Here is a 53,476-nt window from a genome sequence, read left to right on the forward strand (position 1 = left end):
GATGCAGGCCGCCGCACCGTCGCCGCTGACTCCGGCACAGGTGGAGACCATCCTTAAGAACACCGCGCGTCCGTTGCCGGGCACGTGCTCGGGTGGCTGCGGTGCGGGCATCGCCAATGCGGACGCGGCCGTCGTGGCGGCGCAGGGCGGCACCACGCCGCCGGGTGGCGGTACGCAGACCTACACCAACGGCACCGACGTCAGCATTCCCGACAACAACACGACGGGCGTGACCAGCACGATCGCCGTGTCGGGCCGCACGGGCAACGCGCCGAGCAATGCGCAGGTGGCGGTCAGCATCGTGCACACCTACATCGGTGACCTGATCGTCGACCTGCTGGCGCCGGATGGTTCGGTGTACGTGCTGCACAACCGCACGGGCGGCAGTGCCGACAACATCAACCAGACCTACACGGTTAACCTGTCGAGCGAAGCCCTCAACGGCAGCTGGCGCCTGCGCGCCCGCGACCGTGCAGGTGCGGATACCGGCTACATCAACAGCTGGAGCATCACGTTCTGAGGATTGCCCGCTGAGGGAGTCGCCAGGATGTGCATGAGGAACCCCGGCCTTGGCCGGGGTTCTTCGTCTGTGCTAGGGGCAGGACCGCATGTCGATCCCGCACCCCCTCCTTCGTCGAACAGGCAAGCGCAGGTCGTGACGCCAAGGTGGCGCACACAGCTTGCATGACCGCCAGGAGCGATGCATGACGACGAACGCGAAGACAAAAGGTCCGGCTTCCTACTTCCCTTCGATAGAGAAGCAGTACGGCAAGCCGGTGGAACACTGGTTCACGATCCTGGGCGCGGTCAGCGACCGGAAACACGGCGAGCAGGTGGCCCTGTTGAAAACGGAGCACGCGTTGGGCCATGGCCATGCGAATGCGCTGGTGGCGTATTTCAGGGCGGAGCGCGGAGGCTAGACGCCTTCCAGTGAAAGCAGGGAGGACGAGTACGGCCTCGGGCACCCTTCGACGGCGCCTGCAGGCATCGGGTGGCCGCGCAGATTGACGCCGCGATGACGCAGGCCTTTCGAAGATGCGGGCACTGCAACCCGAGTCCTTTGCCCATGTCCGTGCGATTCCTTGCCGTCGTCCTGCTCGCCGCCCTCTCGGCCCCCTCCCGGGCGGAACCCCCTGTGTCCCTGGCGGCGCAGGCGAACGATCCCGCCACGCGGAGCGGCGCGGCTGCGCTGCTGCGCGCCCAGGTACTGCTGGACCGCGCGCACTTTTCACCCGGGGAAATCGATGGCCTGTCCGGCTCCAACCAGCGGCGCGCGCTGCGGGGCTTCCAGGCCGCCAGGGGGCTGGACGTCACCGGCGAGCTCGACCAGGCCACGTGGAACGCCCTGAACGCAAACGCGGTGGCGGTGGTCACCGCGTACACGTTGACGGCCGAAGACGTCGGCCAGCGCTACATCCGCATTCCCGACGACATGATGGCGCAGGCAAAGCTGCCATCGCTGGGCTTCGCGTCGGTGCGCGAAGCCCTGGGCGAACGCTTCCACGTTGCGCCGGCGCTGCTCGAACAACTGAATCCCGGCGTGGACTTCGCGCGGGCGGGTGCCCGGATACAGGTGCCGAACGTGGCCGATGTCGCCGCGCCGCCCAAGGCCGCCCGCGTGGTGATCGACAAGTCCGAGTCCACGCTTGCGTTGATGGACGCCGCAGGCAAGGTCGTCGCGCAGTTTCCTGTGTCCTCCGGCAGCGACAAGGACCCGTTGCCACTGGGGGAGTGGAAGATCCTCGGCACCGCCGTCAATCCCACCTTCCACTACAACCCGGCCCTGTTCTGGGACGCGGATCCCTCCCATGCCAAGGCGACACTGCCTGCCGGCCCGAACAACCCGGTGGGCACGCGATGGATCGATCTTTCCAAGCCTCACTACGGACTGCACGGCACGCCCGAGCCGGCCACGGTGGGGAAGGCGCAATCCCATGGCTGCGTGCGGCTGACGAACTGGGACGTCGAGCGCGTCGCCGCCGCCGTCTCGCCCTCCACCGCCGTCGTGATGCAGGACTAGCATGAAGTACGTGCTGGGCCTGCTGCTGGTGGTGGCGCTGGGCGTGGTCGTCTGGAGCGGCATGGACATCGTGCCTACGCCGGCATCCGACCCGCCGCAGCCCGTTGCATCCCCTGGGGCGACAACGTCCGCTGCGGTTGCGACACCGGACGTGGCCAATACGCCTGCAGTCGCCGTTGCCGGCACCGTCGCGCCTGCGCCTGTGTCCCCCGCGCCTGGCGTCGGCAGCGACATGCCCGCGCCATCCGCGCTGCTGCTCCCGGTCCAGGGCATACGCGCGGCGGACCTCACCGATACCTTCACCGACGCACGCAGCGAAGGGCGCTCCCACGATGCCATCGACATCATGGCCGCCAAGGGCACCCCGGTCTTTGCCGTGGCCGATGGCCATGTGGAAAAACTCTTCACCAGCGAGCGCGGCGGCTTGACGATCTACCAGTTCGAGCCGACCGGCCGCTACGCCTACTACTACGCACACCTCGACCGGTATGCGGATGGATTGGCGGAAAAGCAGCAGATCCGCCGCGGGCAGGTGATCGGCTACGTAGGCGCCACGGGCAACGCCAGCCCCGATGCCCCCCACCTGCACTTCGCCATCTTCCTGCTTGGCCCCGAGAAGCAGTGGTGGAAGGGCAGCCCGGTCAATCCGTATCCGATCCTGACCGCGCAGCAAGCTCTTTGATCAGCGGCGTGGCCGCACCTTCCGGTCGCGCCGCGCTCCCACCAAGGTTGGCGGGGACCGTGGGGGATGCGGAGGGCAGCATGTCCGCGGTTCGAACCCGAGGCGGGTGCGAGCCCCAACCCACCGCGAATAGGTCCTGCTTTAGGTCTTAGGACATCACGACAGGGGCTTGCCGGTGATCGACGCCAGCCGAGGGCGCGGCTGCACCTGCGGGCGGTGCCGCGCCTCACCCGCACATGCTCTTGGGCCCACGGTGCTCGCGCGGATCAACCGGGACAGGTACTCTGGCCGCCGTTTCCGGATCCCTGTTTTCCTTTTGCCCTGGTCGGCGGAAGGCATTCGGCCATCGCAGACAAGTCAGCAACCATTGAAAGCAAGCCAACTCCAACTGAAAACAGACTGGCGCTTCGAAGAGAGCGAGCAGCGGCGCCACTACGTCATCGAACCATGGCTCGACGGTCGGCGGGTGGGGCGCGCGCACGGCTGGTTCGAACCCGGCGGGAGCTTTGTGCTGGAGAAGATCGAGATCGATTCCAGGCAGCGCTCACGCGGCTACGGAAGTACGGTGATCGAGCAGCTGCGGCAGAAGGCGCGCGACAAGGGCTGCCACGAGCTTGTGATCAACAACGTGCGGTCCAGCAATCACCGGGCCATCGCGCTCTATGAGGCGATGGGGGCGAAGGCCGTCCCGCTGTCGGCAAGCCTCAGCGCCTTTGTCATTTCGCCGCCGTAGGTCTGGTCCTTCTGAGTCGGGCTCAGAGTAGGTTTTCCATCGGCACATCCGACGCGGCGAGATGGCGGGAGATGGGGCTGTCGCGCCCGGGAATGGCTTCAAGTCGAGGGAAGGCTTGAGCTGTTGGAGTTTCGCTATCCTTGCCGTGCCTATGGTCTTTTCAGGACTTCGCCATGAAGAGCACTCTCGTTACGCTAATTTCGTTGGCGGTGCTTTGTTGCTCCTGTTCAAGCGATGAGGAGGCTGGCGACTATTGCCGCTCATTGCTGTCCGGGATGCCGACTAGCCGGGTTTCGGTTCACGATCTTTATGTTTACGGAACGCTGCATCATGGGAGTGTTGCGGTGTCAGCAGATTGCCCGGGTTCGCCTTTCGTTTTTTCTAGTCTGCAAACCTCTCCCGTTGGTGAGGATGAGGGGGGTGCGCGCGTTTCGGCGTTTAATGCGGTTGTCTTCAATACGCCAGTTACGAAGAGCGGCATGTTCAGGCTTGATGGTGTGGTCGATGTGCTTCCAGATCAGAAGTTGATTCGGTTGGTTGATGTGAGCAACTTTCGAGAAGTGGAAGAGGTGGAGAGTCGCAAGGTTCTCGATTCGCTAAGTCGTCGGCCCTAGATGATGTGTTCCCTGCCGGGATAGGATCAAAGGTTTCCAGGAATTGGAGCCGTGGACCAATTCTTCTCCCAAAAGCAAAAGGCCCGCGTTAGCGGGCCTTGTTGTTACTGCAGAATCTATCGGCCTGCCGGTCTCAAACCGCCTCGAACCGATTCTCCGCCACGTTCTTCCGCACCTTCGCCGGATCCCAGATCCGGCCGTTCATCGCGATGTACACGCCCGCCGGCAGCGACTGCACCGCGCCGATCGCGCAGCCGATGTTGAACTCCGCGTCCGAGCCGCGGAAGCGGGCCGGGCTGAGGGCGCCGGTCATGACGATGGTCTTGTCGGTGATCGAAGCGAGCACGTGGCCCGTCTGCACCATGCTGTCGGTGCCGTGCGTCACCAGCACGTGCTTCGTCGGCTGCGCGGCGATGGTCGCGCGGATCAGCTCGCGGTCCTCGTCGGTGATGTGCAGCGAATCCTTGCGCAGGATCGGGATGACCGTGAAGCGGAACGTCACCCCCAGCTCGCGCAGGATCATGCCGATCTGCGGGTCGCCGATCTGGTAATCGGACTTGTCGTCGAAGTAGATCTTGTCGATCGTGCCACCGGTGGTGACGATCAGCAGCTCATCCATCTCAGTGCTCCTGCCGGCGCTCACGGCGCGCCTGGCGTTGTGTCCGGGGAAGTCAGGTCGTACGGCTCGCCGTAGTGCTCGCAGATCGCTTCCAGCGTGCGCGACGGTGGGGCGACGACCACGCGATTATCGCCGTTTTGCCGGGTGAAGGTGCAGCGCACGTCGGTGACGTTGCCGTCCTCGTCGCCGCCGGCATCCACCTGCACCATCAGGTCCATGGTGTCGTACTCCAGTGGCAGCGCATGCGGCGCATCCAGCTTCCAAAGGTGGAATTCCCAGCTGCAGCAACTGCTGCGCCCGGCTTCCACCAGCCAGCCTTCGATGACCTGCAGCTCGTAGTAGCCGCCGCTGAAGAAGTGCTGCAGCGTGCGCGTGGCCGGATCGATCCGGTAGACCTCGCCCTCGCAGTTCGGGCCGGCGCCGCACATGCCGCGGATCTCTACCTCGTGCATGCCGTCGCCGTCCACGTCGATCAGGTTGGCGTGGCCCATGCTGGTGTAGCCGACCTCCTGCGTCACCTCCCGCCGATCGCACACGCGGCCGCCATCGCAGGCCAGTGTGGCGACATAGCGGCGCACTTCCGGCGAAGCGCATTCTGTCTGCACCGTCAGCACGCTGCCGTCGCGGTTCTCGGCGCGGACGGCATCGGCCGGTTCGCACACCGCGTCCTGCGCCCAGCCGCACGGCGCCAGCAGACAGAACAGCAGCGCCACGACGAAGCGCATCACCCCTTCCTGCCGAACCGCTTCGCGAACGCCGGCCAGCTGGTCGCCAGCACGATGCCGATGGACAGCACGATGCCGCCCCAGGCGAACGGCGCCTTCACCGGATCGGCCCACGCCACCATCACCGCGTGCGAAAACCAGAACAGCGCGAACACGCCGGCCCAGAACGCCGCCGTGCGCCGACGCGCCATCACCCCGATCATCAACAGGATCGGCGGCAGCGCGAACACCAGCAGCGCCAGCGTGTACTGCAGGTCGCCCCAGAACCACACCGCATACAGGATGGCCAGCAGTTGCAGCAGGGCGGCGAGCAGCAGGCGTGAGCGGTCCATCAGCGCGTCTCCAAGCGACGGGCGATATCGGCGACACGGCGACCGAGTGCGCGCGCGAGGGCGGCTTCTTCGTCGCTGGGCTGCGGATCATCGTCCCCGCCCGCCACGTGGCTGGCCCCATACGGTGTGCCGCCGGTGCGCGTGGTGCTGAGCTGCGGCTCGGTGAACGGAATGCCGACGATCACGCAGCCGTGGTGCAACAGCGGCACCTGCATCGACAGCAGCGTGGATTCCTGCCCGCCATGCTGGGTGGCGGTGGAGGTGAATACCGCCGCCGGCTTGCCGACCAGCGTGCCGCTGGCCCATTCCGCGCCCAGGCCATCGATGAAATGCTTGACGGGCGCGGCCATGTTGCCGAAGCGGGTGGGGCTGCCGAGGATCAGGCCCGCGCACTCGGCCAGGTCCTGTCTGTCCACGTACGGCGCGCCTTCTTCGGGCACGGGCGGCGCGGCCTGCTGGGTCACGGCGGCGACCGGCGGCACGCTGCGCAGGCGCGCGGACATGCCGTCCACTTCGCCCACGCCACGCGCGATCTGCCGCGCCAGCCGCGCAACGGATCCGCCGCGGCTGTAGTAGAGCACCAGGATCTCGGGCATGGGGGCGTCTTCGTGGCGTGGAAGCGCCTAGTATCGGCGATGTCGCGCCCATGACGCATCGGTTACCCTTCCGCCCATGGAGCCCCTGGATTCGTTGAACCGCTGGACTGACCGCATGCGCGACCGCGCGCGCACGGGCACCTTCTTCCGCTTCCTGGCCAAGCGCTTCCTCGACGACCGCCTGTTCCAGGCTGCCGGCTCGCTGGCCTACACCACGCTGTTCGCGCTGGTGCCGCTGGCGATGGTGGTGTTCGGCGTACTGTCGGCGTTCCCGGTGTTCCAGGAATGGAGCGCGCAGCTGCGCGACTACATCTTCGCCAACTTCCTGCCCGGCGCGGCGGTCAGCCTGAAGGCGAAGCTCGATGGTTTCTTGGCCAACACCGGCAAGCTGACCGCGGTCGGCGTGATCGCGCTGGTGGTGTCGCTGCTCATCACGCTCAACAGCATCGAGGCGACCTTCAACCGCATCTGGCGCGTGCGTAGTGCGCGGCCGAAGCTGTCGCGCTTCCTCGTGTACTGGACCGTGCTGACGCTGGGCGCGCTGATGGCGGCGGCCTCACTGGCGCTGTCAGCACGCTTCTATGCGCTGCCCGTGTTCGCCACCAGCGGCGGCAAGTGGCTGCAGGCGCTGTCGCTGAGCGTGGCGCCGGTGTTGATCGAGCTGGCGGCCATCGTTGTGATCTACCGCGTGGTGCCGCACCGGACCATCAAGTGGCGCTATGCGGTGGCGGGCGCGTTGCTGGCGACCGTGCTGCTGGAACTGGCGAAGTGGGGCCTGGGCGTCTACCTGGGCAGCTTCAACGCGTACCAGAAGATCTACGGCGCGGTGGCGGCCGCTCCCATCCTGCTGCTGTGGATCTTCCTGTGCTGGGTGGCCGTGCTGCTGGGCGCGTCGCTCGCCTCCGGCATGGCCGCCTTCCGCTACCAGCCGGTCGCGCTGCGCCTGCCGTTGGGCTACGAGATCTATGGCCTGCTGCGCATGCTGGGCCGCTTCGCGCAGGCGCGCGAGAAGGGCAAGGGCCTGCACAGCGACCAGATCCTGGCGATGGAGCCGATGCTGACCGATTCGCTGATCCAGCAGATGCTGGCGCAGCTGGCCGAGATCGACCTGCTGCGCCGTGACGAAGAAGGCGAATGGCTGCTCGCACGCGACCTGGACGACCTGACGCTGTGCGACCTGTACGAAGCCTGCCAGCTGCGCATTCCCGTGGCCGAAGCACATCTTCCGTTCCACGACGACGCGCTGGGGCGCGCCGCGCGCGTGGCGCTGGACGACCTGCGCGTGCCCTTGCGCGAGTTGTTGAAAAAGCGCGTCAGCGACCTGTTCGTCGATTCCCACCAGGAGCCTGCATGAAGCCCGTTTCTTCCCTGTCGCTGGCGGCCGTGTTGTTGCTGGCCGCGTGCAACGCCGGATCGGCGCCCGCCGAGGTGGCCGAACCGGCGATTGAGGCGCATGTGAAGGATGTCGACCCCGCTGCCGAAAAGCCGGCCGATCGCACGGTCGAGATTCCGACCCTGCAGGTGAAGACACTCGATGGCGCCGATTACACGCTGGCCGCGCTCCGCGGCAAGTGGGTGGTGGTGAATTTCTGGGCGACGTGGTGCGCGCCCTGCCTGAAGGAAATGCCGGACCTCTCGGCGCTGGACAAGGACAACGACCACATCGAGGTGATCGGGCTGGCGTACGAAGAGATCGAAGCCGACGACCTGAGGGCTTTCCTCGCGGAACGTCCGGTCGTGTATCCGATCGCCATCCTCGACGTGTACAACCCGCCGGCCGATTTCGCCACGCCGCGCGGCCTGCCGCTTACCTACCTGATCGCGCCGGACGGCAAGGTGGCCAAGCAGTTCCTCGGCCCGGTGACGGGCAAGGAGATCGAGGCGGCGATCGCCGCAGCGGGCGGACCGAAGGCCAAGGCCTGATGACGGCTGCGCGTTTCCTCGTCAGCGGCAAGGTGCAGGGCGTGTTCTTCCGCGCATCCACCCGCGAACGCGCGCTGGACCTGGGGCTGAGCGGGCGCGCGACCAACCTGCCGGATGGGCGCGTCGAGGTCGTCGCCGCAGGTGATGCGGCGGCACTCGATTTGCTGGAGGCATGGCTTCGCCTGGGGCCACCTGCCGCGCGCGTCGAATCGGTCGTGCGTGAGGCGTGGACGCGAGCGGTGAACGAAAACTTCGTCACCAGCTGACCGGGCAGGCACCAGCTGTAGCGTGCGCCATGCGCACGATCACGCACGTCGCCCGTGCGCATGGCGCACGCTACGCCAGGACGGCATTCCATCCTGTCGCAGGCTCACTCATTCAGGACCACCAGGCGACGGCTCGCTGGCGTCTTGCAGGCGCAACGCGCGCGCGGCCTGTTGCTCGTCCAGCGGCGGTGGGCGCGCGATCACGGTTTGCATGGGCTCCTTCCAGCCGGGAATCCTGCGGGCGCCGGCCTGGATGCCTTTCGCCGCGAGTCCGGCCAGTACCGGCACGATGCCGCCGTTCTTGCCCAACTGTTCCAGGCTGGTCGGCTCCTTCCAGCGCCGCTCGAACACCGTGGGCTCGACATCGACCGGATTCTCGAAGCGGTACAGGTCCACCACTTCCTCCGGCTCGGGCCTGACAACCAGCGTATCGAGGGTCGTGGCCTGGTCATCGTCGGCCGCCGCCGCGGCATCCTGCGCCATCGCGGGTGCGGCGACCAGCCACAGTGTGGCCATCAGTGTCCGGCGCACGATCAGCCGCCGCGCTGCGGCTTGATCGGCTTGAGCACGCTGTAGCGCTCCTTGTGCAGCTTGCCCTTCAAGGGAGGCAGGCCGAGGGGTTCGACCGGTACCCGGGTGTCGGGCAGGCGGTCGAGCAGGTCGCGCAGCAGGGTCAGCCGGCCCACGCGCTGGTCGTTGAAATCCACCAGCGTCCACGGCGCATGCGTCGTATGGGTGGCCTTGAGCATCGCTTCGCGCGCGGCGGTGTAGTCGGCGTACTTCTCGCGTGCCTTCAGGTCGATGGGCGACAGCTTCCAGCTCTTCAGCGGTTCTTCCGCGCGTTCGGCGAAGCGCTCTTCCTGCTGCGCCTGGTCCACGCACAGCCAGTACTTGAACAGCAGGATCCCGTCGTCGGTGATGCCGCGCTCGAACACCGGCGCCTGCTGAAGGAAGCGCTCATACTGCTCATCGGTGCAGTAGCCCATCACCTTCTCGACGCCGGCCCGGTTGTACCAGCTGCGGTCGAACAGCACGATCTCGCCCGCCGCGGGCAGGTGCGAGATGTAGCGCTGGAAGTACCACTGCGTCGCTTCGCGTTCGCTCGGCTTGGGCAGCGCCACCACGCGGCACTGGCGTGGATTGAGGTGCTCGGTGATCGCGCCGATCGCGCCGCCCTTGCCGGCGGTATCGCGGCCTTCCATCACCACCACGATGCGCGCACCGCAGTGCGAGGCCCAGCGCGCCATCGCCGCCAGTTCCAGTTGCAGTGGTTTGAGGCGGGCTTCGTAGTCCTTGCGCTTGAGCGGTTTCATCGCGGCATCCTGTGCGGTGGGGGAATCAGCGCTTGCGGCGCGGTTGTCCGGCCATGCTGCGCGCGACTTCGAGCAGTGCGCCCTGCTGGCGGGTGTTGAGCGCGCGGTAAGCGGCGAGCAGGTCGTGTTCGCCCTGCGTGCGCGCGGGGTCCAGCGTGGTCGCCAGTTCGGAGAGCAGCGCACCGGCCGGGACACCGAAGGCGCGCGCCAGGGCGGCGAGCTGGTCGCCGCCGGGCATCTTCTCGCCGGCGAGCCAGGATTTCACGGTTGCCACGCCGGCGCGCGGGATGGCGGCGGCAAGGTCGGCGGCGGTCAGGCCGCTGGCTTTGGCCAGCAGGCGCAGGGTGGCATCGAGTGACATGTCGGGTGCTCCTTGCTCATTCCTTCAGGCGGGGCCGCAGCGTGGCCAGGTTGCAGGGACGCGTGCGGGCATCCAGTTGGGCACGGATGATCTTCTCCCACGCCGTGCGACACGCCGAGGTGGAACCGGGCAGGCAGAAGATGAAGGTCTGGTTGGCCAGGCCGGCGAACGCGCGCGACTGCAACGACGACGTGCCGATTTCCTCGACGCTGACGTGCCGGAACAGCTCGCCGAAGCCGGGCATTTCCTTGTCCAGCAGCGGCAGCAGTGCTTCGGGCGTGGAGTCGCGGCCGGTGAAGCCGGTGCCGCCGGTGACCAAGATGCCGTCCACCGCGGGATCGGCGATCCACTGCGAGACCTGCGCGCGCAGGCGGTAGCGGTCGTCCGGCAGCAGCGCGCGTTCGTGCATGCGGTGGCCTTCCTGCGCAAGGGCGTGGGCGAGGTAGTCGCCGGAGCGGTCCTCGGCGAGCGTGCGGCTGTCGGAGACGGTCAGCACGCAGAGGTGCAGCGGGATCAGGGTGTCGGCATGGCTCATGGCCGCAGGGTAGCGCAATCGAGGGTCAGTCGAGGGACAGGCGGAAGCGCAAGGTGCCTTCGTACGGGATCCAGCCCATCGCGCGATACAGCGCCTGCGCGGCGGCGTTGTCGTGGTCGGTTTCCAGTTCCAGCCGCAACGCGCCGTCGGCGCGGGCGAAGTCGGCGGCCGACGACAGCAACGCTCGCGCGATGCCGTTCCGGCGTGCGTCCGGCAGCACCAGCAGGTCGTTGAGGACCCACACGTGCGCGGCGCTGACGGAGGAGAACGCGGGGTAGAGCTGGGTGAAGCCGACGGCCTGCGCGTCGATCCACGCGAGCAGCACGACGGATTCGGCGCGCTCCAGGCGTGCGCGCATGAACGCGCGCGCCAGGGCGGGGTCCGACGGTTTTCCGTAGAACACGCGGTACCTGTCGAACAAGGGGACGATCGTGTCGAGGTCGGCGAGTGTCGCGCGGGTGATCGAGAGATCCATGGTGTTTTCCTAGTATCGCGATGCAACCCGCGGCAGGCCCCCGGTTGCCTCGATGCCGTCATTCCGGCGCAGACATCGACCCAGCGCCGTTCACTTTCCGCATGGCAATGGAGTCACCCGCGCGTCACTGCATTCCGGCTCGACCCGCCACTCGGCGGTTGGCGGCCGCCGGCGCGAGGGAGTGGGCAGCGTGGAGACGACCTCCCGGATCACGCCGCTTCCGTCAGCCGCGCAAGTTCATCCGCCAGATGCTCGCGGCTGAGGCGGTCGATCAGTTCGTCCAGGTCGCCCTGGATGATGTTGGGCAGGTCGTACAGGGTGAGGCCGTCGACGCGGTGGTCGGTGATGCGGCCCTGCGGGAAGTTGTAGGTGCGGATGCGCTGGCTGCGGTCGCCGCTGCCGACCTGCAGCTTGCGCGTCTCCGCCTGCGCGGCCTGCTGCTTGCTGCGCTCGGCATCCAGCAGCTGCGCTTTCAGCCGCTTCATCGCCTTGTCGCGGTTGGCGTGCTGGCTGCGCTCGGTCTGGCATTCCACCACCACGCCACTGGGCACGTGGGTGATGCGGATCGCCGACTCGGTCTTGTTGACGTGCTGCCCACCGGCGCCGGACGAGCGGAAGGTGTCCACCTTCAGGTCGGCGGGGTTGATGAGGATGTCGTCCACCTCGTCCACGTCCGGGATGATCGCTACCGTCGCCGCCGACGTGTGGATGCGGCCCTGCGATTCGGTCTCGGGCACGCGCTGCACGCGGTGGGTGCCGGATTCGAACTTGAGCTTGGAATACGCGCCGCGGCCGACGACGCGCGCCACGATTTCCTTGTAGCCGCCGTGCTCGCCCGGGCTGTCGGATTCGATCTCCACCCTCCAGCCTTGGCGCTCGGCGTAGCGCGCGTACATGCGGAACAGGTCGCCGGCGAAGATCGCGGCCTCGTCGCCGCCGGTGCCGGCGCGCACTTCCAGGAACAGGTTGCCGTCGTCGCGGTGGTCCTTCGGCAACAGCAGCAGCATCAGTTCGTCATCCAGCTGCGCAAGGCGCTGGCGGGCTGCTTCGATCTCCTCGTCGGCCAGTTCGGCCAGTTCCGGGTCGTCGCGCATCGCCTGTGCGGCGACCAGGTCGGCTCGCGCGCGCTTTTCCTCCGCCATGGCCGTGGCGACGGGTTCCAGTTGGGAAAACTCGCGCGAGAAACTGCGGAAACGGTCGCTGTCGCCGATCACGCCGGGGTCGGCGAGCAGGCGTTCGAGTTCTTCCCGGCGTTCGGCCAGCGCTTCGAGCTTACGGCGCAGCGTCGGCGTCATCGTCTTTCTTCACGTGGGAGTAGGGCGGCTGCGCCGGGAACAGGCGATCCGCGGCGCGCGTCAGTTCCGCATCGCCGCTCATCGCCGCCTCGCGCAGGGCGGCGGTCGGCGGATGCAGCAGGCGGTTGGTCAGTGTGTGGGCGAGGAACTCCAGTACCTGCTCGGGTTCCCGCCCGTTGGCGAGTTGCTGCCGCGCCTTCGCCAGCACGTCCTCGCGCGTGGTCTCGCCCAGCGCGCGCAGCCGCTTGAGCGGCTCCTGGCGGGAGCCGGCCAGCAGGCTTTCCATGAAGCGGCCGACCTGTACGTCGATGATGGCTTCCGCGGCATCGGCGGCCTCGCGCCGGCTGCGGCGGTTGTCCTCGACCGCGCGCTCGAGGTCGTCGACGGTATAGAGGTAGGCGTCGCGCAGTTCGGCCACGGATGCTTCGATATCCCGCGGCACGGCAAGGTCGAACAGCAGCATCGGCTTGTGCTTGCGCTTGGCCAGTGCGGCGGCCACCTGTACCTGCAGCACGACCGGCTCGCGCGCGGCGGTGGCGGAGAACACCACGTCGGCCTCGGCCAGGTGGCGTTCCAGTTCAGCCAGGGGCAGGGCGTAGCCGCCGTGGCGCGTGGCCAGTTCCTGCGCGTGCGCCAGCGTGCGGTTGGCGACCAGCAGGCGCCGCACCTTGCCTTCGCTCAGGTGCTTGGCGGCCAGTTCGATGGTTTCGCCGGCGCCGACCAGCAGCACGGTGGATTCGCTGAGGCGGGCGAAGGAGTTCTGCGCCAGGCGCACGGCGGTGGAGGCCACGGAAACGGGGTTCGCGCCGACGCGGGTATCGGTGCGCGCACGCTTGGCGACGGCGAAGGTCTGCTGGAACAGGCGGTCCAGGCGGTTGCCGAGCGCACCGTGTTCGCGCGCCGTAGCCCAGGCGTCCTTCACCTGGCCGAGGATCTGCGGTTCGCCCAGCACCATCGAGTCCAGCCCGGTGGCGACCCGGAACAGGTGGCGGACGGCATCGGCGTCGCGGTGACGGTAGAGATAGCCTTCGAGCCCCTCGGCGTGGGTCGCCAGCCAGCTCGCCAGCACGTCACCGTCTTCCGCCACCGCGTACAGCTCGGTGCGGTTGCAGGTCGACAGCAGGGCGGCTTCCACCACGTCGGGCAGCGCCCGCAGCGACGACAGCGCATGCGGCACCGTGCCGGCGTCGAACGCCACCCGCTCGCGCAGGTCGACCGGCGCAGTCTGGTGGTTCAATCCGAGGACCCACAACGTCATCGTTCAGGCGCTTGCAGTAAGCTGCTGGCTCATATCAGGGCCGCCATTTTACGGCCGACGTGACCTTCATGCCCGAAATGATTCGCAGCTGGTTCGCCCTGCTGGTCCTCGCGGCCGCGATACCGTCCGCCGCCGCGGCCACGACGACATCGCCGGCCGCCCCGCAGGACGACGCGCTGGCCACGGTGATGGCGGGGGAATTCGCCCTGCAGGCCGGCCAATTGCCCGAGGCCGCGCGCTGGTACCTCGATGCCGCCCGGCGCGACGACGACGCCGGCCTGGCCGAGCGCGCCACGCGCATCGCCCTGCTGGCCAAGGACGATGCCCGCGCGGCGGATGCGTTGAAGTTATGGCGGGCACGCTCGCCGAGGACGCTTGCCCTGCGTGGCGCGGAGGCCACGCTCGCCATGCGCCAGGGCCAGTCGCGCGTTGCGCGTCGCGAACTGGCGGCGCTGATGAAGGAAACCGATGACCTGGGCTGGCGCTACGCGCTGACCGCCCTGGGCAGCGGCAGCAAGGACCCGGCGCTGGCGCCGCGACTGTTGCGGGAGCTGGTCGACGACGGCGCCATCCCCGACAAGCTGCAGCCGTGGCTGGCCTTCACCGGGCTCGCCCAGCAGTTGGACCAGGCCGCGCTGGCCGAGCGCATGGTCGGCGAGGTGGTGAAACGCTTCTCCGGCGAGCCGCTGGTCGCGTTGCTGCAAGCCAGCCAACTGCTGCAGGCGGACCGCAAGGAGGAGGCGCGCGCGGTCCTCGACACGCTGCTGCCGAAGGCGGCCACCGATGCCGCCCTCCGGCTCAAGCTCGCGGAAGAGTACGACCGCCTCGGCGATCCGGCAGCCGCCTCCCGCGCCATGGGGCAGGGGCCGCAGGACACGCTGACCTACGGCCTGCGCGCGCAACTGCTCGCCAAGGCCGACGACAAGACCGCCCTCAACGCGCTTTACGAGGAGCTGAAACAGGCCAGTGCAGGCCAGCCCACCGAGTACAGTCCGGACCGCAGGCTGTTGCTGGGCCAGATGGCCGAGTTCCTGGAGCGGCGCGAGGAAGCGCTCACCTGGTACCGCAGTGTCCCGGCCGGCGACCAGCGTGCCGAAGCCCGCTTGCGCGCCATCAAGGCCCTGTTCGACCTGGGTCGCAAGGACGACGCCTTCGCCGAGGCGCGTGCACTCCAGGGAGATGCGACGGTCGACGACGGCACGCGTCGCGACGCTTACCTGATGGAAGCCGAGTTGCGGCAGAAGGACGAACAGGACGCCGGCGAACTGGACGTGTTCGCGCGCGGACTGGCCGCGTACCCCGACGATCTGGCCCTGCTCTATTCGCGTGGCCTGGCCTGGGAGCGGCGCGACCGCATCGACCATGCCGAGGCCGACTTCCGCCGCATCCTGGTGATCGAGCCGGACAACGTGGCGGCGCTGAATGCGCTGGGATACACGCTCGCCGATCGCACCACGCGCTACCAGGAGGCGCTGGAGCTGATCGGCCGGGCGCGTACCGCGGCGCCGGATGATGCCGCCATCATCGACAGCTACGGCTGGGTGCTGTACCGGCTGGGCCGCAACGCGGAGGCGCTGGTCGAGCTGAGGCGCGCGTTCACGCTGCAGAAGGACCCCGAAATCGCCGCGCACGTGGCTGAAGTGCTGTGGGTGATGGGGCAGAAGGAGGAAGCGCGCCGTTACTTCGACGAGGCCCGCAAGCTCGACCCCGACAACCGCTCGCTGCTGCGGGCGCTGGAGAAGACAGGCGCATGAAGGTTTCAGGATTCCTGCTGGCGGGGCTGGCGGCCCTGTCGATGGCCGGCTGTGCGACGCGCAGCGCCACGGTGGACTCACCGGTCCTGCGCGACCCGGCAGCCCTGGCGGCCGCACAGGCCGGACAGGCGACGCGTGCCGCGTGGCTGGCTTCGCAAGCGGACTGGTCGTTTGCCGGACGCGTGGCCGTCAACGCCAACGGCAAAGGGGGCAGCGGCCGCATCGACTGGCAGCAGACCGGCACGGACTATCTCGTCGCGCTGAGCGCGCCGGTGACCCGTCAGAGCTGGCGGCTGGACGGCGACCTGGTGACCCGCGCCGCACGGCTGGAGGGACTCGAGGGCGGGCCGCGCGAAGGTGCCGATGCCGACCGGCTGTTGCGCGACGCCACGGGCTGGGACATTCCGGTCGCGTCGATGGTGCACTGGGTCCGCGGTGTCGCCGATCCCGCCGTTTCCATCGATGGCGTGGAGTACGACATCGAGGGTCGCCTGCGCACCCTGACCCAGCAGGGGTGGCGCGTGGATTACCTGGACTGGTTTCCGGCCGAGGGTGCCCGCCCGATCATGCCGCGTCGCATGGAGGCCCGGCGACAGGGCGCCTCGGTGAAGGTCGCCATCGATCAGTGGCAGTTGGCGACGCAGTGAGCGCATTCCCGGCTGCGGAAGGCTGGTCGGCCTGGCCGGCGCCGGCCAAGCTCAACCTGGCCCTGCAGATCACCGGCCGGCGTGCGGACGGTTACCACCTCCTGCAGACGGTCTTCCGGCTGCTGGAGTGGGGCGATCAGGTCCACCTGCGGTGCCGTGGAGATGGCCGGGTTTGCCGGATCGGTGAGTCCGTTCCCGGCGTTCCGGAGGCGGATGACCTCGTTGTCCGCGCGGCCAACTTGTTGAAAAATGAAGCCAATGTCGCGCAAGGTGTAGACATCGGAGTGGAAAAGCGCATTCCCGCGGGGGGTGGGTTCGGTGGTGGATCTTCCGACGCGGCGACGGTGCTGGTGGCGCTGGACCGACTATGGGGGTGCAATCTGGGCATGGACCGCCTGGCGGCATTGGGCCTCCGGCTGGGGGCCGACGTGCCCGTCTTCGTCCGCGGCGAGAATGCCTGGGCGGAAGGCGTGGGCGAGGTCCTGACGCCGTTGGCGCTTCCGCCCGCCTGGTACCTGCTGGTGGATCCCGGCGTCCATGTACCTACGGCGGCCCTGTTCGCATCGCCGCATTTGACGCGTGATGCTGCACCCGCGAAAATATCGGACTTCGTTTCGGGATCACTGCTCGGCAACGTGTTCGAGCCGGTCGTGCGTCGCCGGGAGCCTCCCATCGAGGCGGTCTTCCAGGCCCTGTCGCACGTCGGTACGCCACGATTGACGGGTTCCGGCGGCGGCTGCTTCGTGGAGTTCGCCGATCGGGACTCGGCCGAGGCCGCGCTGGCGACCTTGCCGTCCGGGCTGCATGCCTGGGTGGTGGAGGGCGCCGCGCGATCGCCACTGCTGCGCGCGCTGGCATCGTGTCGCGGGACGGAGAAAAACGCCTAGGGGCGTCGCCAAGTGGTTAAGGCACCGGGTTTTGATCCCGGCATTCGTAGGTTCGAATCCTTCCGCCCCTGCCAATTCACCCGTGTCACGCTGCGCCTGCCGAGACGACCCATGCAAGACGAACGCAACCTGCTTGTCTTCTCCGGCAACGCCAACAAGCCGTTGGCGAACAGCATCTGCCGCGAGTTGGGCGTGCGTCCGGGCAAGGCGCTGGTATCCCGGTTCTCCGACGGCGAAGTGCAGGTGGAGATCCAGGAAAACGTGCGCCGGCAGGAAGTGTTCGTCGTGCAGCCCACGTGCGCGCCGAGTGCCGAGAACCTGGTGGAACTGCTGGTCCTGATCGACGCGCTGAAGCGCGCATCGGCCAGCAGCGTCACCGCGGTGGTGCCGTATTTCGGCTACGCCCGCCAGGATCGCCGCATGCGCTCTTCGCGCGTGCCGATCACGGCGAAGGTGGCGGCGAAGATGTTCGGCGCCGTCAGCGCGGACCGCGTGCTGACGGTCGACCTGCACGCCGACCAGATCCAGGGTTTCTTCGATATCCCGGTCGACAACGTGTACGCGTCGCCGCTTCTGCTGGCCGACATCTGGCGCGCCTACGGCACGGAGAACCTGCTGGTCGTGTCGCCTGACGTGGGTGGCGTGGTCCGCGCCCGTGCGGTGGCCAAGCGCCTGGACGACGCCGACCTGGCGATCATCGACAAGCGCCGTCCGCGCGCCAACGTCGCCACGGTGATGAACATCATCGGCGACGTTGAAGGCAAGGACTGCGTGCTGGTGGACGACATCGTCGACACCGCCGGTACGCTCTGCGCCGCGGCGGCGGCGCTGAAGCAGCATGGCGCCAACAAGGTGGCCGCGTACTGCACGCACCCCGTGCTGTCGGGCCCGGCGGTGGACAACTTGAACAATTCGGTGCTCGATGAACTCGTCGTCACCGATACCATCCCGCTCTCGCCGCAGGCGCAGGGCTGCAGCAAGATCCGCCAGCTGTCTGTGGCGGAACTGCTGGCGGAAACGATCCGCCGCATCGCCTTCGGCGAGTCGGTCAGTTCGCTGTACGTGGATTGAGTCTCCGCTGCGCCCCGGTTCACCGGTGCGCGGCTTTCCGGGTTCATCTGGTCGCGGGTGAACCTTTCATCAGATCGCCGAAGGGCGGTCCAACAACTAGGTAGTGAATCCAATGGCTAAGACGCATGAAATCAAGGTCGAGCGCCGCGAAGACGAGGGTAAGGGTGCGAGCCGCCGCCTCCGTCACGCGGGCACCGTGCCTGCCATCGTTTACGGTGGCGAACTGAAGCCGGTCAGCATCCAGCTGAACCATAACGAAGTCTGGCTGGCCTCCCAGCACGACTGGTTCTACTCGTCGATCCTGGACCTGAGCCTCAACGGCGACATCCAGAAGGTGCTGCTGCGTGACATGCAGCGCCATCCGTTCAAGCAGCAGATCATGCACCTGGACTTCCAGCGCGTGAACGAGAACGAGACGCTGCGCACCGCAGTGCCGCTGCACTTCCTCAACGAAGACAAGTCGCCGGCCGGCAAGTCCGCCGAAGTCGTGGTCACCCACGAGCTGAACGAAGTCGTCGTCGAGTGCCTGCCGAAGGACCTGCCGGAATTCATCGAGATCGACCTGGCCGACCTGGCCATCGGCGCGGTGGTCCACCTGTCGGAAGTGAAGCTGCCGGCCGGCGTCACCATTCCCGAACTGAAGCTGGGCAAGGAACACGACGTCGCCGTCGTGATCGCCAAGCACGGCAAGGAAGAGGTCGAGGAAGCGCCGGCGGAATCGGCGGAAGTGCCGGCGTCCAAGGTCGCCAAGAAGGACGACAAGTAATCGCGTGATCCTGCGCCCGCTTCGGCGGGCGCAGGTGCGCGGTGCGTCCCCATGGCAGGCTTGCGCCTCATCGTCGGACTGGGTAATCCCGGTGCCGAACATGCCCGAACCCGGCACAACGCCGGGTTCCATTTTGTCGACGCCCTGGCGGAACGGCAGGGTGAGCGGTTCGGTCTGGACAGCAAGCTGTTCGGCGAGACGGCGAAGGTCGTGGTCGCCGGCCAGCCGGTGTGGCTGCTGAAGCCGGCCACGTACATGAACCTCAGCGGCAAGTCCGTGGCAGCTGCTCTGCGCTTCTGGAAGATCGCGCCGGAGGAGGCCTTGCTGGCGCACGACGAACTGGATCTTCCCCCCGGTGCCGCGCGACTCAAGTTCGATGGCGGTCACGGCGGCCAGAACGGCCTGCGCGACACCATCCAGCACTTGGGCCATGGCAAGTTCCACCGGCTGCGCATCGGCATCGGCCACCCGGGGCACAAGGACCGCGTGACGGGCTGGGTATTGGGCAAGCCGGGCAAGGATGACGAAATCCTGATCGCGCGGGCGGTCGACGATGCCATCGACGTGCTGCCGCTCGCGGTCGCGGGCAATTTCATGGATGCGATGACGCGGTTGCATACGCAGAAGCCGTGATTGGTGATTGGTGATTTGCAGGCGCGCACCTGGCCGCGAATCACCAATCACGAATCACGAATCCCGGATGTACACATGGGCATCAAATGCGGCATCGTCGGCTTGCCGAACGTAGGCAAGTCCACCCTGTTCAATGCGCTGACCAAGGCGGGCATCGCCGCGGCCAACTTCCCGTTCTGCACCATCGAGCCGAACGTGGGCGTGGTGCCGGTTCCCGACCTGCGCCTCAATCAGCTGGCCGAGATCGTCAAGCCGCAGAAGGTGATCCCGACGGCGGTGGAGTTCGTGGACATCGCCGGCCTGGTCGCGGGCGCTGCCAGCGGAGAAGGCCTCGGCAACAAGTTCCTGGCCCACATCCGCGAGGTCGATGCGATCACTCACGTGGTGCGCTGCTTCGAGAACGATGACGTCATCCACGTCAACAACCGGATCGATCCGATTTCGGATATCGACACCATCGACACCGAGCTGGCCCTGGCCGACCTGGAGAGCGTGGAAAAGGCGCTGAACCGCGCCGAACGCTCGGCCAAGGCGGGCGAGAAGGATGCGATCGCCCGCAAGCCGGTGCTCCAGAAGCTGCAGGCGGGCCTCAACGACGGCAAGCCCGGCCGCGCGCTGGGCCTTGACGAGGAGGAGAAGGCGCTGGTCCGCGACCTGTTCCTGCTGACCCTGAAGCCGGTGATGTACGTGGCCAACGTGCTGGAGGACGGGTTCGAGAACAACCCGCACCTCGAGGCCGTGCGTGCCCGTGCCCTGACCGAGGGTGCCCAGGTGGTTCCGGTGTCGGCCGCCATCGAAGAGGAGCTGTCGCAGCTGGACGATGCCGACCGCGATGCTTTCCTGGCCGACCTCGGCCTGGACGAGCCGGGCCTGAATCGGGTGATCCGGGCTGCCTACACGCTTCTGGGCCTGCAGACCTACTTCACCGCAGGCGTGAAGGAGGTGCGTGCCTGGACGGTGCGGGCCGGTTCAACCGCCCCCCAGGCCGCGGCGGTGATCCACACGGATTTCGAGAAGGGATTCATCCGCGCCGAGACCATCGCGTTCGACGACTTCCTCAAGTACAAGGGTGAGTCGGGTGCCCGCGATGCCGGCCGCCTCCGGCTGGAAGGCAAGGAATATCGCGTGCAGGAAGGCGATGTCCTGCATTTCCGGTTCAATGTCTGAGAAAAAAATGGTGCGGGCGCGTTGACAGACGGTCGAGTACCCGCCAAAATCTCGGGCTGTTTCACCCTGGTTTGATTTGGCCCTCCAGCCCAGTCAGTCCGGTGATCCCGGAGGGATACCCAAGCGGCCAACGGGGGCAGACTGTAAATCTGCTGGCTTACGCCTTCGGTGGTTCGAATCCACCTCCCTCCACCAGTTTTCGTTGTTGTTTCGCGTTGTAGTGGTCTCCCGGTGCGGGAGTAGTTCAATGGTAGAACTGTAGCCTTCCAAGCTACTAGCGCGGGTTCGATTCCCGTCTCCCGCTCCACTGAACACCTGCGCAGGACCTGCGGCAATCCAGGCAACACAACCGTTTCACGCTCACGTAGCTCAGTCGGTAGAGCACCTCCTTGGTAAGGAGGAGGTCGAAGGTTCGATTCCTTTCGTGAGCACCACTTCCATCCATTGATCCACTCGAGAACCAGCAGCCATGGCAAAGGGTAAGTTCGAACGCACCAAGCCCCACGTGAACGTGGGCACGATTGGTCACGTTGACCACGGCAAGACGACGCTGACGGCGGCGCTGACGAAGATCGGCGCGGAGCGTTTCGGTGGCGAGTTCAAGGCCTATGACGCGATCGACGCGGCGCCGGAAGAGAAGGCGCGCGGCATCACGATCTCGACGGCGCACGTGGAATATGAATCCGCTTCGCGCCACTACGCGCACGTGGATTGCCCGGGCCACGCCGACTACGTGAAGAACATGATCACCGGTGCTGCCCAGATGGACGGCGCGATCCTGGTGTGCTCGGCCGCCGACGGCCCGATGCCGCAGACGCGCGAGCACATCCTGCTCTCGCGCCAGGTGGGCGTGCCGTACATCGTCGTGTTCCTGAACAAGGCCGACATGGTGGACGACGCCGAGCTACTGGAGCTGGTGGAGATGGAAGTCCGCGAGCTGCTGAGCAAGTACGAGTTCCCGGGCGACGACACCCCGATCATCTCGGGCTCGGCCCGCCTGGCGCTGGAAGGCGACCAGAGCGAGATCGGCGTGCCGGCGATCCTGAAGCTGGTCGATGCGCTGGATACCTGGATCCCGACCCCGGAGCGTGACGTCGACAAGCCGTTCCTGATGCCGGTGGAAGATGTGTTCTCGATCTCGGGCCGCGGCACCGTGGTGACCGGTCGTATCGAGCGCGGCGTGATCAAGGTGGGCGAGGAAATCGAGATCGTCGGTATCCGCCCGACCCAGAAGACCACGGTCACGGGCGTGGAAATGTTCCGCAAGCTGCTGGACCAGGGCCAGGCGGGCGACAACGCCGGTCTGCTGCTGCGCGGCACCAAGCGTGACGACGTGGAGCGTGGCCAGGTGCTGGCCAAGCCGGGTTCGATCACCCCGCACACCGAGTTCGAAGCCGAAGTCTACGTGCTGAGCAAGGACGAAGGCGGCCGTCACACCCCGTTCTTCAAGGGCTACCGTCCGCAGTTCTACTTCCGCACGACCGACATCACCGGTGCGGTGACGCTGCCGGAAGGCGTGGAAATGGTCATGCCGGGCGACAACATCAAGATGGTGGTGACCCTGATCAACCCGGTGGCGATGGACGAAGGCCTGCGTTTCGCGATCCGCGAAGGCGGCCGTACGGTCGGCGCCGGCGTGGTGGCCAAGATCATCAAGTGACGTCCTGATCCGGACGGGCCAGCCCGTCCGGCTTCCTCGGGCCGTCATCCCCGCGCAGGCGGGGATCCAGCGCCTGATGAAGCGACAAGGGCGGACCGGAACCTCGGTCCGCCTTCGCCGTCTAAGGGAAGGTTGTAGTTCTATCGATACGCCAGTAGCTCAATTGGCAGAGCAGCGGTCTCCAAAACCGCAGGTTGGGGGTTCGAGTCCCTCCTGGCGTGCCACTTCCTTCCCCGTGGAGTCCGTATTCCCGGTACTCCCCCAGAGCAAAGAGCGACAACTGACTTGAACAGCAAGGTCGAACAATCCAAAGCCGGCACGTCTGCAGCCGACATCGCCAAGTACGTCCTGGCGCTGGCGCTGGTCGTCGGCGGTCTGGTGGCGTGGTGGTGGTTCAATGGACAGTGGGCCACGCCGTTGCGCTCACTGGCCGTCGTGGCCGGGTTGGTGCTCGGCGCGCTGGTGTTCCTGCAGACGGGCAAGGGGCGCGATACGCGCGAATTCCTGTCCGAGTCGCGGTTCGAACTGCGCAAGGTCGTCTGGCCGACGCGCGAAGAAGCAACCCGAACGACGTGGGTCGTCATTGTGGTGGTGATCCTGCTCAGCCTGATCCTGGCGGGTTTCGACTTCACCATCCAGTGGGCGATCGAGAAGTTCCTGAATTTTGGTCGTTGAGGAGAGTGCCGCAGTGAAGCGTTGGTATGTCGTCCATGCCTATTCGGGCTTCGAGAAGTCGGTGGCCCAGGCCCTGCGCGATCGCATCGTCCGCGACGGCATGCAGGAGAAGTTCGGCGACGTCCTCGTCCCGACCGAAGAGGTCGTGGAGATGCGCTCCGGCCAGAAGCGCCGTTCCGAGCGCAAGTTCTTCCCCGGTTATGTGCTGGTCCAGATCGAGACCCATGACGACGGCGGCATCCCGCGCATGGACAATGAAAGCTGGCACCTGGTGAAGGACACCTCCAAGGTGCTCGGCTTCATCGGTGGCACCGCCGATCGTCCGCTGCCCATCCGCGACGAAGAGGCGGCCGCCATCCTGGATCGCGTGCAGGAAGGCGTCGAGAAGCCCAAGCCCAAGGTGCTGTTCGAGCCGGGCGAGATGGTCCGTGTCACCGACGGTCCGTTCAACGACTTCAACGGCGTGGTCGAGGAAGTCAATTACGAGAAGAGCCGCCTGCGCGTGGCGGTTTTGATCTTCGGCCGTTCCACCCCGGTGGAGCTGGAATTCGGACAGGTCGAGAAGGCCTGATCCGGCGGCCGGACCCTCTCGAGCGGGTCCGCCAAAACCCTGTTATACTGCGCGGCTCCCTGAACGGCTGGCCGGGCAGGAGCCATGGCCGCCTTCGGGTGGCCATTGGCGCGTTCGAGATACGCGATGCCGGGACGCGTGATTTTCCCGGTCCGATGGGGAGCCTTCACAGGCGCTAGCACCCGGAGAGTACTCACATGGCAAAGAAAGTTGTCGGTTACATCAAGCTGCAGGTGAAGGCCGGTCAGGCCAACCCCTCGCCGCCGGTCGGTCCTGCGCTGGGTCAGCGCGGCCTGAACATCATGGAATTCTGCAAGGCGTTCAACGCCGCCACGCAGAAGCTGGAGCCGGGTCTCCCGATTCCGGTGGTCATCACGGCCTATTCCGACCGCACCTTCACCTTCATCACCAAGACGCCCCCGGCGTCGATCCTGCTGAAGAAGGCCGTCGGCATCACGTCCGGCTCCAAGCGCCCCAACACCGAGAAGGTGGGCAAGGTCACCCGCAAGCAGCTCGAGGACATCGCCAAGGCGAAGGAACCCGACCTGACCGCGGCCGACCTGGACGCAGCGGTGCGCACGATCGCGGGTTCCGCCCGCTCCATGGGCCTGACGGTAGAGGGTTAAGAGATGGCACAGAACAAGCGACAGAAGGCCATCCTGGCCGCCGTGACCCCCGGCAAGGCATACGCCATTGACGAGGCCCTGAAGATCGTCAAGACCGCGGTCAAGTCCAAGTTCGTCGAGTCCGTCGACGTGGCCGTGCGCCTGGGCGTGGACGCCAAGAAGTCCGACCAGCAGGTGCGCGGTTCCACCGTGCTGCCGGCCGGTACCGGCAAGTCGGTCCGCGTGGCGGTGTTCGCCCCGGCCGGCGCGAAGGCTGACGAAGCCGCCGCCGCTGGCGCCGAGGCCGTCGGCATGGACGACCTGGCCGAGAAGATGCTGGCCGGCGACATCAACTACGACGTGGTCATCGCCACGCCGGACGCGATGCGCGTGGTCGGCAAGCTGGGTACGGTCCTGGGCCCGCGCGGCCTGATGCCGAACCCCAAGGTCGGCACCGTGTCGCCGAACCCGGCCGAGGCGGTCAAGAACGCCAAGTCGGGCCAGGTGCGCTACCGCACCGACAAGGCCGGCATCATCCACTGCACCATCGGCAAGGCGAGCTTCGAAGATGAAGCGCTGAAGTCGAACCTGCAGGCGCTGCTGATCGACCTGGTCAAGGCCAAGCCGGCCACCTCCAAGGGCCAGTACCTGCAGAAGATCTCGGTCAGCTCGACCATGGGCCCCGGCGTGACGGTGGACCAGTCTTCGCTGTCCCTGAAGTAATCGCATCACCCCTGTCCCGCGGCGCGGGGCAGGGCGCAACAGCATTTTGAGGGCAGTCGCCCAGGCCGGTTTCCGGTGCAAGCGACAGCCGTCAAAGACCGCAGGTGCGGTCAGCGCGTGACGACGACGGGCAGGGAGGCTCGTGTTGGCAGGGAATCGCCGTCGTGACTAGCGGGATCGCTTAATCCACACCCGCAAGGGAGTGCGCCTGCGCAGATGGTGCCGCCTTCTGGAAGTTTTCTGGTGCCGGCCGCAAGGCCGGCCCGTCAGACAGGCCACCGACGGGACCGCAAGTCCCCGGCATCCAGGATGGACGCCGTCCAGGACCGCGAACGGCAGGAGCCGCGAGCGGAGTCAATAAGTGAGGAGTGTATGGCTCTCAATCTGTCCCAGAAGCAAGAAGTAGTCGCCGAACTGGCAGACGTCGCCGCCAAGGCGCACTCCCTGGTCGCTGCCGAATACGCAGGCACCACGGTCACCCAGATGACCGCGATGCGCAAGAAGGCCCGCGAGAGCGGTGTGTACTTGAAGGTAGTCAAGAACACGCTGGCCGTGCGCGCCATCGCCGGTACCGAGTTCGAGGTTGTCCAGGACAAGCTCGTCGGTCCGCTGCTGTATGCGTTTTCGACCGAGGAGCCCGGCGCTGCCGGTCGCCTGATCAAGGAGTTCGCCAAGGGCAACGACAAGCTTCAGCCGAAGGTCGTCTCCGTGGGTGGCCAGCTGTATCCGGCCAGCCATGTGGAAGTCCTGGCGTCGCTGCCGACCCGCGACCAGGCGCTGGCCATGTTGGCCCGCGTGCTGGCCGAACCTGCGTCCATGTTCGCCCGCGCCGTCAAGGCCGTGGCCGACCAGCAGGGTGGTGGCGAAGCGCCGGCGGAAGTCGCCGCTGAAGCCCCGGCCGAAGCCTGAGTTCGACGTCTTACGGTTCTACGAACCCTAATCCCAGATAATTTCCAAAGGTAAACACAATGTCCCTTTCCAACGAACAGATCGTCGACGCCATTGCCGGCAAGACCCTGATGGAAGTGATGGAGCTGGTCAAGGCCATCGAAGAGAAGTTCGGCGTCTCCGCCGCCGCCCCGGTCGCCGCTGCTGCCGGCCCGGCCGCCGCTGCCGCCCCGGTCGAAGAGCAGACCGAGTTCACCATCGTCCTGAAGGACGCCGGTGCCAAGAAGGTCGACGTCATCAAGGCCGTGCGCGCCATCACCGGCCTGGGCCTGAAGGAAGCCAAGGACCTCACCGAAGCCGGTGGCGTCCTGAAGGAAGGCATCTCGAAGGACGACGCCGACAAGTTCAAGAAGGAACTCGAAGCCGCTGGTGCGAGCGTCGAAGTCAAGTAAGTCGTATCCGTCGCCCTTTCACCCAGGCGACAACCCGAGGCCGGGGGCGAAAGCCCCTGGCCTTCGGTCGTTTCAAGACGTAGCGATGTAGAAGCGAGTTTGTAGTTGGAAGTAGCGGCAGAAGGCGTGCTGGTGCCGGCAATACCAGCGACTTCCAACTGGAAATTCCCCCGTTCGAAAGAATGTCCCCCGTGTGGTCGCGGACGCGCGCCCCACGCTGCCAGAGGCACAGTCACATGACGACATATTCGTTCACCGAGAAAAAGCGCATCCGCAAGGATTTCGGCAAGCAGCGGTCGATCCTCGAGGTCCCGTTCCTGCTGGCCATCCAGGTCGATTCCTACCGCGAGTTCCTGCAGGAACACACCGATCCCGCGAAGCGCGAGGACCGCGGCCTGCATGCTGCGCTGAAGTCGGTCTTCCCGATCGCCAGCTACAGCGGCAACGCCGCGCTGGAATACGTCGGCTACAAGCTCGGCGAACCGGTGTTCGACGAGCGCGAGTGCCGCAACCGTGGCCTGAGCTACGGCGCCCCGCTGCGCGTGACCGTGCGCCTGGTGATCTACGACCGCGAGTCGTCGACCAAGGCCATCAAGTACGTGAAGGAGCAGGAGGTCTATCTGGGCGAAATTCCGCTCATGACCGACAACGGCACCTTCATCGTCAACGGCACCGAGCGCGTCATCGTCTCGCAGCTGCACCGCTCGCCGGGCGTGTTCTTCGATCACGACCGTGGCAAGACGCACAGCTCGGGCAAGCTGCTGTACAGCGCCCGCATCATTCCTTACCGCGGCTCCTGGCTGGACTTCGAGTTCGACCCGAAGGACGCGCTGTTCACGCGCATTGACCGTCGCCGCAAGCTGCCGGTCTCGATCCTGCTGCGCGCACTGGGCTACTCCAACGAGGAGATGCTCAACGAGTTCTTCGACGTCAACACCTTCCACATCCTGCCGGAAGGCGTGCAGCTGGAGCTGGTCGCCGAGCGCCTGCGCGGCGAGACGCTGAACTTCGACCTGGCCGACGGTGACAAGGTCATCGTGGAAGCCGGCAAGCGCATCACCGCGCGCCACGTGAAGCAGCTGGAGCAGTCAGGCATCGCCGCCCTGGCCGTGCCGGACGAGTACCTGGTGGGCCGCATCCTGTCGCACGACGTGATCGACGCCAACACCGGCGAGCTGCTGGCCGCCGCCAACGACGAGATCACCGACGACCAGCTGGCCAAGTTCCGCAAGGCCGGCGTGGACGCGGTGGGCACGCTGTGGGTCAACGACCTGGATCGTGGTCCGTACCTGTCCAACACCCTGCGCATCGATCCCACCAAGACGCAGCTCGAAGCGCTGGTCGAGATCTACCGCATGATGCGTCCCGGTGAGCCGCCGACCAAGGACGCCGCGCAGAACCTGTTCCACAACCTGTTCTTCACCTTCGAGCGCTACGACCTGTCGAACGTCGGCCGCATGAAGTTCAACCGTCGCGTGGGTCGCAAGGAAACCACCGGCGAAGCCGTGCTGTACGACAAGAAGTACTTCGGCGCGCGCAATGACGAAGAAGCCAAGCGCCTGGTCGCCAGCCTGGGCGAGACCTCGGACATCCTGGACGTCATCAAGGTCCTGACCGAGATCCGCAACGGCCGCGGCACCGTGGACGACATCGACCACCTGGGCAACCGTCGCGTGCGTTCGGTCGGCGAAATGGCCGAGAACGTCTTCCGCGTGGGCCTGGTCCGCGTCGAGCGCGCCGTGAAGGAGCGCCTGTCGATGGCCGAGTCCGAGGGCCTGACCCCGCAGGAACTGATCAACGCCAAGCCGGTGGCCGCCGCGATCAAGGAGTTCTTCGGCTCCTCGCAGCTGTCGCAGTTCATGGACCAGAACAACCCGCTGTCGGAAGTCACGCACAAGCGTCGCGTGTCGGCCCTCGGCCCGGGCGGCCTGACCCGCGAGCGCGCCGGCTTCGAAGTGCGCGACGTGCACCCGACCCATTACGGCCGCGTTTGCACCATCGAGACGCCGGAAGGCCCGAACATCGGCCTGATCAACTCGCTGGCCGTGTACGCACGCACCAACAGCTATGGCTTCCTCGAGACGCCGTACCGCAAGGTCGTGGACGGCACCATCACCGACGAGATCGAATACCTGTCGGCGATCGAAGAGAACGAGTACGTCATCGCGCAGGCCAACGCGCTGCATGACGCCAAGAGCCGCCTGACCGAGCAGTTCGTGCCGTGTCGCTACCAGGGCGAATCGCTGCTGAAGCCGCCGAGCGAAGTCGACTACATGGACGTCTCGCCGATGCAGACCGTGTCGGTCGCCGCGGCGCTGGTGCCGTTCCTGGAGCACGATGACGCCAACCGCGCACTGATGGGCGCCAACATGCAGCGCCAGGCCGTGCCGACGCTGCGTGCGCAGAAGCCGCTGGTCGGTACCGGCATCGAGCGCGCCGTGGCGCGCGACTCGGGCGTGACCGTGAACGCCCGCCGTGGCGGCGTGGTCGAGCAGATCGACGCCGGCCGCATCGTGGTCAAGGTCAACGAAGTCGAGATCTCCGGTGAAACCGATGCCGGCGTCGACATCTATTCGCTGATCAAGTACACGCGCTCCAACCAGAACACCTGCATCAACCAGCGTCCGCTGGTGAACGTGGGCGACGTGGTCGCGCGCGGCGACGTGCTCGCCGACGGTCCCTCGACCGACATCGGCGAGCTGGCGCTGGGCCAGAACATGCTGATCGCGTTCATGCCGTGGAACGGCTACAACTTCGAAGACTCCATCCTGCTCTCCGAGCGCGTGGTGGAAGAGGATCGCTACACCACGATCCACATCGAAGAGCTGACCTGCGTCGCGCGCGACACCAAGCTGGGGCCGGAGGAAATCTCCGCCGACATCCCGAACGTCTCCGAGCAGGCGCTGAACCGCCTCGACGAGAGCGGCGTGGTGTACATCGGCGCCGAAGTGCGTGCCGGCGACATCATGGTCGGCAAGGTGACGCCGAAGGGCGAAAGCCAGCTGACCCCGGAAGAGAAGCTGCTGCGCGCGATCTTCGGCGAGAAGGCCTCGGACGTGAAGGACAGTTCGCTGCGCGTGCCCCCGGGCATGGACGGTACCGTCATCGACGTGCAGGTCTTCACCCGCGACGGCATCGAGAAGGACAAGCGTGCGCGCCAGATCGAGGAAAACGAGATCAAGCGCGTCAAGAAGGACTTCGACGACCAGTTCCGCATCCTGGAAGGCGCCATCTACGCCCGCCTGCGCTCGCAGCTGGTCGGCAAGGTCGCCAACGGTGGTCCGGGTACGCTGAAGAAGGGCGACGCGATCACCGACGCCTACCTCGACGGCTTGAAGAAGTCGGAGTGGTTCACCCTGCGCATGAAGGACGATGACGCGTCCGACGCCATCGAGCGCGCCCAGATGCAGATCCAGGCGCACGAGAAGGAGTTCGAGCGTCGCTTCGCCGACAAGCGCGGCAAGATCACCGCCGGCGACGACCTCGCCCCGGGCGTGCTGAAGATGGTCAAGGTCTACCTGGCCGTGAAGCGCCGCATCCAGCCGGGTGACAAGATGGCCGGCCGCCACGGCAACAAGGGCGTCGTGTCGACCATCGTGCCGGTCGAGGACATGCCGTACATGGCCACCGGCGAGACCGTGGACATCGTGCTGAACCCGCTTGGCGTGCCGTCGCGCATGAACATCGGCCAGGTGCTGGAAGTGCACCTGGGCTGGGCCGCGAAGGGGTTGGGCAAGAAGATCCAGGACATGCTGGACGCCCAGGCCAAGGTGGCCGACCTGCGCAAGTTCCTGACCCAGATCTACAACCACGACCAGAAGCTGGGCGAGGACCGCGTGGACCTGGACCAGTTCAGCGATGCCGAGCTGATCGCGCTGGCCAAGAACCTGACCGACGGCGTGCCGATGGCCACCCCGGTGTTCGACGGTGCGGCGGAAACCGAGATCAAGCACATGCTCGAGCTCGCGGACCTGCCGATCAGCGGCCAGACCCAGCTGTACGACGGCCGCACGGGCGAGGCGTTCGATCGCCACACCACGGTCGGCTACATGCACATGCTGAAGCTGAACCACCTGGTGGACGACAAGATGCACGCGCGCTCCACCGGTCCGTACTCGCTCGTCACCCAGCAGCCGCTGGGCGGCAAGGCGCAGTTCGGTGGCCAGCGGTTCGGTGAAATGGAAGTCTGGGCGCTGGAAGCCTACGGCGCGGCGCACACCCTGCAGGAAATGCTGACGGTCAAGTCGGACGACGTGCAGGGCCGCAACCAGATGTACAAGAACATCGTCGATGGCGCCCACGAGATGGTCGCGGGCATGCCGGAATCCTTCAACGTGCTGGTGAAGGAAATCCGCTCGCTCGCCATCAACATGGAACTGGAAGACTGACCGCAAGGGCGCGGCGGCACTGACCTGCCGCCCGCGCCGTTCGTCCCCGGTCAACCCGCCATCGACAAAGCTTCCTCCTGACGGAGAAACAAAATGAAAGACCTGCTCAACCTCTTCAACCAGCAGCGCCAGACGCTGGACTTCGACGCGATCAAGATCGCGCTGGCCTCGCCGGACCTGATCCGCTCGTGGTCCTTCGGCGAAGTGAAGAAGCCGGAAACCATCAACTACCGTACCTTCAAGCCGGAACGCGACGGCCTGTTCTGCTCTGCCATCTTCGGCCCGATCAAGGACTACGAGTGCCTGTGCGGCAAGTACAAGCGCATGAAGCACCGCGGCGTCGTCTGCGAGAAGTGCGGCACGGAAGTGACGCTGGCCAAGGTGCGCCGCGAGCGCATGGGCCACATCGACCTGGCCAGCCCGGTCGCGCACATCTGGTTCCTGAAGTCGCTGCCGTCGCGCATCGGCCTGATGCTGGACATGACGCTGCGCGACATCGAGCGCGTGCTGTACTTCGAAGCCTACGTCGTCACCGAGCCGGGCCTGACCTCGCTCGAGCGCCGCCAGCTGCTGACCGAAGAACAGTTCATGCAGGCGCGCCAGGAGCATGGCGATGACTTCGACGCCGCCATGGGTGCCGAAGCCGTCTACGACCTGCTGCGCACCATCGACCTGCAGGCCGAGATGGTGAACCTGCGCGAGGACATCGCCAGCACCGGTTCGGAAACCAAGCTGAAGCGCCTCACCAAGCGCATCAAGCTGATGGAAGCGTTCCTGGAGTCGGGCAACCGTCCGGAATGGATGGTCATGACCGTGTTGCCGGTGCTGCCGCCGGACCTGCGTCCGCTGGTGCCGCTGGACGGTGGCCGCTTCGCGACCTCCGACCTCAACGACCTGTACCGTCGCGTCATCAACCGCAACAACCGCCTGCGCCGCCTGCTGGAGCTCAACGCTCCGGACATCATCGTGCGCAACGAAAAGCGCATGCTGCAGGAGTCGGTTGACGCCCTGATGGACAACGGCCGTCGCGGCCGCGCCATCACCGGCACCAACAAGCGTCCGCTCAAGTCGCTGGCCGACATGATCAAGGGCAAGCAGGGCCGCTTCCGCCAGAACCTGCTCGGCAAGCGCGTCGACTACTCCGGCCGTTCGGTCATCGTGGTCGGTCCCACCCTGCGCCTGCACGAGTGCGGCCTGCCGAAGAAGATGGCGCTGGAGCTGTTCAAGCCGTTCGTGTTCGCCAAGCTGCAGCGTCGCGGCCTGGCCACCACCATCAAGGCCGCCAAGAAGCTGGTCGAGCGCGAGGAAGCCGACGTCTGGGACATCCTGGAAGAAGTCATCCGCGAGCACCCGGTGCTGCTGAACCGCGCGCCGACGCTGCACCGCCTGGGCATCCAGGCGTTCGAGCCTGTGCTGATCGAAGGCAAGGCCATCCAGCTGCATCCGCTGGTCTGCACCGCGTTCAACGCCGACTTCGACGGTGACCAGATGGCCGTCCACGTGCCGCTATCGCTGGAAGCCCAGCTGGAAGCGCGCGCGCTGATGATGTCGTCCAACAACATCCTGTCGCCCGCCAACGGCGAGCCGATCATCGTGCCGTCGCAGGACGTGGTGCTGGGCCTGTACTACATGACCCGCGCGCTGGAGAACAAGAAGGGCGAGGGCATGGCCTTCGCGAACATCGCCGAGGTCAAGCGCGCCTACGACAACCGCGCCGTCGAGCTGCACGCGAAGGTCAAGGTCCGCATCAGCGGTACCGTGATCGACGAGGAGGGCGGTCGCAGCCAGCAGACCAGCATCGTGGACACCACGATCGGTCGCGCGCTGCTGGCCGAGATCCTGCCGGAAGGCCTGCCGTTCGCCCTGGTCAACACCGAGTTGAACAAGAAGGCCATCAGCCGCCTGATCAACTCCAGCTACCGCATGCTGGGCCTGAAGGACACCGTCGTGTTCGCCGACAAGCTGATGTACACCGGTTTCGCGTACGCGACGCGCGCCGGCGTCTCGATCGGCATCGACGACATGCTGATCCCGGCCGAGAAGAAGGGCATCCTGGGCGAAGCCGAGCAGGAAGTGCTGGAAATCCAGGAGCAGTACCAGAGCGGCCTGGTCACCGCCGGCGAGCGCTACAACAAGGTGGTCGACATCTGGTCGCGCACCAACGAGCGCATCGCCAAGGCGATGATGGACACCATCGGTACCGACAAGGTGAAGAACGCCAAGGGCGAGACCATCAACGAAAAGTCGATGAACTCGCTCTACATCATGGCCGACTCCGGTGCCCGTGGTAGCCAGGCGCAGATCCGCCAGCTGGCCGGCATGCGCGGCCTGATGGCCCGTCCCGACGGCTCGATCATCGAGACGCCCATCAAGGCGAACTTCCGTGAAGGCCTGAACGTGCAGGAGTACTTCAACTCCACGCACGGTGCCCGCAAGGGTCTGGCCGATACCGCGCTGAAGACGGCGAACTCCGGTTACCTGACCCGTCGCCTGGTCGACGTGGCGCAGGACGTGGTGATCACGGAGGTCGATTGCGGCACGCAGGAAGGCCTGACCATGACCCCGATCGTGGAAGGCGGCGACGTGGTCGAGCCGCTGCGCGACCGCGTGCTGGGCCGCATCGTGGCCGAGGACGTGTTCCTGCCCGGCAACGACGAGGACCCCATCGTCACCCGCAACACGCTGCTGGACGAAGCCTGGGTGCAGAAGCTGGAAGATGCCGGCGTGCAGTCCCTGAAGGTGCGTTCCACCATCACCTGCGAATCCGAGTTCGGCGTCTGTGCGCACTGCTACGGTCGCGACCTGGCCCGTGGCCACATCGTCAACATCGGCGAAGCGGTCGGCGTCATCGCCGCGCAGTCGATCGGTGAGCCCGGCACGCAGCTGACCATGCGTACGTTCCACATCGGTGGTGCGGCATCGCGTGCGGCAGCCGTGGACAACATCACGGTCAAGACCACCGGTTCCATCAAGTTCAACAACCTGAAGTTCGTCGAACACGCGAACGGCAGCCTGGTCGCGGTCTCGCGTTCGGGCGAGCTGTCGGTGCTCGATGGCCATGGCCGCGAGCGCGAGCGTTACAAGCTGCCCTACGGCGCCACCATCAACGTCAAGGACGGCGCGCAGATCACCGCCGGCCAGGCCGTGGCGAACTGGGATCCGCACAACCACCCGATCGTGTCGGAAGTGGCCGGCTTCGTGCGCTTCGTGGACTTCGTCGATGGCGTCACCGTCATCGAGAAGACCGACGACCTGACCGGCCTGGCGTCGCGCGAGATCACCGATCCGAAGCGCCGTGGTTCGCAGGGCAAGGACCTGCGTCCGATCGTCCGCATCGTGGATAAGGACGGCAAGGACCTCAGCATCCCCGGGACCGACCTGCCGGCGCAGTACCTGCTGCCGCCGCGCTCGATCGTCAACCTGCAGGACGGCGCTCCCGTCGGCGTGGGCGACGTGGTCACCAAGGTGCCGCAGGAAGCGTCCAAGACCCGCGACATCACCGGTGGTCTGCCGCGCGTGGCCGACCTGTTCGAAGCCCGCAAGCCGAAGGACCCGGCCATCCTGGCCGAGCGCTCCGGCGTCATCAGCTTCGGCAAGGACACCAAGGGCAAGCAGCGCCTGATCATCAAGGACACCGATGGTTCGGAGCACGAGGAACTGATCCCGAAGTTCCGCCAGATCATCGTGTTCGAAGGCGAGCACGTGGCCAAGGGCGAAACCATCGTGGACGGCGAGCCGAGCCCGCAGGACATCCTGCGCCTGCTGGGCGTCGAACCGCTGGCGGCCTACCTGGTCAAGGAAATCCAGGACGTCTATCGCCTGCAGGGCGTGAAGATCAACGACAAGCACATCGAGGTGATCACCCGCCAGATGCTGCGCAAGGTCGAGATCACCGATGCCGGCAACAGCAAGTTCCTCGCCGGCGAGCAGGTCGAGAAGCAGCGCTTCATCGAAGAGAACGCGAAGCTGCTGGCCCGCAACGAGCTGCCCGCGAAGTACGACCCGGTCCTGCTGGGCATCACCAAGGCCTCGCTGGCGACGGAGTCGTTCATCTCCGCGGCCTCGTTCCAGGAGACCACGCGCGTGCTGACCGAGGCGGCCGTCCGCGGCACCCGCGACACGCTGCGTGGCCTGAAGGAAAACGTCATCGTCGGCCGCCTCATCCCGGCGGGTACCGGCCTGGCGTACCACAACCAGCGCCGTCGCAATGCGTCGGGCCTGACCGAGGCGGAAGTGAACGCCCTGTCGGGCGGCGTCGCCGAGGCTGCTCCTGCAGTCGTGGCGACCACCACCGACGACGCCGGCGAGGAGTCCAGCGCCAGCTAAACCGTACTACCTGACGGCCTCCGGGCCGTCCCAGACCACGAAAAGAGGCGCAGGAAGCGCCTCGTTTTCGGCCCAGGAAGGGCGGGATCGCAGTCAGTTGGCAGGCACCCACCTCCGTCGCGTTGACGGTCGGGCGGGTGGCCGGCTATACTTTTCCGTCTAGGTGGGCCGTCTTGCGGCCTGCCTTCGTTTTCATGTCAAACAAGGCTCCGGCCTTCACACGAAGAATCCACTATGGCAACCGTCAATCAGCTGGTCCGCAAGCCGCGGCAGGCACCCACGTACAAGAGCCAGTCGCCCGCGCTGGACAACTGCCCGCAGCGTCGCGGCGTGTGCACCCGCGTCTACACGACGACCCCGAAGAAGCCCAACTCGGCGCTTCGCAAGGTCGCCAAGGTACGCCTGACCAACCAGGAAGAAATCATCAGCTACATCGGCGGTGAGGGCCACAACCTGCAGGAGCACTCCGTGGTGCTCGTGCGCGGCGGCCGCGTCAAGGATCTGCCGGGCGTGCGCTACCACACCGTGCGCGGCTCGCTCGACGCCTCCGGCGTCGCCAAGCGCCGCCAGGGCCGTTCGAAGTACGGCGCCAAGCGTCCCAAGGCTTAAGGAAAAAGAATCATGTCGCGCAAAGGCTCTGCCCCCCAACGTGAAATCCTGCCGGACCCCAAGCACGGCAGCCAGACGATTGCCCGCTTCATCAACATGGTGATGCTGAGCGGCAAGAAGTCGGTCGCCGAAAAGATCGTGTACGGCGCCATGGACGTCATCGGCGAAAAGAACCCCAACGCCCTCGAGCTGGTCGAGAAGGCGCTGGATAACGTCTCGCCGGCCGTCGAAGTGAAGTCGCGCCGCGTCGGCGGCGCCACTTACCAGGTGCCGGTCGAAGTGCGTTCGTCGCGCCGCATGGCGCTGGCGATGCGCTGGCTGATCGAATCCGCGCGCAAGCGCGGCGAGAACACCATGCCGCGCAAGCTGGCTGCCGAACTGCTGGATGCCTCCGAGAACCGCGGCGGCGCCATCAAGAAGCGTGAAGAGACCCACCGCATGGCGGAAGCGAACAAGGCGTTCGCACACTACCGCTGGTAACGGCCTCGGGGCCCTTGCATGCAGGGGCCTCCGACACCATCTAGGTGTCCCTGGGGCGCAGTTTGGCGCCCCGCCCCGAAGGCCGCCGAAAGGCGGCATTCGGCCATCTGAAGATCCGCCCTCCACGGAAGGCCCAGGCATCCCGCCGGCCCTCCATCAGAAAAGAGAGACTGTCGTGGCTCGCACCACTCCCATCGAGCGTTACCGCAATTTCGGCATCATGGCGCACATCGACGCCGGCAAGACCACCACGTCCGAGCGCATCCTGTTCTACACCGGCGTCAGCCACAAGATCGGTGAAGTGCACGACGGTGCCGCGACCATGGACTGGATGGAGCAGGAGCAGGAGCGCGGCATCACGATCACGTCCGCCGCCACCACGGCGTTCTGGACCGGCATGGACAAGTCCCTGCCGCAGCACCGCTTCAACATCATCGATACCCCCGGCCACGTCGACTTCACCATCGAAGTCGAGCGTTCGCTGCGCGTGCTCGACGGCGCGGTGTTCGTGCTGTGCGCCGTTGGCGGCGTGCAGCCGCAGTCCGAGACCGTGTGGCGCCAGGCCAACAAGTACGCCGTGCCGCGTCTTGCGTTCGTCAACAAGATGGACCGTACCGGTGCTGACTTCTTCAAGGTCGTCGACCAGCTGAAGACCCGCCTGGGCGCGTACCCGGTGCCGATGCAGGTGCCGGTCGGCGCCGAAGACGGCTTCGAGGGCGTCATCGACCTGCTGAAGATGAAGTACATCCATTGGGATGTCGCTTCCCAGGGCACCAAGTTCGAGTACCGCGACATTCCCGCCGAGCTGGCCGACAAGGCGGCGACGGATCGCGCCTTCATGGTCGAAGCGGCTGCCGAAGCCAGCGAAGAGCTGATGGACAAGTACCTCAACGAGGGCGATCTGTCCGAAGCCGAGATCATCGCCGGCCTACGCGAGCGCACGCTGAAGGTGGAAGTGATTCCGGTCTACTGCGGCTCCGCGTTCAAGAACAAGGGCGTGCAGGCCATGCTCGACGGCGTGATCCAGCTGCTGCCGTCGCCGACCGATCGTCCGCCGGTCCAGGGCATCGACGAGAACGAGAAGGAAGACAGCCGCAAGGCGGGCGACAACGAGCCGTTCTCGGCGCTGGCGTTCAAGATCATGACGGACCCGTTCGTGGGTTCGCTGACGTTCTTCCGCGTCTACTCGGGCGTGCTGAACTCCGGCGACGCCGTGTACAACCCGGTCAAGTCGAAGAAGGAGCGCGTGGGTCGCATCCTGCAGATGCACTCCAACCAGCGCGACGAGATCAAGGAAGTGCGCGCGGGCGACATCGCCGCAGCGGTCGGCCTGAAGGACGTCACCACGGGTGACACGCTGTGCTCGCTCGACCACATCATCACCCTGGAGCGCATGGTGTTCCCGGAGCCCGTCATCTCGATGGCGGTGGAGCCGAAGACCAAGTCCGACCAGGAGAAGATGGGTCTGGCCCTCGGCCGCCTGGCGCAGGAAGATCCCTCGTTCCGCGTCAAGACGGACGAAGAATCTGGTCAGACGATCATCTCGGGCATGGGCGAGCTGCACCTGGAAATCCTGGTGGACCGCATGAAGCGCGAGTTTAACGTGGAAGCCAACGTCGGCAAGCCGCAGGTGGCGTACCGCGAGACGATCCGCAAGTCGGTCAAGCAGGACGGCAAGTTCGTGCGTCAGTCGGGCGGTCGCGGCCAGTACGGCCACATCGTCATCGAAATGTCGCCGGTCGAGCGCGGTGTGGGCTTCTCGTACGAGAGCGCGATCGTCGGTGGCGTGGTGCCGAAGGAATACGTCGCTGCTGCGGGCAAGGGCATTGAAGACGCCATGAAGAGCGGCCCGCTGGCCGGCTTCCCGGTGGTCGACATCGCCATCAAGGCGGTTGACGGTTCGTTCCATGACGTCGACTCCAATGAAATGGCGTTCAAGGTCGCTGGCTCGATGGCGTTCAAGGAAGCTTTCAGCAAGGCCCAGCCGGTCCTGCTGGAACCGATGATGAAGGTCGAGATCGTCACCCCGGAAGATTATCTGGGCGACGTGATGGGCGACGTGAGCCGTCGTCGCGGCATCCTGCAGGGCCAGGACGACAGTCCGTCCGGCAAGGTGATCGCTGCGATGGTGCCGCTGGGCGAAATGTTCGGCTACGCCACCACGCTGCGTTCGATGTCGCAGGGTCGCGCGACGTTCTCGATGGAGTTCGACCACTACGCGGAAGCGCCGGCCAACATCGCCGACGCGGTCGTCAAGAAGAACTGAGCAATGGGGCAGGGTGTCGCGGTCGCGATACCCTGCATTCCCGTCACGAATCACGCATAACAAGGTAGAAGACAATGGCAAAGGGTAAGTTCGAACGCACCAAGCCCCACGTGAACGTGGGCACGATTGGTCACGTTGACCACGGCAAGACGACGCTGACGGCGGCGCTGACGAAGATCGGCGCGGAGCGTTTCGGTGGCGAGTTCAAGGCCTATGACGCGATCGACGCGGCGCCGGAAGAGAAGGCGCGCGGCATCACGATCTCGACGGCGCACGTGGAATATGAATCCGCTTCGCGCCACTACGCGCACGTGGATTGCCCGGGCCACGCCGACTACGTGAAGAACATGATCACCGGTGCGGCCCAGATGGACGGCGCGATCCTGGTGTGCTCGGCCGCCGACGGCCCGATGCCGCAGACGCGTGAGCACATCCTGCTGTCGCGCCAGGTGGGCGTGCCGTACATCGTCGTGTTCCTGAACAAGGCCGACATGGTGGACGACGCCGAGCTGCTGGAGCTGGTGGAGATGGAAGTCCGCGAACTGCTGAGCAAGTACGAGTTCCCGGGCGACGATACCCCGATCATCTCGGGCTCGGCCCGCCTGGCGCTGGAAGGCGACCAGAGCGAGATCGGCGTGCCGGCGATCCTGAAGCTGGTCGATGCGCTGGACACCTGGATCCCGACCCCGGAGCGTGACGTCGACAAGCCGTTCCTGATGCCGGTGGAAGACGTGTTCTCGATCTCGGGCCGCGGCACCGTGGTGACCGGCCGTATCGAGCGCGGCGTGATCAAGGTGGGCGAGGAAATCGAGATCGTCGGTATCCGTCCGACCCAGAAGACCACGGTCACGGGCGTGGAAATGTTCCGCAAGCTGCTGGACCAGGGCCAGGCGGGCGACAACGCCGGTCTGCTGCTGCGCGGCACCAAGCGTGACGACGTGGAGCGTGGCCAGGTGCTGGCCAAGCCGGGTTCGATCACCCCGCACACCGAGTTCGAAGCCGAAGTCTACGTGCTGAGCAAGGACGAAGGCGGCCGTCACACCCCGTTCTTCAAGGGCTACCGTCCGCAGTTCTACTTCCGCACGACCGACATCACCGGTGCGGTGACGCTGCCGGAAGGCGTGGAAATGGTCATGCCGGGCGACAACATCAAGATGGTGGTCACCCTGATCAACCCGGTGGCGATGGACGAAGGCCTGCGTTTCGCGATCCGCGAAGGCGGCCGTACGGTCGGCGCCGGCGTGGTGGCCAAGATCATCAAGTGACGTCCTGATCCGGACGGGCCAGCCCGTCCGGCTTCCTCGGGCCGTCATCCCCGCGCAGGCGGGGATCCAGCGCCTGATGAAGCGACAAGGGCGGACCGGAACCTCGGTCCGCCTCTTTTTTGCAGAAATCCATTCGTTTCGCGCGATGGATGCTGCAAAACAGCAGAACCTGCGTTATGATGCGCGCCCCTTGAAGGCTTCCTGGCCCGACAGGACTCGCATGATCCGCCAGCGCCCCCTGGGAGGCCGCTGGTTCTACCGCGAAAAGAGGTGCAGGAAGCGCCTCGTGTTCGCCAGACACGGAGTGTCGCGTGCCTTCCTGCCGGCCCTCGGGCCGAGGCGGGGTGCCCCGGTGGTTGACGGGGTCTGTCACGCGTCCTATACTTTCATGTCTGGGCGGGCCGGTTTACCGGCCTGCCTAGTTTTTCAGGAAGATCCCCAGCCGATTCCGGCGCTATCCGACCGTGGAGTCCACGCGGCCGGCGGGGAACTGGAACAGCTTGGACTAACCGGGGCAAGGCATCCCAGAGGCCGCGCCCGTCGCTCTTTAACGAAGGAACACCGTCATGGCGGACCAAAAGATCCGAATCCGGCTCAAGGCGTACGATCATCGTCTGATCGACCGCTCGGCCAGCGAGATCGTCGAGACAGCCAAGCGGACCGGCGCGCAAGTGCGCGGCCCGATCCCGCTGCCGACCAAGATCGAGCGCTACACCATCCTGGTTTCCCCGCACGTCGACAAGGACGCGCGTGACCAGTACGAAACCCGCACGCACAAGCGTGTGCTCGACATCGTCGACCCGAACGACAAGACCGTGGACGCGCTGATGAAGCTCGAACTCGCGGCTGGCGTCGACGTGCAGATCAAGTTGACCTGAGGCCCACGACCATGACCGCGAAGAAATATTCGTTGGGTCTCGTCGGCCGCAAGGCTGGCATGACCCGCGTGTTCACCGAAGATGGCAAGTCCATCCCGGTGACGCTGATCGAAGCAACCCCGAACCGCATCACCCAGATCAAGACCCCGGAAACCGACGGCTACAGCGCCGTGCAGGTTGCCGTCGGTACCCGCCGCGCCTCGCTCGTCACCAAGCCTGTTGCCGGTCACCTGGCCAAGGCCAAGGTCGAAGCCGGTCGCGGCCTCTGGGAATTGCGCGTGGAAGCCGACAAGCTGGGCGACTTCACCGTCGGCGGCGAGATCAAGGCCGACATCTTCGAAGTCGGCCAGATCGTCGACGTCCAGGGTGTCACCAAGGGCAAGGGCTTCCAGGGCACCATCAAGCGCTGGAACTTCCGCATGGGCGACGCCACCCACGGTAACTCGCTGTCGCATCGCGCGCCGGGTTCGCTGGGTCAGCGCCAGACGCCGGGCCGAGTGTTCCCGGGCAAGAAAATGTCCGGCCACATGGGTGCCGTGCAGCAGAGCACGCAGAACCTGGAAGTCGTCCGCGTGGACGCCGAGCGCGGCCTGATCGCCGTTCGCGGCGCCGTGCCGGGTGCGCCGGGTGGTGACGTGATCGTGCGTCCGGCAAGCAAGGGTTGAGGAGAACGACCATGGAACTAGCCATTACAGGTAGCGCCAACAAGCTGTCGGTCTCCGACGACGTGTTCGGCCGTGAATTCAGCGAGGATCTGGTCCACCAGGTCGTCGTTGCCTACCGCAACGCCGGTCGTGCCGGCACCAAGGCGCAGAAGACGCGCGCCGAAGTGAACGGCACCACCAAGAAGTCCAAGAAGCAGAAGGGCGGCGGTGCCCGTCACGGCGCCCTGACCGCGCCGATCTTCGTGGGCGGCGGCGTGACTTTCGCGGCCAAGCCGCGCAGCTTCGCGCAGAAGGTCAACCGCAAGATGTACCGTGCGGCCATCAGCTCGATCCTGTCCGAGCTCAACCGCCAGAACCGCCTGAAGGTCGTGGAAGCGTTCGACGTGGACGCCACCAAGACCAGCGCCCTGGTCGAGAAGCTGAAGGGCTTCGAGCTGGGCAAGCGTCCGCTGATCGTCACCGAAGATGCTTCCGAGCACCTTTACCTGTCCGCCCGCAACCTTCCCTACGTGGAAGTGCGCGACGTGCAGGGCCTGGATCCGGCGGCGCTGGTCGGTGCCGACTCCGTGTTGATCACGGCCGACGCCATCAAGAAGATCGAGGAGTGGCTGGCATGATCAGCAACGAAAAGATTTTTGCCGTGCTGCGTGCTCCGCGCGTCTCCGAAAAGACCGTGCGCCTGCAGGAACTCTCCAATCAATACGTCTTCGAAGTCTCGAACGATGCCACCAAGGCCGATGTGAAGGCCGCGGTCGAGCAGCTGTTCGACGTCAAGGTCGAGACGGTCAACGTGGTCAACGTCAAGGGCAAGAACAAGTCCTTCCGTAACCGCGCCGGCCGCCGCGGCGACTGGCGCAAGGCGTACGTGCGTCTGGCCGACGGCCAGGCCATCGACGTGTCGGCCAAGGCCTGAGGTAGATCCACATGCCATTGATGAAATTCAAACCCACCTCTCCCGGTCGCCGTTCGGCGGTCCGCGTGGTGACGCCCGACCTGCACAAGGGTGCTCCGCATGCTGCGCTGCTCGAGAAGCAGAGCAAGTCCGGCGGTCGCAACCACCACGGTCGCATCACCACCCGTCATATCGGTGGTGGCCACAAGCAGCACTATCGTCTCATCGACTTCAAGCGCGACAAGGAAGGCATCCCCGCGCGCGTGGAGCGGATCGAATACGATCCGAACCGCACCGCGCACATCGCGCTGCTGTGCTACGTCGATGGCGAGCGTCGCTACATCATCGCCCCGAAGGGCCTGAAGGCCGGTGACCAGGTCATCGCCGGCAGCGATGCGCCGATCAAGGCCGGCAACACGCTGCCGCTGCGCAACATCCCGGTCGGTACGACGATCCACGGCATCGAGCTGAAGCCGGGCAAGGGCGCGCAGATCGCCCGCGCCGCCGGCGCCGCCGTGCAGCTGGTCGCCCGCGAGCAGGGGTTCGCCACGCTGCGCCTCCGCTCCGGCGAAATGCGCAAGGTGCAGGTCGAGTGCCGCGCCACGGTGGGCGAAGTCGGCAACGACGAGCACAGCCTGGAGAAGCTCGGCAAGGCCGGTGCCAAGCGCTGGCGCGGTGTCAAGCCGACCGTCCGCGGTGCGGCCATGAACCCCGTCGACCACCCGCACGGTGGTGGTGAGGCCAAGGCCGGCCAGGGCAACCCGCATCCGGTCACCCCGTGGGGTGTCCCGACCAAGGGTTACAAGACGCGCAAGAACAAGCGCACGCAGCAATTCATCGTCCGCGATCGTAGGGGCTAATCGACCATGGCACGTTCACTCAAGAAGGGCCCGTTCGTCGATCACCACCTCGTCAAGAAGGTGGAGGCCGCGGGCGGCAGCAAGAAGCCGATCAAGACCTGGTCGCGCCGTTCGATGATCCTGCCGGAAATGGTGGGCTTCACGATCGCCATCCACAACGGCAAGAACCACGTTCCCGTGCTGGTCAACGAGAACATGGTCGGCCACAAGCTCGGCGAGTTTGCCGTCACCCGTACCTTCAAGGGTCACGGTGGCGACAAGAAAGCCGGCGGCAAGAAGTAAGGAGAGATGACCATGGAAGCGAAAGCCATCCTGCGCACCGCGCGCATCTCCCCCCAGAAAGCCCGTCTGGTCGCTGACCAGGTGCGTGGCCTGCCGGCCGAGCGCGCCGTCAACCTGCTGAAGTTTTCGGACAAGAAGGCTGCCCACCTGATCAAGAAGGTCGTGGAGTCCGCCATCGCCAACGCCGAGAACAACCAGGGCGCCGACGTCGACGAGCTGAAGGTCAAGACCATCATGGTCGACGAAGGTCCGATGCTGAAGCGTTTCATGGCCCGCGCCAAGGGCCGTGGCACCCGCATTCTGAAGCGCACCAGCCACATCACCGTGGTCGTGGGCGAGGGCAAATAAGTATGGGTCACAAAGTTCATCCGACCGGTATCCGCCTGGGCATCGCCAAGGACTGGAATTCCAAGTGGTTCGCCAACAAGCGCGACTACGCCGACTACCTCGCCGCGGACCTCAAGGTGCGCGAGATGCTTCGCAAGAAGCTGGCGCAGGCGGGCATTTCCAAGATCCTGATCGAGCGTCCGGCCAAGACCGCCCGCGTGACCATCCACACCGCCCGTCCGGGCGTGGTGATCGGCAAGCGCGGTGAGGACATCGAGAAGCTGCGCAAGGAAGTGAGCGACCTGATGGGCGTCCCGGCGCACATCAACGTCACCGAAGTGCGCAAGCCCGAGCTGGACGCCCAGCTGGTGGCCGAATCGATCGCGCAGCAGCTGGAACGCCGCATCATGTTCCGCCGCGCCATGAAGCGCGCCGTGGGTAACGCGATGCGCCTGGGTGCCCTGGGCATCAAGGTCAACGTGGCCGGCCGCTTGAACGGTGCGGAAATCGCCCGTTCGGAGTGGTACCGCGAAGGCCGCGTGCCGCTGCACACGCTGCGAGCCGACATCGATTACGGTTTTGCCGAGGCGAAGACCACCTACGGCATCATCGGCATCAAGGTGTGGGTCTACAAGGGCGAGATCTTCGATTTCAGCCAGGTGGGTCAGGAGAAGCAGGACGACGCGCGCCCCGAGCGCAGCGAACGTCCGTCGCGCCCGGCTCGTGACCGCGACGCGAGGTAATCAGTCATGTTGCAACCCAAGCGAACCAAATACCGCAAGATGCACAAGGGCCGGAACGAAGGCCTGAGCTGGAGCGGCAACCTCGTCAGTTTCGGCGAGTACGGCCTGAAGGCCACGGCGCACGGTCAGCTGACCGCGCGCCAGATCGAAGCAGCGCGTCGTTCCATCAGCCGTTACGTGAAGCGTGGCGGCAAGATGTGGATCCGTGTGTTCCCCGACAAGCCGATCACCAAGAAGCCCATCGAAGTCCGCATGGGTTCCGGTAAGGGCAACGTCGAGTACTGGGTCGCCCAGATCCAGCCGGGCCGCATGATCTATGAAATCGAAGGCGTCAGCGAGGACATCGCGCGCGAGGCGTTCCGCCTGGCCGCGGCCAAGCTGTCGGTCACCACCACTTTCGTGACCCGGACGGTGCGCTAATGGAACTCAAGCAACTCCGCGAGAAGTCGGCTGACGAACTGAAGGCCCACCTGACCGAACTGCGCAAGGAGCAATTCTCCCTGCGCATGCAGAAGGTGACCGGCCAGCTGCCGAAGACGCATGAAACCCGCCGGGTCCGCCGCGAGATCGCTCGCGTCAAGACCCTGCTGGGCAGTCAGAAGTAAGGAGCGACCAAGATGAGCGATAACAAAGACAAAGCGCAACGCACCATCGAAGGCCGCGTCGTCAGCAACAAGATGGACAAGACGGTCACCATCCTGGTGGAGCGTCAGGTCAAGCACGCCCTGTACGGCAAGTACATCAAGCGTTCCACCAAGCTGCACGCGCACGACGCGGACAACAGCTGCAAGGAAGGCGACGTGGTGCGCGTGACCGAGATCGCCCCGATGTCCAAGACCAAGAACTGGCGCGTGGTGGAAATCATCACCCGCGCGGCTGAATAAAAGGAGATCTGAATCATGATCCAGATGCAGAGCTACCTTGACGCGGCCGACAACTCCGGCGCCAAGGAACTGATGTGCATCAAGGTGCTGGGCGGCTCCAAGCGCCGTTACGCCGGCATCGGCGACATCATCAAGGTGACCGTCAAGGACGCCATCCCGCGCGGCAAGGTGAAGAAGGGCGAAGTCTACGACGCGGTCGTCGTGCGCACCCGCAAGGGCGTCCGTCGCCCCGACGGTTCGCTGATCCGCTTCGATGGCAACGCCGCGGTCCTGCTGAACAACAAGCAGGAGCCGATCGGCACCCGTATCTTCGGGCCCGTGACCCGCGAGCTGCGTTCCGAGAAGTTCATGAAGATCGTTTCGCTCGCGCCTGAAGTGCTCTGAGCGGAGGACAAAGAAATGGCTAACCGTATCAAGAAGGGCGACCAGGTCGTCGTCATCGCCGGCAAGGACAAGGGCAAGAAGGGCGACGTGGTGCGTGTGGATGGCGACCGCGTGGTCGTGTCCAACGTCAACGTCGTCAAGCGCCACACCAAGCCGAACCCGCAGGCCGGTATCGCGGGTGGCGTGGTGGAGAGCGAGCGCTCGATCCACATCTCCAATGTCGCGCTGTTCAACCCGGCAACGGGCAAGGGCGAGCGCATCGGTTTCAAGGTGCTGGAGGATGGACGCAAACTGCGTGTGTTCCGCTCCAGCGGTGAGGCGCTCGACGCCTGAGGAATGACATGACCACTCGTCTCGAAAAAATCTACAAGGAAGAAGTGGCGCCGGCTCTGATGAAGAAGTTCGGCTACACCAATCCGATGGAAGTGCCGAAGATCACCAAGATCACCATCAACATGGGTGTGGGTGAGGCGGCGACCAACAAGAAGATCCTGGAAAACGCCGTGGCCGACCTGGCCAAGATCACCGGCCAGAAGCCGATCACCACCAAGTCCCGCGTGTCGGTGGCTTCGTTCAAGATCCGCGACGGCTGGCCGATCGGCTGCAAGGTCACCCTGCGTCGCGCCAAGATGTACGAATTCCTGGATCGCCTGATCAGCATTTCGCTGCCTCGCGTCCGCGACTTCCGTGGCGTGTCCGGCCGTTCGTTCGACGGTCGCGGCAACTACAACATGGGCGTGAAGGAACAGATCATCTTCCCGGAAATCGACTTCGACGCCGTCGACGCGATCCGCGGCATGGATATCGCCATCACGACGACCGCCAAGAACGACGCCGAAGCTAAGGCGTTGCTCGAAGCGTTCAAGTTCCCGTTCCGCAACTGATTCGCTAGGAAAACGACATCATGGCAAAGACCTCGATGGTCAACCGCGACATCAAGCGGGAAAAGCTGGCCAAGCAGTACGCCGCCAAGCGCGATGCGCTGAAGAAGATCATCTCCAGCCAGAACGCCTCGTACGAAGAAAAGGCCGATGCGGTCGTCAAGCTGCAGAAGCTGCCGCGCGACTCCTCGCCGAGCCGCCAGCGCAACCGCTGCGAGCTGTCCGGTCGTTCGCGTGGCGTGTACCGCAAGTTCGGCCTTGGCCGCAACATGCTGCGCAAGGCGACGATGAACGGTGACGTCCCGGGCCTGCGCAAGGCCAGCTGGTAAGGACGCCGGGAGAGCCAGAACTGGCTCTCCTTCGGTTCCGAGGACAAGTCCGGCACCTGCCGGACTTGTTGTTGTACAATGTTCGGCTCCCGCGGCCAGGCCGGGGGAGGGCTGGGGAACCGGCCGCCCGCCTGGGGGTTTCCAGGGACAACGCAAGATTTTCGCGAAAGCGGATATCGGTGCTACTCATAAGGCAGACTCTAATGAGCATGACTGATCCCATCGCCGACATGCTGGTGCGCATTCGCAATGCCGCCGCTGTGGGCAAGCCGACGGTGAAGATGCCGTCCTCCAAGATCAAGACCTCGATCGCCAACGTCCTCAAGGCGGAAGGCTATGTCGGCGACGTCCGCGTGACGAAGACCGAGAACAACAAGGCCGAGCTCGAGATCGTCCTGAAGTATTTCGAAGGCAAGCCGGTCATCGAAAAGCTGAGCCGCGTGTCCCGTTCGGGCCTGCGCCAGTACCGTGGCAAGGCAGAACTGCCCAAGGTCCTCGGTGGCCTCGGCGTCGCCATCATCTCCACCTCGAAGGGCATCATGACCGATGCGCAGGCCCGTGCGGCCGGCGTTGGTGGTGAAGTGCTGTGCTTCGTGGCCTAAGCGAAGGAGCCCAGACATGTCCCGCGTAGCCAAGAAGCCGATCAATCTCCCCAAGGGCGTCGAACTGAATGCCCAGGGCGAAACCCTCAACGTCAAGGGCCCGAAGGGCACCCTGTCCATCGCCAAGCCGGCCGGTGTCGAACTGAACGTCGACAACGGCACGGTGAACCTGTCGCCGGTCACGCCGGCCGACGACGCCATCACCGGCACCATCCGCGCGATCCTGGCCAACATGGTCAAGGGCGTGTCGGACGGTTTTGAGCGCAAGCTCGAACTGGTCGGCGTGGGTTACCGCGCTGCGATGCAGGGCAAGGACCTGAACTTGTCGCTGGGTTTCTCGCATCCGATCCTGTTCAAGACGCCGGAAGGCATCACCATCGCCACCCCGACCCAGACCGAAATCCTGGTGCAGGGTGCCGACAAGCAGCGCGTTGGCGAAGTTGCCGCCAAGATCCGCGGTTTCCGTCCGCCGGAGCCCTACAAGGGCAAGGGCGTGAAGTACTCCGACGAAACCATCATCCGCAAGGAAGCGAAGAAGGCCTAACCGGGCTTTCGGCTTCGAGGAACCAGATCATGAGCATCAAGAACACCGCCCGCCTGCGCCGCGCCAAGTCCACCCGCGCGCACATCCGCGAACTCGGCGTCCCGCGCCTGTCGGTGCTGCGCACCGGCCAGCATATCTACGCCCAGCTATTCACCGCCGATGGCGCCAAGGTCATCGCGTCGGCGAATACGCTGCAGGCCGATGTGAAGGATGGCCTGAAGAACGGCAAAAACAGCGATGCCGCCGCCCGCGTGGGCAAGGTGATCGCCGAGCGCGCCAAGGCCGAGGGCATCGAGAAGATCGCATTCGACCGTTCGGGCTACCGTTACCACGGCCGCATCAAGGCCCTGGCCGACGCTGCCCGCGAAGGCGGCCTGCAGTTCTAAGCATGAAGGGCATGGGTGCAGCCCCATGTCCTGACCTGCCGGCGCGGGCTGCGCCGGGCGCGGTCGATCTTCTGCATCGACCGTTGCGCCACCGCTTCACACCACAACCATAAGCGGCCACGCCGTACATACCTCATCAATCAAGGAATTCAAGCAATGGCAGAAGAACGTCAGCCGCGGGGCCGCGATCGCGACCGCAACCGCGAAGAGAAAGTCGACGACGGCATGATCGAGAAGCTGGTCGCGGTGAACCGCGTCAGCAAGACCGTCAAGGGCGGTCGCCAGTTCACCTTCACCGCGCTGACGGTCGTGGGCGACGGCAACGGCAAGATCGGTTTCGGTTACGGCAAGGCGCGCGAAGTGCCGGTCGCCATCCAGAAGTCGATGGAGTACGCCCGCAAGGGCATGCTGAATGTCGACCTGAACAACGGTACGTTGTGGCATCCGGTGAAGGCCGGCCACGGTGCGGCCCGCGTGTTCATGCAGCCGGCCTCGGAAGGTACGGGCGTGATCGCCGGCGGCGCCATGCGCGCTGTGCTGGAAGCGGTGGGCGTCAAGAACGTGCTGGCGAAGGCCGTCGGTTCGCGCAACCCGATCAACCTGGTTCGCGCCACGCTGAAGGGCCTGAGCGACATGCAGTCGCCGACCCGCATCGCGGCCAAGCGCGGCAAGAAGGTGGAGGAACTCCTCAATGGCTAACGAGTCCAACAAGACCGTCAAGGTGCGCCTGGTGCGCGGCCTGCGTGGTTCCCAGTCGCGCCACCGCCTGTCGGTGAAGGCGCTGGGCCTGAACAAGCTCAACGATGTGCGTGAACTGAAGGACAGCCCGCAGGTGCGCGGCCTGATCGCCAAGGTCCACTACCTCGTCAAGGTCGAGGAGTAATCAACATGCGTCTCAACACACTGAAGCCCGCCGACGGCGCCCGTACCGAACGCACCCGCGTCGGCCGCGGTATCGGTTCCGGCCTGGGCAAGACCGCGGGTCGTGGTCACAAGGGTTCGTTCGCACGCGCGGGCAAGGGCAAGATCAAGGCGAAGTTCGAAGGCGGCCAGATGCCGCTGATCAAGCGTCTGCCGAAGGTCGGCTTCCGCTCCAAGCTGAAGCTGGATTGCGCCGAAGTGCTTTCGTACCAGCTGGAGAAGCTGGAAGCCGGCGAAATCGACTTCGCCGCGCTGCGTGCCGCCAAGCTGGTCCCCAGCACCGCCAAGCGCGCCAAGATCGTCAAGAAGGGCGAACTCACTAAGAAGTTCGTGCTGAAGGGCGTGGCCGCCACGGCCGGTGCCAAGGCCGCCATCGAGGCTGCCGGCGGCAGCGTGCAGGAGTAACGGACGCATGGCGCAGGGTAATGCCGCCGGTGCGCTGGCAGGCGCAGGCAAGTTCACCGAACTCCGCCAGCGCCTGCTGTTCGTGCTGGGTGCGCTGATCGTCTACCGGATCGGCTGTTTCATCCCGGTCCCGGGCGTCAATCCCGATGCCATGCTTGCGATGATGCAGGCGCAGGGCGGCGGCATCGTGGACATGTTCAACATGTTCTCGGGCGGCGCCCTGCACCGTTTCAGCATCTTCGCGCTCAACGTCATGCCCTACATCTCGGCGTCGATCGTGATGCAGCTGGGCGTGCACATCTTCCCGAGCCTGAAGGCGCTGCAGAAGGAAGGCGAATCCGGTCGCCGCAAGATCACCCAGTACTCGCGCATCGGCGCGGTGCTGCTGGCGGTCGTGCAGGGCGGCAGCATCGCCACCGCGTTGCAGAACCAGGTCGCCCCGGGCGGCATGCCGGTGGTGTACGCGCCGGGCATGGGTTTCGTTCTGACCGCGGTGGTCGCGTTGACCGCCGGCACCATCTTCCTGATGTGGCTGGGTGAGCAGGTAACGGAGCGTGGCATCGGCAACGGCGTCTCGCTGATCATCTTCGCGGGCATCGTGGCCGGCTTGCCGGGCGCAGTCATCCAGACCGTCGGCGCGTTCCGTGACGGCACCCTGAGCTTCATCTCGCTGCTGATCATCGCGGTGGTGGTGCTGGGCTTCACGTTCCTGGTGGTGTTCGTGGAACGCGGCCAGCGGCGGATCACGGTGAACTACGCGCGCCGCCAGGGCGGTCGCAATGCGTACATGAACCAGACGTCGTTCCTGCCGCTGAAGCTCAACATGGCCGGCGTGATTCCGCCGATCTTTGCCTCCAGCATCCTGGCCTTCCCGGCGACGCTGGCCATGTGGTCCGGCCAGAACAGCGGCGCCACCACGTGGTTGCAGCGCATCTCCAATGCGCTGGCCCCGGGCGAGCCGCTGCACATGATCGTGTTCGCGGCGATGATCATCGGCTTCGCGTTCTTCTACACGGCGCTGGTGTTCAACTCGCAGGAAACCGCGGAGAACCTGAAGAAGTCGGGCGCGCTGATTCCCGGCATCCGTCCGGGCAAGGCTACCGCCGATTACGTCGACGGCGTGCTGACGCGGCTGACGGCCATCGGTTCGATGTACCTGGTGGCGGTCTGCCTGCTGCCGGAAGTCATGCGCACCCAGCTGGGCACCTCGTTCTACTTCGGCGGAACCTCGCTGTTGATCGTGGTCGTGGTGGTGATGGACTTCATCGCGCAGATCCAGGCGCACCTGATGTCCCACCAGTACGAGAGCCTGCTGAAGAAGGCCAACTTGAAGGGCGGTTCGCGGGGCGGTCTTGCCCCCCGGGGCTGAGGTATAATCGCGGGCTTCCCGCACCAGTCCGGCCCTCATGGCCGGCTGACTTAGATGGGCGGCCCCCGCAGCGATCCGGTGCGGGGGTGCGAACCGGCCAGTCCCTGCGCCAGAGTAGCGCGGGCGGGTAGGGCAGGGGGAAACCCCCGACCTGCACCAGGCAGGTTCCGGCGCCGGAGCATGGGCACACTCCCCATGCCGGTCCGAAGTCGGCGTTGCCGGCCCGGGCTTCCCGCAAACACCGGATCTTGTTAGAATTTCCAGTTCACTCCGCCTGTCTGCGCGAATCCCGCCCGGGATGACCGTACACGGGCCAATACTCACAGTTGGAGAACCGCGTCATGGCGCGTATTGCAGGTGTCAACCTGCCTGCCCAGAAGCATGTCTGGGTCGGTTTGCAAAGCATCTACGGCATTGGCCGTACCCGTTCCAAGAAGGTCTGCGAAGCCGCCGGCGTCGTCTCGACCACCAAGATCCGCGACCTGTCCGAGCCGGAAGTCGAGCGCCTGCGCGCCGAAGTCGGCAAGTACGTGGTCGAGGGCGACCTGCGCCGTGAAGTCGGCATCGCGATCAAGCGCCTGATGGACCTGGGTTGCTATCGCGGTCTGCGCCACCGTCGCGGCCTGCCGCTGCGTGGCCAGCGCACCCGCACCAATGCCCGTACCCGCAAGGGTCCGCGCAAAGCCATCAAGAAGTAAGGGGCGACCACCATGGCCAAGCCAGCTGCTGCCAAAGTCAAGAAGAAGATCAAGCGCGTCATCACCGATGGCGTCGCCCACGTCCACGCTTCTTTCAACAACACCATCGTCACCATCACCGACCGCCAGGGCAATGCGCTTTCCTGGGCGACCTCGGGTGGTGCCGGTTTCCGCGGTTCCCGCAAGTCCACGCCGTTCGCGGCGCAGGTCGCTGCCGAAAAGGCAGGCCGTGCAGCTCTGGACTACGGCGTGAAGTCGCTGGAAGTCCGCATCAAGGGCCCGGGTCCGGGTCGCGAGTCGGCCGTGCGTTCGTTGAACAACGTGGGCTACAAGATCACCAACATCATCGACGTGACGCCGATCCCGCACAACGGGTGCCGTCCGCCGAAAAAGCGTCGCGTCTAAGGGGGCGATAAGAAATGGCTCGTTATATCGGTCCTACCTGTAAGCTCGCGCGCCGTGAAGGCGCCGACCTGTCGCTCAAGAGCCCGGCCCGTGCGCTGGACTCGAAGTGCAAGCTGGAGCAGAAGCCCGGCCAGCACGGCGCCACCGCCCGCAAGGGCAAGCTGTCCGACTACGCCACCCAGCTGCGCGAGAAGCAGAAGGTCAAGCGTATCTATGGCCTGCTGGAGCGCCAGTTCCGCAACTACTACAAGAAGGCCTCGACCAAGAAGGGCAACACCGGCGAGAACCTGTTGCAGTTGCTGGAAACCCGCCTCGACAACGTCATCTACCGCATGGGCTTCGCCGTGACCCGTCCGGCCGCCCGCCAGCTGGTCTCGCACCGTGGCGTACTGGTCAACGGCAAGCCGGTCAACCTGCCGTCCTACCAGGTCAAGGCTGGCGACGCGATCGCGCTGTCGGAGAAGGCCCAGAAGCAGCTCCGCGTGCAGGAGTCGTTGACGGTCGCCGAGCAGCTCGACCTGAACCCGTCGTGGGTTGAAGTCGATGCGAAGAAGTTCAGCGGCGTGTTCAAGGCGGTTCCGGCCCGTTCGGACCTGCCCGCCGACATCAACGAAGCGCTGATCGTCGAGTTGTACTCGAAGTAATTCATTCACGCACCCCCGGGCGACCGGGGGACCGCAGGAGACAAAGCAACATGACGGGTATTACTCAGCAAGTGCTGCGCCCCCGCGGCCCGCAGATCGAGCGCCTGACCGGCAATCGCGCGAAAGTGGTCATCGAACCGCTGGAGCGTGGTTATGGCCATACGCTCGGCAATGCGTTGCGCCGCGTGCTGCTGTCGTCGATCCCCGGCTTCGCGATCACCGAAGTCGAGATCGATGGCGTGCTGCACGAATACAGCACCATCGAAGGCATGCAGGAAGACGTGCTGGAAGTGCTGTTGAACCTGAAGGATGTGGCCATCCGCATCCATAGCGGCGACTCCTCCACGCTGAGCCTGGCCAAGCAGGGCCCGGGCGTGGTGACCGCCGGCGACATCAAGACCGACCACAACGTCGAGATCCTGAATCCGGAACTGGTCATCTGCAACCTGACCAAGGACACTGCGCTGAACATGCGCCTGAAGATCGAGCGTGGTTTCGGCTACCAGCCGGCCGCTGCCCGTCGTCGTCCGGATGAAGAAACCCGTGCGATCGGTCGCCTGGTGCTGGACGCCTCGTTCTCGCCGGTCCGTCGCGTCGCGTACGCGGTGGAAGCCGCGCGCGTCGAGCAGCGCACCGACCTGGACAAGCTGGTCCTGGATATCGAAACCAACGGCACGATCGATGCCGAGGAAGCCGTGCGCACCGCCGCCGACATCCTCAGCGACCAGCTGTCGGTGTTCGGTGACTTCACGCACCGCGATCGCGGCGCGCCGAAGCAGGCTGCCAGCGGCGTGGAT

The 53,476-nt window shown here is 65.6% G+C and carries 66 protein-coding genes, 5 tRNA genes and 1 pseudogene (2 of these 72 running past the window's edge); 61 read left to right on the top strand and 11 right to left on the bottom strand.

What is annotated here, in order from left to right; all coding sequences use genetic code 11:
- The 7 genes and pseudogenes from Q0907_RS01820 to Q0907_RS01850 all read left to right on the top strand — a co-directional run.
- Positions 1 to 202 (top strand): annotated as a pseudogene (locus Q0907_RS01820) (S8 family peptidase); its annotated part reaches 1,274 nt to the left of the window's first position; the annotation flags it as partial.
- An 84-nt stretch (positions 203 to 286) separates the two neighbouring features.
- Positions 287 to 520: a proprotein convertase P-domain-containing protein gene (locus Q0907_RS01825; RefSeq protein WP_299342596.1), complete on the top strand. Its 234-nt coding sequence runs from the start codon at positions 287 to 289 to the stop codon at positions 518 to 520.
- Between the two features lie 184 nt (positions 521 to 704).
- Complete coding sequence (locus tag Q0907_RS01830) at positions 705 to 920, top strand: DUF4287 domain-containing protein (protein WP_296282027.1); 216 nt, start codon at positions 705 to 707, stop codon at positions 918 to 920.
- A 146-nt stretch (positions 921 to 1,066) separates the two neighbouring features.
- The gene (locus tag Q0907_RS01835; protein WP_299340954.1) at positions 1,067 to 2,020 is read left to right on the top strand and encodes a L,D-transpeptidase family protein; all 954 of its coding nucleotides are present in this window, start codon (positions 1,067 to 1,069) and stop codon (positions 2,018 to 2,020) included.
- A gap of 1 nt (position 2,021) precedes the next feature.
- Positions 2,022 to 2,702: a peptidoglycan DD-metalloendopeptidase family protein gene (locus Q0907_RS01840; protein WP_299340957.1), complete on the top strand. Its 681-nt coding sequence runs from the start codon at positions 2,022 to 2,024 to the stop codon at positions 2,700 to 2,702.
- A 175-nt stretch (positions 2,703 to 2,877) separates the two neighbouring features.
- A complete protein-coding gene (locus Q0907_RS01845) occupies positions 2,878 to 3,435 on the top strand; it encodes a GNAT family N-acetyltransferase (RefSeq protein WP_299340959.1) in 558 nt (185 codons plus the stop codon).
- Between the two features lie 173 nt (positions 3,436 to 3,608).
- Entirely contained in the window at positions 3,609 to 4,049 is a 441-nt protein-coding gene (locus tag Q0907_RS01850; protein WP_299340962.1) for a hypothetical protein, read from the top strand.
- 133 nt (positions 4,050 to 4,182) lie between these two features.
- Here the strand turns inward: Q0907_RS01850 and Q0907_RS01855 are convergent, their stop codons facing one another.
- The 4 genes from Q0907_RS01855 to wrbA are packed head-to-tail and all read right to left on the bottom strand — an operon-like array spanning position 4,183 to position 6,321.
- On the bottom strand, positions 4,183 to 4,668 hold the full coding sequence (locus Q0907_RS01855) for an asparaginase domain-containing protein (protein WP_296282020.1): 486 nt from the start codon (positions 4,666 to 4,668) through the stop codon (positions 4,183 to 4,185).
- A gap of 20 nt (positions 4,669 to 4,688) precedes the next feature.
- Positions 4,689 to 5,393, bottom strand: coding sequence for a hypothetical protein (locus Q0907_RS01860; RefSeq protein ID WP_299340965.1), 705 nt, complete (start codon positions 5,391 to 5,393; stop codon positions 4,689 to 4,691).
- Positions 5,393 to 5,725: a DUF2069 domain-containing protein gene (locus tag Q0907_RS01865; RefSeq protein ID WP_299340967.1), complete on the bottom strand. Its 333-nt coding sequence runs from the start codon at positions 5,723 to 5,725 to the stop codon at positions 5,393 to 5,395. The genes Q0907_RS01860 and Q0907_RS01865 overlap by 1 nt, the downstream gene beginning before the upstream one ends.
- Positions 5,725 to 6,321 (bottom strand): NAD(P)H:quinone oxidoreductase, encoded by a 597-nt coding sequence (wrbA, locus tag Q0907_RS01870; protein ID WP_299340970.1) that lies wholly within the window; start codon positions 6,319 to 6,321, stop codon positions 5,725 to 5,727. Before wrbA ends, Q0907_RS01865 begins: the two co-directional genes overlap by 1 nt.
- A gap of 76 nt (positions 6,322 to 6,397) precedes the next feature.
- Here wrbA and Q0907_RS01875 point away from each other — a divergent pair, with 76 nt between their 5' ends.
- Genes Q0907_RS01875 through Q0907_RS01885 form a run of 3 tightly spaced genes read left to right on the top strand, consistent with a single transcriptional unit; the run spans position 6,398 to position 8,510 of the window.
- On the top strand, positions 6,398 to 7,675 hold the full coding sequence (locus Q0907_RS01875) for a YihY family inner membrane protein (RefSeq protein ID WP_299340971.1): 1,278 nt from the start codon (positions 6,398 to 6,400) through the stop codon (positions 7,673 to 7,675).
- On the top strand, positions 7,672 to 8,244 hold the full coding sequence (locus Q0907_RS01880; RefSeq protein WP_343229801.1) for a TlpA disulfide reductase family protein: 573 nt from the start codon (positions 7,672 to 7,674) through the stop codon (positions 8,242 to 8,244). The genes Q0907_RS01875 and Q0907_RS01880 overlap by 4 nt, the downstream gene beginning before the upstream one ends.
- Complete coding sequence (locus Q0907_RS01885; protein ID WP_299340974.1) at positions 8,244 to 8,510, top strand: acylphosphatase; 267 nt, start codon at positions 8,244 to 8,246, stop codon at positions 8,508 to 8,510. Before Q0907_RS01880 ends, Q0907_RS01885 begins: the two co-directional genes overlap by 1 nt.
- 108 nt (positions 8,511 to 8,618) lie before the next feature.
- Here Q0907_RS01885 and Q0907_RS01890 read toward each other — a convergent pair whose 3' ends face one another.
- The 7 genes from Q0907_RS01890 to hemA form a co-directional block, all read right to left on the bottom strand.
- Positions 8,619 to 9,026 (bottom strand): hypothetical protein, encoded by a 408-nt coding sequence (locus Q0907_RS01890; protein WP_299340976.1) that lies wholly within the window; start codon positions 9,024 to 9,026, stop codon positions 8,619 to 8,621.
- Positions 9,027 to 9,043: 17 nt separating this feature from the next.
- Positions 9,044 to 9,823 (bottom strand): polyphosphate kinase 2, encoded by a 780-nt coding sequence (gene ppk2 / locus Q0907_RS01895; RefSeq protein ID WP_296282008.1) that lies wholly within the window; start codon positions 9,821 to 9,823, stop codon positions 9,044 to 9,046.
- Between the two features lie 25 nt (positions 9,824 to 9,848).
- Positions 9,849 to 10,184: a helix-turn-helix domain-containing protein gene (locus tag Q0907_RS01900; RefSeq protein ID WP_296282006.1), complete on the bottom strand. Its 336-nt coding sequence runs from the start codon at positions 10,182 to 10,184 to the stop codon at positions 9,849 to 9,851.
- 16 nt (positions 10,185 to 10,200) lie between these two features.
- A complete protein-coding gene (gene moaB, locus Q0907_RS01905; protein WP_299340979.1) occupies positions 10,201 to 10,719 on the bottom strand; it encodes a molybdenum cofactor biosynthesis protein B in 519 nt (172 codons plus the stop codon).
- Positions 10,720 to 10,744: 25 nt separating this feature from the next.
- A complete protein-coding gene (locus tag Q0907_RS01910; protein ID WP_299340982.1) occupies positions 10,745 to 11,194 on the bottom strand; it encodes a GNAT family N-acetyltransferase in 450 nt (149 codons plus the stop codon).
- Positions 11,195 to 11,403: 209 nt separating this feature from the next.
- Positions 11,404 to 12,489, bottom strand: a complete 1,086-nt coding sequence (prfA, locus tag Q0907_RS01915; protein WP_299340984.1) for a peptide chain release factor 1 — start codon at positions 12,487 to 12,489, stop codon at positions 11,404 to 11,406.
- Positions 12,467 to 13,747: a glutamyl-tRNA reductase gene (gene hemA / locus Q0907_RS01920; RefSeq protein WP_299340986.1), complete on the bottom strand. Its 1,281-nt coding sequence runs from the start codon at positions 13,745 to 13,747 to the stop codon at positions 12,467 to 12,469. The genes prfA and hemA overlap by 23 nt, the downstream gene beginning before the upstream one ends.
- Positions 13,748 to 13,815: 68 nt before the next feature.
- Here hemA and Q0907_RS01925 point away from each other — a divergent pair, with 68 nt between their 5' ends.
- The 51 genes from Q0907_RS01925 to rpoA all read left to right on the top strand — a co-directional run.
- On the top strand, positions 13,816 to 15,501 hold the full coding sequence (locus Q0907_RS01925; RefSeq protein WP_299340987.1) for a hypothetical protein: 1,686 nt from the start codon (positions 13,816 to 13,818) through the stop codon (positions 15,499 to 15,501).
- Positions 15,498 to 16,148: a lipoprotein insertase outer membrane protein LolB gene (gene lolB / locus Q0907_RS01930; protein WP_299340989.1), complete on the top strand. Its 651-nt coding sequence runs from the start codon at positions 15,498 to 15,500 to the stop codon at positions 16,146 to 16,148. Before Q0907_RS01925 ends, lolB begins: the two co-directional genes overlap by 4 nt.
- Positions 16,145 to 17,035 (top strand): 4-(cytidine 5'-diphospho)-2-C-methyl-D-erythritol kinase, encoded by an 891-nt coding sequence (gene ispE, locus Q0907_RS01935; RefSeq protein WP_299340991.1) that lies wholly within the window; start codon positions 16,145 to 16,147, stop codon positions 17,033 to 17,035. The genes lolB and ispE overlap by 4 nt, the downstream gene beginning before the upstream one ends.
- Positions 17,034 to 17,109: transfer RNA gene (locus Q0907_RS01940), tRNA-Gln, on the top strand. Before ispE ends, Q0907_RS01940 begins: the two co-directional genes overlap by 2 nt.
- Positions 17,110 to 17,146: 37 nt before the next feature.
- Positions 17,147 to 18,106 carry a ribose-phosphate diphosphokinase gene (locus Q0907_RS01945; RefSeq protein ID WP_055940747.1) on the top strand — a complete coding sequence of 320 codons (960 nt, stop codon included), beginning with the start codon at positions 17,147 to 17,149 and terminating at the stop codon, positions 18,104 to 18,106.
- 112 nt (positions 18,107 to 18,218) lie between these two features.
- Positions 18,219 to 18,872: a 50S ribosomal protein L25/general stress protein Ctc gene (locus Q0907_RS01950; protein WP_296281988.1), complete on the top strand. Its 654-nt coding sequence runs from the start codon at positions 18,219 to 18,221 to the stop codon at positions 18,870 to 18,872.
- Between the two features lie 51 nt (positions 18,873 to 18,923).
- The gene (gene pth, locus Q0907_RS01955) at positions 18,924 to 19,505 is read left to right on the top strand and encodes an aminoacyl-tRNA hydrolase (protein WP_296281987.1); all 582 of its coding nucleotides are present in this window, start codon (positions 18,924 to 18,926) and stop codon (positions 19,503 to 19,505) included.
- A gap of 75 nt (positions 19,506 to 19,580) precedes the next feature.
- Complete coding sequence (gene ychF, locus Q0907_RS01960) at positions 19,581 to 20,672, top strand: redox-regulated ATPase YchF (RefSeq protein ID WP_296281985.1); 1,092 nt, start codon at positions 19,581 to 19,583, stop codon at positions 20,670 to 20,672.
- 109 nt (positions 20,673 to 20,781) lie between these two features.
- A tRNA-Tyr gene (locus Q0907_RS01965) sits at positions 20,782 to 20,867 on the top strand.
- 38 nt (positions 20,868 to 20,905) lie between these two features.
- Positions 20,906 to 20,979, top strand: a tRNA-Gly gene (locus Q0907_RS01970).
- A gap of 51 nt (positions 20,980 to 21,030) precedes the next feature.
- Positions 21,031 to 21,106, top strand: a tRNA-Thr gene (locus tag Q0907_RS01975).
- Positions 21,107 to 21,141: 35 nt separating this feature from the next.
- The gene (gene tuf / locus Q0907_RS01980) at positions 21,142 to 22,332 is read left to right on the top strand and encodes an elongation factor Tu (RefSeq protein ID WP_192272445.1); all 1,191 of its coding nucleotides are present in this window, start codon (positions 21,142 to 21,144) and stop codon (positions 22,330 to 22,332) included.
- 148 nt (positions 22,333 to 22,480) lie between these two features.
- Positions 22,481 to 22,556: transfer RNA gene (locus tag Q0907_RS01985), tRNA-Trp, on the top strand.
- 61 nt (positions 22,557 to 22,617) lie between these two features.
- Entirely contained in the window at positions 22,618 to 23,007 is a 390-nt protein-coding gene (gene secE, locus Q0907_RS01990) for a preprotein translocase subunit SecE (protein WP_299340998.1), read from the top strand.
- A 13-nt stretch (positions 23,008 to 23,020) separates the two neighbouring features.
- A complete protein-coding gene (gene nusG, locus Q0907_RS01995; protein ID WP_296282929.1) occupies positions 23,021 to 23,578 on the top strand; it encodes a transcription termination/antitermination protein NusG in 558 nt (185 codons plus the stop codon).
- 197 nt (positions 23,579 to 23,775) lie between these two features.
- Entirely contained in the window at positions 23,776 to 24,204 is a 429-nt protein-coding gene (rplK, locus tag Q0907_RS02000) for a 50S ribosomal protein L11 (RefSeq protein ID WP_055945202.1), read from the top strand.
- Between the two features lie 3 nt (positions 24,205 to 24,207).
- The gene (gene rplA, locus Q0907_RS02005; RefSeq protein WP_296282928.1) at positions 24,208 to 24,906 is read left to right on the top strand and encodes a 50S ribosomal protein L1; all 699 of its coding nucleotides are present in this window, start codon (positions 24,208 to 24,210) and stop codon (positions 24,904 to 24,906) included.
- 372 nt (positions 24,907 to 25,278) lie between these two features.
- Entirely contained in the window at positions 25,279 to 25,815 is a 537-nt protein-coding gene (gene rplJ, locus Q0907_RS02010) for a 50S ribosomal protein L10 (protein ID WP_299341002.1), read from the top strand.
- A 59-nt stretch (positions 25,816 to 25,874) separates the two neighbouring features.
- The gene (rplL, locus tag Q0907_RS02015; protein WP_296282926.1) at positions 25,875 to 26,246 is read left to right on the top strand and encodes a 50S ribosomal protein L7/L12; all 372 of its coding nucleotides are present in this window, start codon (positions 25,875 to 25,877) and stop codon (positions 26,244 to 26,246) included.
- 236 nt (positions 26,247 to 26,482) lie between these two features.
- On the top strand, positions 26,483 to 30,634 hold the full coding sequence (gene rpoB / locus Q0907_RS02020; protein WP_299341004.1) for a DNA-directed RNA polymerase subunit beta: 4,152 nt from the start codon (positions 26,483 to 26,485) through the stop codon (positions 30,632 to 30,634).
- Between the two features lie 93 nt (positions 30,635 to 30,727).
- On the top strand, positions 30,728 to 34,960 hold the full coding sequence (rpoC, locus tag Q0907_RS02025) for a DNA-directed RNA polymerase subunit beta' (RefSeq protein WP_296282924.1): 4,233 nt from the start codon (positions 30,728 to 30,730) through the stop codon (positions 34,958 to 34,960).
- A gap of 234 nt (positions 34,961 to 35,194) precedes the next feature.
- Positions 35,195 to 35,569: a 30S ribosomal protein S12 gene (rpsL, locus tag Q0907_RS02030; protein WP_055945224.1), complete on the top strand. Its 375-nt coding sequence runs from the start codon at positions 35,195 to 35,197 to the stop codon at positions 35,567 to 35,569.
- Positions 35,570 to 35,581: 12 nt separating this feature from the next.
- Positions 35,582 to 36,049 carry a 30S ribosomal protein S7 gene (gene rpsG, locus Q0907_RS02035; protein ID WP_055945227.1) on the top strand — a complete coding sequence of 156 codons (468 nt, stop codon included), beginning with the start codon at positions 35,582 to 35,584 and terminating at the stop codon, positions 36,047 to 36,049.
- Between the two features lie 175 nt (positions 36,050 to 36,224).
- Positions 36,225 to 38,315, top strand: coding sequence for an elongation factor G (gene fusA, locus Q0907_RS02040; protein ID WP_192310115.1), 2,091 nt, complete (start codon positions 36,225 to 36,227; stop codon positions 38,313 to 38,315).
- 74 nt (positions 38,316 to 38,389) lie between these two features.
- Positions 38,390 to 39,580 (top strand): elongation factor Tu, encoded by a 1,191-nt coding sequence (tuf, locus tag Q0907_RS02045; protein ID WP_192272445.1) that lies wholly within the window; start codon positions 38,390 to 38,392, stop codon positions 39,578 to 39,580.
- A 566-nt stretch (positions 39,581 to 40,146) separates the two neighbouring features.
- Positions 40,147 to 40,458: a 30S ribosomal protein S10 gene (gene rpsJ, locus Q0907_RS02050; RefSeq protein ID WP_027070119.1), complete on the top strand. Its 312-nt coding sequence runs from the start codon at positions 40,147 to 40,149 to the stop codon at positions 40,456 to 40,458.
- A gap of 11 nt (positions 40,459 to 40,469) precedes the next feature.
- Positions 40,470 to 41,123 carry a 50S ribosomal protein L3 gene (rplC, locus tag Q0907_RS02055; protein WP_245087928.1) on the top strand — a complete coding sequence of 218 codons (654 nt, stop codon included), beginning with the start codon at positions 40,470 to 40,472 and terminating at the stop codon, positions 41,121 to 41,123.
- 11 nt (positions 41,124 to 41,134) lie between these two features.
- Complete coding sequence (gene rplD, locus Q0907_RS02060; RefSeq protein ID WP_296279009.1) at positions 41,135 to 41,740, top strand: 50S ribosomal protein L4; 606 nt, start codon at positions 41,135 to 41,137, stop codon at positions 41,738 to 41,740.
- Positions 41,737 to 42,036 (top strand): 50S ribosomal protein L23, encoded by a 300-nt coding sequence (rplW, locus tag Q0907_RS02065; protein ID WP_055941273.1) that lies wholly within the window; start codon positions 41,737 to 41,739, stop codon positions 42,034 to 42,036. Before rplD ends, rplW begins: the two co-directional genes overlap by 4 nt.
- A gap of 11 nt (positions 42,037 to 42,047) precedes the next feature.
- Positions 42,048 to 42,875 carry a 50S ribosomal protein L2 gene (gene rplB, locus Q0907_RS02070; RefSeq protein WP_056878819.1) on the top strand — a complete coding sequence of 276 codons (828 nt, stop codon included), beginning with the start codon at positions 42,048 to 42,050 and terminating at the stop codon, positions 42,873 to 42,875.
- Positions 42,876 to 42,881: 6 nt separating this feature from the next.
- Positions 42,882 to 43,157: a 30S ribosomal protein S19 gene (rpsS, locus tag Q0907_RS02075; protein WP_055941277.1), complete on the top strand. Its 276-nt coding sequence runs from the start codon at positions 42,882 to 42,884 to the stop codon at positions 43,155 to 43,157.
- A 12-nt stretch (positions 43,158 to 43,169) separates the two neighbouring features.
- Complete coding sequence (gene rplV, locus Q0907_RS02080) at positions 43,170 to 43,505, top strand: 50S ribosomal protein L22 (protein ID WP_055943295.1); 336 nt, start codon at positions 43,170 to 43,172, stop codon at positions 43,503 to 43,505.
- Between the two features lie 2 nt (positions 43,506 to 43,507).
- A complete protein-coding gene (gene rpsC / locus Q0907_RS02085) occupies positions 43,508 to 44,227 on the top strand; it encodes a 30S ribosomal protein S3 (protein WP_056878821.1) in 720 nt (239 codons plus the stop codon).
- A 6-nt stretch (positions 44,228 to 44,233) separates the two neighbouring features.
- Positions 44,234 to 44,647, top strand: a complete 414-nt coding sequence (gene rplP, locus Q0907_RS02090) for a 50S ribosomal protein L16 (RefSeq protein ID WP_055941282.1) — start codon at positions 44,234 to 44,236, stop codon at positions 44,645 to 44,647.
- Complete coding sequence (gene rpmC / locus Q0907_RS02095; protein ID WP_055941284.1) at positions 44,647 to 44,832, top strand: 50S ribosomal protein L29; 186 nt, start codon at positions 44,647 to 44,649, stop codon at positions 44,830 to 44,832. Before rplP ends, rpmC begins: the two co-directional genes overlap by 1 nt.
- A 12-nt stretch (positions 44,833 to 44,844) precedes the next feature.
- The gene (gene rpsQ / locus Q0907_RS02100) at positions 44,845 to 45,111 is read left to right on the top strand and encodes a 30S ribosomal protein S17 (RefSeq protein ID WP_055941286.1); all 267 of its coding nucleotides are present in this window, start codon (positions 44,845 to 44,847) and stop codon (positions 45,109 to 45,111) included.
- A gap of 15 nt (positions 45,112 to 45,126) precedes the next feature.
- A complete protein-coding gene (rplN, locus tag Q0907_RS02105) occupies positions 45,127 to 45,495 on the top strand; it encodes a 50S ribosomal protein L14 (protein ID WP_013535986.1) in 369 nt (122 codons plus the stop codon).
- A 15-nt stretch (positions 45,496 to 45,510) separates the two neighbouring features.
- Complete coding sequence (gene rplX, locus Q0907_RS02110) at positions 45,511 to 45,828, top strand: 50S ribosomal protein L24 (protein WP_299341016.1); 318 nt, start codon at positions 45,511 to 45,513, stop codon at positions 45,826 to 45,828.
- A gap of 8 nt (positions 45,829 to 45,836) precedes the next feature.
- Positions 45,837 to 46,379, top strand: coding sequence for a 50S ribosomal protein L5 (rplE, locus tag Q0907_RS02115; protein WP_055941290.1), 543 nt, complete (start codon positions 45,837 to 45,839; stop codon positions 46,377 to 46,379).
- A 20-nt stretch (positions 46,380 to 46,399) separates the two neighbouring features.
- Positions 46,400 to 46,705: a 30S ribosomal protein S14 gene (gene rpsN, locus Q0907_RS02120; protein WP_062352415.1), complete on the top strand. Its 306-nt coding sequence runs from the start codon at positions 46,400 to 46,402 to the stop codon at positions 46,703 to 46,705.
- Positions 46,706 to 46,908: 203 nt separating this feature from the next.
- Entirely contained in the window at positions 46,909 to 47,307 is a 399-nt protein-coding gene (gene rpsH, locus Q0907_RS02125; RefSeq protein ID WP_093296356.1) for a 30S ribosomal protein S8, read from the top strand.
- 16 nt (positions 47,308 to 47,323) lie between these two features.
- Complete coding sequence (rplF, locus tag Q0907_RS02130; RefSeq protein WP_192201780.1) at positions 47,324 to 47,851, top strand: 50S ribosomal protein L6; 528 nt, start codon at positions 47,324 to 47,326, stop codon at positions 47,849 to 47,851.
- 29 nt (positions 47,852 to 47,880) lie between these two features.
- Positions 47,881 to 48,237, top strand: coding sequence for a 50S ribosomal protein L18 (rplR, locus tag Q0907_RS02135; protein WP_299341022.1), 357 nt, complete (start codon positions 47,881 to 47,883; stop codon positions 48,235 to 48,237).
- 156 nt (positions 48,238 to 48,393) lie between these two features.
- Positions 48,394 to 48,936 carry a 30S ribosomal protein S5 gene (gene rpsE / locus Q0907_RS02140; protein ID WP_055941300.1) on the top strand — a complete coding sequence of 181 codons (543 nt, stop codon included), beginning with the start codon at positions 48,394 to 48,396 and terminating at the stop codon, positions 48,934 to 48,936.
- Positions 48,929 to 49,120, top strand: a complete 192-nt coding sequence (gene rpmD, locus Q0907_RS02145) for a 50S ribosomal protein L30 (RefSeq protein ID WP_055941302.1) — start codon at positions 48,929 to 48,931, stop codon at positions 49,118 to 49,120. Before rpsE ends, rpmD begins: the two co-directional genes overlap by 8 nt.
- Positions 49,120 to 49,563 (top strand): 50S ribosomal protein L15, encoded by a 444-nt coding sequence (gene rplO, locus Q0907_RS02150; protein ID WP_082563251.1) that lies wholly within the window; start codon positions 49,120 to 49,122, stop codon positions 49,561 to 49,563. The genes rpmD and rplO overlap by 1 nt, the downstream gene beginning before the upstream one ends.
- Positions 49,564 to 49,570: 7 nt before the next feature.
- Positions 49,571 to 50,932: a preprotein translocase subunit SecY gene (gene secY, locus Q0907_RS02155; RefSeq protein WP_296279028.1), complete on the top strand. Its 1,362-nt coding sequence runs from the start codon at positions 49,571 to 49,573 to the stop codon at positions 50,930 to 50,932.
- A gap of 341 nt (positions 50,933 to 51,273) precedes the next feature.
- Positions 51,274 to 51,630 carry a 30S ribosomal protein S13 gene (rpsM, locus tag Q0907_RS02160; RefSeq protein WP_056878872.1) on the top strand — a complete coding sequence of 119 codons (357 nt, stop codon included), beginning with the start codon at positions 51,274 to 51,276 and terminating at the stop codon, positions 51,628 to 51,630.
- A 12-nt stretch (positions 51,631 to 51,642) separates the two neighbouring features.
- The gene (gene rpsK / locus Q0907_RS02165) at positions 51,643 to 52,035 is read left to right on the top strand and encodes a 30S ribosomal protein S11 (protein WP_055941307.1); all 393 of its coding nucleotides are present in this window, start codon (positions 51,643 to 51,645) and stop codon (positions 52,033 to 52,035) included.
- Between the two features lie 14 nt (positions 52,036 to 52,049).
- Positions 52,050 to 52,679: a 30S ribosomal protein S4 gene (gene rpsD / locus Q0907_RS02170; RefSeq protein ID WP_055941309.1), complete on the top strand. Its 630-nt coding sequence runs from the start codon at positions 52,050 to 52,052 to the stop codon at positions 52,677 to 52,679.
- Between the two features lie 50 nt (positions 52,680 to 52,729).
- Positions 52,730 to 53,476 carry the 5' portion of a DNA-directed RNA polymerase subunit alpha gene (gene rpoA, locus Q0907_RS02175; RefSeq protein WP_056878832.1) on the top strand. The gene runs 252 nt beyond the window's last position, so the window shows 747 of its 999 coding nt (coding positions 1–747); its start codon is at positions 52,730 to 52,732; its stop codon lies beyond the right edge, outside the window.

It is taken from the genome of uncultured Pseudoxanthomonas sp. (assembly GCF_947498795.1).
Classification (GTDB): domain Bacteria; phylum Pseudomonadota; class Gammaproteobacteria; order Xanthomonadales; family Xanthomonadaceae; genus Pseudoxanthomonas_A.

Coding starts and splice junctions, on each gene's coding strand:
- Q0907_RS01830 (WP_296282027.1), top strand. CDS start 705: ATGACGACGAACGCGAAGACAAAAGGTCCGGCTTCCTACTTCCCTTCG.
- Q0907_RS01835 (WP_299340954.1), top strand. CDS start 1,067: ATGTCCGTGCGATTCCTTGCCGTCGTCCTGCTCGCCGCCCTCTCGGCC.
- Q0907_RS01840 (WP_299340957.1), top strand. CDS start 2,022: ATGAAGTACGTGCTGGGCCTGCTGCTGGTGGTGGCGCTGGGCGTGGTC.
- Q0907_RS01850 (WP_299340962.1), top strand. CDS start 3,609: ATGAAGAGCACTCTCGTTACGCTAATTTCGTTGGCGGTGCTTTGTTGC.
- Q0907_RS01855 (WP_296282020.1), bottom strand. CDS start 4,668: ATGGATGAGCTGCTGATCGTCACCACCGGTGGCACGATCGACAAGATC.
- Q0907_RS01860 (WP_299340965.1), bottom strand. CDS start 5,393: ATGCGCTTCGTCGTGGCGCTGCTGTTCTGTCTGCTGGCGCCGTGCGGC.
- Q0907_RS01865 (WP_299340967.1), bottom strand. CDS start 5,725: ATGGACCGCTCACGCCTGCTGCTCGCCGCCCTGCTGCAACTGCTGGCC.
- wrbA (WP_299340970.1), bottom strand. CDS start 6,321: ATGCCCGAGATCCTGGTGCTCTACTACAGCCGCGGCGGATCCGTTGCG.
- Q0907_RS01875 (WP_299340971.1), top strand. CDS start 6,398: ATGGAGCCCCTGGATTCGTTGAACCGCTGGACTGACCGCATGCGCGAC.
- Q0907_RS01880 (WP_343229801.1), top strand. CDS start 7,672: ATGAAGCCCGTTTCTTCCCTGTCGCTGGCGGCCGTGTTGTTGCTGGCC.
- Q0907_RS01885 (WP_299340974.1), top strand. CDS start 8,244: ATGACGGCTGCGCGTTTCCTCGTCAGCGGCAAGGTGCAGGGCGTGTTC.
- Q0907_RS01890 (WP_299340976.1), bottom strand. CDS start 9,026: ATGGCCACACTGTGGCTGGTCGCCGCACCCGCGATGGCGCAGGATGCC.
- ppk2 (WP_296282008.1), bottom strand. CDS start 9,823: ATGAAACCGCTCAAGCGCAAGGACTACGAAGCCCGCCTCAAACCACTG.
- Q0907_RS01900 (WP_296282006.1), bottom strand. CDS start 10,184: ATGTCACTCGATGCCACCCTGCGCCTGCTGGCCAAAGCCAGCGGCCTG.
- moaB (WP_299340979.1), bottom strand. CDS start 10,719: ATGAGCCATGCCGACACCCTGATCCCGCTGCACCTCTGCGTGCTGACC.
- Q0907_RS01910 (WP_299340982.1), bottom strand. CDS start 11,194: ATGGATCTCTCGATCACCCGCGCGACACTCGCCGACCTCGACACGATC.
- prfA (WP_299340984.1), bottom strand. CDS start 12,489: ATGACGCCGACGCTGCGCCGTAAGCTCGAAGCGCTGGCCGAACGCCGG.
- hemA (WP_299340986.1), bottom strand. CDS start 13,747: ATGACGTTGTGGGTCCTCGGATTGAACCACCAGACTGCGCCGGTCGAC.
- Q0907_RS01925 (WP_299340987.1), top strand. CDS start 13,816: ATGCCCGAAATGATTCGCAGCTGGTTCGCCCTGCTGGTCCTCGCGGCC.
- lolB (WP_299340989.1), top strand. CDS start 15,498: ATGAAGGTTTCAGGATTCCTGCTGGCGGGGCTGGCGGCCCTGTCGATG.
- Q0907_RS01945 (WP_055940747.1), top strand. CDS start 17,147: ATGCAAGACGAACGCAACCTGCTTGTCTTCTCCGGCAACGCCAACAAG.
- Q0907_RS01950 (WP_296281988.1), top strand. CDS start 18,219: ATGGCTAAGACGCATGAAATCAAGGTCGAGCGCCGCGAAGACGAGGGT.
- pth (WP_296281987.1), top strand. CDS start 18,924: ATGGCAGGCTTGCGCCTCATCGTCGGACTGGGTAATCCCGGTGCCGAA.
- ychF (WP_296281985.1), top strand. CDS start 19,581: ATGGGCATCAAATGCGGCATCGTCGGCTTGCCGAACGTAGGCAAGTCC.
- tuf (WP_192272445.1), top strand. CDS start 21,142: ATGGCAAAGGGTAAGTTCGAACGCACCAAGCCCCACGTGAACGTGGGC.
- rplK (WP_055945202.1), top strand. CDS start 23,776: ATGGCAAAGAAAGTTGTCGGTTACATCAAGCTGCAGGTGAAGGCCGGT.
- rplA (WP_296282928.1), top strand. CDS start 24,208: ATGGCACAGAACAAGCGACAGAAGGCCATCCTGGCCGCCGTGACCCCC.
- rplJ (WP_299341002.1), top strand. CDS start 25,279: ATGGCTCTCAATCTGTCCCAGAAGCAAGAAGTAGTCGCCGAACTGGCA.
- rplL (WP_296282926.1), top strand. CDS start 25,875: ATGTCCCTTTCCAACGAACAGATCGTCGACGCCATTGCCGGCAAGACC.
- rpoB (WP_299341004.1), top strand. CDS start 26,483: ATGACGACATATTCGTTCACCGAGAAAAAGCGCATCCGCAAGGATTTC.
- rpoC (WP_296282924.1), top strand. CDS start 30,728: ATGAAAGACCTGCTCAACCTCTTCAACCAGCAGCGCCAGACGCTGGAC.
- rpsL (WP_055945224.1), top strand. CDS start 35,195: ATGGCAACCGTCAATCAGCTGGTCCGCAAGCCGCGGCAGGCACCCACG.
- rpsG (WP_055945227.1), top strand. CDS start 35,582: ATGTCGCGCAAAGGCTCTGCCCCCCAACGTGAAATCCTGCCGGACCCC.
- tuf (WP_192272445.1), top strand. CDS start 38,390: ATGGCAAAGGGTAAGTTCGAACGCACCAAGCCCCACGTGAACGTGGGC.
- rpsJ (WP_027070119.1), top strand. CDS start 40,147: ATGGCGGACCAAAAGATCCGAATCCGGCTCAAGGCGTACGATCATCGT.
- rplC (WP_245087928.1), top strand. CDS start 40,470: ATGACCGCGAAGAAATATTCGTTGGGTCTCGTCGGCCGCAAGGCTGGC.
- rplD (WP_296279009.1), top strand. CDS start 41,135: ATGGAACTAGCCATTACAGGTAGCGCCAACAAGCTGTCGGTCTCCGAC.
- rplW (WP_055941273.1), top strand. CDS start 41,737: ATGATCAGCAACGAAAAGATTTTTGCCGTGCTGCGTGCTCCGCGCGTC.
- rplB (WP_056878819.1), top strand. CDS start 42,048: ATGCCATTGATGAAATTCAAACCCACCTCTCCCGGTCGCCGTTCGGCG.
- rpsS (WP_055941277.1), top strand. CDS start 42,882: ATGGCACGTTCACTCAAGAAGGGCCCGTTCGTCGATCACCACCTCGTC.
- rplV (WP_055943295.1), top strand. CDS start 43,170: ATGGAAGCGAAAGCCATCCTGCGCACCGCGCGCATCTCCCCCCAGAAA.
- rpsC (WP_056878821.1), top strand. CDS start 43,508: ATGGGTCACAAAGTTCATCCGACCGGTATCCGCCTGGGCATCGCCAAG.
- rplP (WP_055941282.1), top strand. CDS start 44,234: ATGTTGCAACCCAAGCGAACCAAATACCGCAAGATGCACAAGGGCCGG.
- rpmC (WP_055941284.1), top strand. CDS start 44,647: ATGGAACTCAAGCAACTCCGCGAGAAGTCGGCTGACGAACTGAAGGCC.
- rpsQ (WP_055941286.1), top strand. CDS start 44,845: ATGAGCGATAACAAAGACAAAGCGCAACGCACCATCGAAGGCCGCGTC.
- rplN (WP_013535986.1), top strand. CDS start 45,127: ATGATCCAGATGCAGAGCTACCTTGACGCGGCCGACAACTCCGGCGCC.
- rplX (WP_299341016.1), top strand. CDS start 45,511: ATGGCTAACCGTATCAAGAAGGGCGACCAGGTCGTCGTCATCGCCGGC.
- rplE (WP_055941290.1), top strand. CDS start 45,837: ATGACCACTCGTCTCGAAAAAATCTACAAGGAAGAAGTGGCGCCGGCT.
- rpsN (WP_062352415.1), top strand. CDS start 46,400: ATGGCAAAGACCTCGATGGTCAACCGCGACATCAAGCGGGAAAAGCTG.
- rpsH (WP_093296356.1), top strand. CDS start 46,909: ATGAGCATGACTGATCCCATCGCCGACATGCTGGTGCGCATTCGCAAT.
- rplF (WP_192201780.1), top strand. CDS start 47,324: ATGTCCCGCGTAGCCAAGAAGCCGATCAATCTCCCCAAGGGCGTCGAA.
- rplR (WP_299341022.1), top strand. CDS start 47,881: ATGAGCATCAAGAACACCGCCCGCCTGCGCCGCGCCAAGTCCACCCGC.
- rpsE (WP_055941300.1), top strand. CDS start 48,394: ATGGCAGAAGAACGTCAGCCGCGGGGCCGCGATCGCGACCGCAACCGC.
- rpmD (WP_055941302.1), top strand. CDS start 48,929: ATGGCTAACGAGTCCAACAAGACCGTCAAGGTGCGCCTGGTGCGCGGC.
- secY (WP_296279028.1), top strand. CDS start 49,571: ATGGCGCAGGGTAATGCCGCCGGTGCGCTGGCAGGCGCAGGCAAGTTC.
- rpsM (WP_056878872.1), top strand. CDS start 51,274: ATGGCGCGTATTGCAGGTGTCAACCTGCCTGCCCAGAAGCATGTCTGG.
- rpsK (WP_055941307.1), top strand. CDS start 51,643: ATGGCCAAGCCAGCTGCTGCCAAAGTCAAGAAGAAGATCAAGCGCGTC.
- rpsD (WP_055941309.1), top strand. CDS start 52,050: ATGGCTCGTTATATCGGTCCTACCTGTAAGCTCGCGCGCCGTGAAGGC.